This is a genomic window from Pleomorphomonas koreensis DSM 23070, assembly GCF_000425185.1.
GTDB classification, from domain to species: Bacteria; Pseudomonadota; Alphaproteobacteria; order Rhizobiales; family Pleomorphomonadaceae; genus Pleomorphomonas; species Pleomorphomonas koreensis.
This window is the reverse complement of sequence record NZ_AULH01000006.1, coordinates 278,834-334,956: the sequence shown is the minus strand read 5'-3', so window position 1 is coordinate 334,956 and position 56,123 is coordinate 278,834. Positions and strand designations below refer to the sequence as shown.

The following is a 56,123-nucleotide window of genomic DNA, read 5'->3' as shown; positions in this document are numbered from 1 at the left end:
CCGGCGCCTTCAAGGTGGTCGGTGGTCCGCTCGGCCGCGAGGAGTTCGGCTTCATCCTGAAGAAGGGTTCCGACCTCACCGCCGCCGTCAACGCCGCCATCGCCTCCATGAAGGCCGACGGCACCATCGACGCGCTCAACAAGAAGTGGCTCTACGACTACAAGAGCCAGAACTGAGCCGGCCTTGACACCGACCGAAACCCGTCGCCGCGAGCTGCCCTGGTGGCTGTTCGCGGCGATTCTGATGGCGATCGCCTTCGGCCTGGTCATCGGTTCGAGCGAGAGCTACCGCATCATCTTTCGCGCCGTGGCGAGCGGCATCTGGGTGACGGTCTTCGTGACGGTCATCGCCTATGTGCTCGCCTGCCTGATCGGCCTCGGCATCGCCTCGGCCAGCCTGTCGCGGCACCGGGTGCTGCGCGAGGTCGCCACCTTCTACGTCGAGATCGTCCGCGGCGTGCCGGTGCTGGTGCTGCTGTTCTACATGGCCTTCGTCGCCGCGCCGGCTCTGGTGGTGCTGTGGAACGTCGTCACCGCGCCGCTGCAGGCGATCGGCCTCCTCGAGCCGGCCAGCATCCGCGACTTCGACCTCCTGTGGCGGGCGGTGGTGGCGCTGGTCATCTCCTACTCGGCCTTCCTGTCGGAAATCTTCCGCGCCGGCCTGCAATCGGTCGACCGCGGCCAGATCGAGGCGGCCAAGGCGCTCGGCCTCAGCCGCTTCAAGGTGTTCCGCCTGATCATCCTGCCGCAGGCTTTCCGCACCGTGCTGCCGCCGCTCGGCAACGACTTCGTGGCGATGATCAAGGATTCGTCGCTGGTCTCGGTGCTCGGCGTGCAGGACGTGACGCAGCTCGGCAAGGTCTATTCGTCGGGAACCTTCCTGTTCTTCGAGACTTACAACGTCGTGGCTTACGTCTACCTGCTGATGACCGTGTCGCTGTCGCTGGCCGTGCGCGCCCTCGAAAAACGCCTGCAACGGCATCGCGATTTCATCGGCGACCGCCGTTGAGTGGCTGCTGACGCCATCGGGCAGGGCAGGCCCTACTGTCGGCGTGCCAATCGGAGGTGCTCCATGATCCGCGGATATATCGCCTCGACGCTCGACGGCTACATCGCCACGGCCGATCACAGCTTTTCCTTCCTCGATCCCTATCCGGCCGAGGACGCCGGCTACGACGCGTTCTATGCCGAGATCGGCACGCTGGTGATGGGTCGCATCACCTACGAGGTCTGCCGCAAGGCCATGGACCACTGGCCCTATGCCGGCAAGCGCCTGATCGTCGTCGCCTCCCGGCCGATCGCCGGTCTGCCCGCCGATGCCGACACCTGGACGGCTGGCGTCGACGCGCTGATCGACCATCTCCGCACTGACGTCAAGCCTGACGTCTGGATCGTCGGCGGTGGCCGGCTGCAACAGGCGTTCATCGACCGCGACGCCCTCGACCGTCTCGACCAGTTCATCGTGCCGGTGCTGCTCGGCGGCGGCGTCCCGCTCTATCCCGAGGCGAAGGGGCCGAAGACGCTGAAGCTGGCCGAGGTCGGCCGCTTCGGCGAAATCGCCCATCTCCGTCTCGAACGGGCCTGACGCCGCCCCGAAACAAAAACGGCGCCGGTGAGAACCGGCGCCGTCGGCGTTGGGAAAGAGGTTGGCCGCTCAGGCGGCGGCTCTGGCCTTGCCCTGGTTCACCAGCTTGCGCAGCCGTTCGGAAGCGACGTGGCTCATCTCGGCGAGCTTGAACTCGACGCCGAGGCTGTCACCCTGCACCCAGCGCACCACGGCCGGCATGTCGGAGTCCTTCTCGCCGGAGGTGATGCGCAGATCGTCGCCGACGGCAACCGGCGGCAACGAACCGCTGAAGCGGCCGCCGGTCAGCGAGATGTCGACGCAGGTCGCCTTGGCGGTGCCCTTGGCCGAGGTGAGGGTGACGGCATGGCCGCCCGGCACGCGCTGCGCCGACTGGCGGCGATCGAGCGGGCCGCGTCGCAGGCGGATCAGGAAGTCGCGGACGGTGACCGCCAGCCGGTCGCCCTCGGCCGACAGCGCGCCCGAGGTGGAGAACAGGCCCTGCGCCAGCTCCGACGTCTCGCGGGCGATGCCGGTGATGCCGGAGATCCGGTCGGACACCTGCCGCGTCCCTTCCGAGGCGTTGCCGACACCATCGGCGATCTCGGTGGTGGCGGCGATCTGCGCTTCGATGGAGCCGCGCATTTCGGCGGTGATGGCGTCGATCTCGGCGATGGTGCCGCCGATGCCGACGATGCTGCCGACCGCCGCGCGGGTGGCCGCCTGCACCTCGGAAATGTGCCGGGTGATCTCGCCGGTGGCGGCGGCGGTCTGCGAGGCGAGCTGCTTCACCTCCTGCGCCACCACGGCGAAGCCCTTGCCCATCTCGCCGGCGCGGGCCGCCTCGATGGTGGCATTGAGGGCGAGGAGATTGGTCTGGCCGGCCACCTGCTCGATCAGGCCGATGACCGTGCCGATCTTCTCGGCGGCATCCGACAGGCCGGCGACGATGCGCTGCGTTTCCTCGGCGCGCGCCACGGCGTCCTTGGCGATCGACGCTGACCGCTCGATCTCCCGGCCGATATCGCGGGCTGAGCTGGTGAGCAGCGTCGCCGCCTGAGCGACGCGCTGGACGTCGCTGGAGGCCATGCTCGATGTCGAGGCGGCGTCGCTGGCCCGCCGGTCGGTGGAGTTTGCGCCCTCGCCGAGGCGAGTCGCCGCGCCGCCCATGTCATGCGAGGCGTTGACGAGGCTCTGGACGATCGAATTGATGGTGGCGCCGAACTCGTCGGTCGATGCCTCGAAGGCGGCGATGCGATCCTCGATCACGTCGGTGGCTTCGTTGATGGTGGTCGAGGCGCGCAAGAGGGCGCCTTCCATGCCGTCGGGCAGGATGCGCCGGTAGTAGCGGTTGAGGCGCACGGCTTCCATGGAGGCGCTGGCCTCGCGGACGAAGGCGTCGATGTGGTCGGCCATGTCGTTGATGGCCTCGCTGAGTTCGCCGGCCTGGCCCCGCTGATCGAAGACGAGATTGCGGGCCTCGAAATCGCCCCGGCCGAGGGCGCATGCCACCCTGATCGACCGTCCGATGGCCGCGAAGAGGCGCAGGCTCAGCGCCATGGCCACAGCCGCGCCGACGGCGCCGGCGGCGATCAGCGCCAGCGCTACGGTCGGCAGTTCGGCCAGCACCGCGCCGGCCGCGCCGGCGAGCAGCAGCAGGATGACCGCGCCCGGCGCCCACGCCTCAAAGCGAGAAGATGAGTTCGTCATAGCTGGCGGCCTTCGATTTCACGATGTTCATGAGCTGCGTGAAGGAGGCGGCGAGTCCGTCCTTGGCGGTCGCCTGCGAGGTTTCGATCTTCCGCAGATCCCGGTAGAGCGGCTCGATCACCTCGCCGAGGACGCGCCGATCGGCGACGCGCCGGCTGGAATGGTAGCCGACCACCTTGCCATCGTTGTCGAAGGACGGAGTCACGTGGGCGAACACCCAGTAGAAGGCGCCGTTGCGGGACATGTTCTTGACGTAGGCGAAAATCTCGCGCTCCTCGCCGAGCTGGTCCCACAACAGCTTGAAGACGCAGCGCGGCATGTCCGGATGGCGGATGATCGAATGCGGCGCATTCATGAGTTCGGCACGACTGTAGCCGCAAATCCGCGAGAAGATGGAATTGGCGTAGGTGATCCGGCCCTTGAGATCGGTCTTGGAGACGATGATTTCGTTGGGAAGGAAGGTGACTTCCTCGGATGTCGGCTGAACGTGCGGCTTCATGGGCTGACCTCGACGCGTCGGTCTTGGATGACGCAACCATGGCTCGATAATCGTAAAGAAAGGATGATTCGGTTGTCGACATATGCGTGAATACAACTACGTGTATTATACTAAGCAAAAGAACTTATGACAACTTTTCCAACCGAGCCATTGGATTGATTTAGCCCGATAAACCGTCGTCCGGCCGATGCCTCCGATGCAAAGGCCAGCCCCGGTATGGTCAAAAAAAAGGGCGCCGCTCGGGCGCCCCTTCGCTCTCTCCTTGCAGGCGGTAGTCAGCCGATCACCGCCTCGACCTTCACGGCGGCGACGCCCTTGGCCGGCGGCGGCACGAGGTCGCCGTCGATCGCCTTGCCGTCGATGACAAGCGCCACCGTGTTGCCGGCGCCGGCCCGCGTCACCGTGATGTCGTAGGCGACGCCGCGGAACACCCGCCGCGCCGTGAAGCCGGGCCAGCGCTCCGGCACCACCGGCGCGATGCGGAGGCCGGTGTATTCGGGACGGATGCCGAGAATCCACTGGGTGATGGCGTAGTAGTTCCAGGCGGCCGTGCCGGTCAGCCAGGAGTTCTTGGCCTCGCCATGGGTCGGCGCGTCGCGGCCGGCGATCATCTGGGCGTAGACATAGGGCTCAAGGCGATGGACGTCGGAGATCGCCTCGCGCGCCGACGGGCAGATGCGGCTGTAGTAGTCGAAGGCGGCGTCGCCGTTGCCGAGCACCACTTCGCCGATGATCACCCAGGGGTTGTTGTGGCAGAAGATGCCGGCGTTTTCCTTGTAGCCGGGCGGGTAGGTCGAGATCTCGCCGTATTCGATGTAGTAGCGGCTGTAGGCCGGCTGCTGCAGCACGATGCCGTGCGGCGTGGCGAGATGCTTCCGGACCGCGTCGAGCGCCGAGCGCGCCTTGCCGTCGTCGACGCCGATGCCGGCCAGCGCCGCGAAGCCCTGCGACTCGATGTAGATCTTGCCTTCCTCGTTCTCCTTGGAGCCGATCTTGCGGCCGAAGTCGTCGTAGGCGCGCACGAACCACTCGCCGTCCCAGCCGGCGGTACGGACGGTCTCGTCCATCTTCCTGGCGACGTCGGCATAGAAGGCGGCGTCGTCGGCCTTGCCGACCTGAGAGGCCAGCGCCGACAGCTCGCGCGCCGACAGCACCATCAGCGCGCCGATGAACACCGATTCCGCCACCTTGCCGTCCTTGGAGGTGGTGGTCTGGAACGACTGGCCAGGCGTGTCGGAGAAGCAGTTGAGGTTGAGGCAGTCGTTCCAGTCGGCGCGGCCGATCAGCGGCAGGCCATGCGGGCCGAGCCGGTCGAGCGCATACTGGAGCGAGCGGCGCAGATGCTCGTAGAGCGGCGCCTCGCTGCCCGGCTGGTTGTCGAACACCACCGGCTCGTCGAGGATCGAGAAGTCGCCGGTTTCCTTGAGATAGGCGGCAACGCCGATGATCAGCCAGTGCGGATCGTCGTTGAAGTCGCCGCCGATGTCGTTGTTACCCTTCTTGGTCAGCGGCTGGTACTGGTGGTAGGCGCCGCCGCTCGACAGCTGCGTCGCCGCGAGGTCGAGGATGCGTTCCCGCGCCCGCGACGGCACCATGTGCACGAAGCCCAGAAGATCCTGGTTGGAATCGCGGAAGCCGAGGCCGCGGCCGATGCCCGTCTCGAAGGACGAGGCCGAGCGCGACATGTTGAAGGTGGCCATGCACTGGTAGGCGTTCCAGATGTTGACCATGCGGTTGGCGTGCTCGTCGGGCGAGGCCACCTGATAGACGCCGAGCAACTCGTCCCAGTGCTTGCCGAGCGCCGCGAAGGCCGCCTCCACGTTGTCAATGTCGCGATACTTGGCGATGACCGGCTTGACCGTCGCCTTGTTGATGGTCTGCGAACCCGGCGGATCGAACTTCTGCTCGTTGGGGTTCTCGTGATAGCCGAGCACGTAGACGATCTGGCGGCTCTCGCCCGGAGCGAGGGTGAGGCGGACGTGGTGCGAGCCGATCGGCGACCAGCCGTGGGCGATCGAGTTGCGCGACTTGCCGTCCTCGACGGCAACAGGCTTGTTCCAGCCGCGCCAGGGGCCGAGGAAGCTCTCGCGCTGGGTATCGAAGCCGGCGAGCGGCTCCGAGCAGGCGAACCAGGCGAAGTGGTTGCGGCGTTCGCGATACTCGGTCTTGTGGTAGATCACCTCGTCCTCGACCTCGACCTGGCCGGTGGAGAGGTTGCGCTGGTAGTTGGTGGCGTCGTCGTTGGCTTCCCAGAGGCAGAATTCCACCGACGAGAACAGGGAGATGTCGACCGGCGTCAGCCGCTCGTTGGTGATCGTCGTCTGCCAGATCTCCAGCGTCTCGTCGAGCGGCACGAAATAGCGCGTGGCGGCGCGGATGCCGCCGCGCTTGCCGGAGATGACCGAATAGCCCATGCCGTGGCGGCAGCTGTAGTCGTCGAGGTCCGACTGGGTCGGCATCCACGACGGCGACCAGTAGTCGCCACTCTCGTTGTCGCGCACGTAGACGTAGCGGCCGCCGAAATCAGCCGGAACGTTGTTGTAGCGGCCGCGCGTCAGCCGGCGCAGGCGGGCGTCGCGATAGTAGGAATAGCCGCCGCCGGTGGCCGACAGGATGCCGAAATAGCCCTGACAGCCGATGTAGTTGATCCACGGCAGCGGCGTGTCCGGCCGCGTGATCACATACTCGCGGGCCTTGTCGTCGAAATAACCATACTTCATGGCGGCATCCTGTTGGTCGATGCATGGCTCCCGCTGCGGCGGGGAGCGGAATTCCGGGCGAACGCCTGCGGTCCGGCGGATGCGGGCGGCGTTCGGCGACCCTCTTACCACAGTTGTCCTGCCGGCAGAAGCGTAACGTTTCGAATTTGACGGGGCTCCGGGTTTGTCCCTGCCGGGCCGCCGTTGAGTCGCCATGGGAGAGGCCGGTTTCCGGCCGAAGCCGGCGGAAACAGCGCCGCCGCCGGCCGGCCGCGCAGGGCGATTGCCGGCCGGCATGCGGCAACGTTCAGGGAGGCTTTGAACGCCGGTCAGTCGGTGCGTCGCCGCGCCGCGTAGACGCCGAGATGGATCGCCGCGAGGTGGAAATATGGCGTCTTGACGCCAACCCGCGCCGCGCGGGCCAGGAGATCGTCGACGATCTCGTCGTTCTCCACCGGCAGGCCCTTGTCAAGGTCTCGATACATCGAGGCGGTCATCGGCGAGCCCGGCGTGGTGAGCAGCTGCCGCGTCGCTTCGAGATAGCCCGGATCGGGCGCCTTGCCGTGGGCGGTGGCGACGGCGGTCACCTCGGCGATCAGCGCCTCGATGAAGGCGGAGCCGCCCGGCCGTGCGACGATGTCGCCGACGCTGCCGCGCATCAGGCAGGTGGCGGCGCCGAGGCTGGCCAGCAGGATCCACTTCTCCCACAGCTCGCGGCCGATGTCGTCCGACAGGCGGGCATCGAAGCCGGCGCCCTTGAAGAAGGCGTCGATCGCTTCGATGCGCGGGCTGCGGCTGCCGTCGTATTCGCCGTAGATCACATCATGCAACGGCGACATCTGGACGATGCGGCCGTGGTCGTCGAGCTTGGCGTTGATCTTGCAAAAACTGCCGATCACCTTTTCGGCGCCGAAGCGCTCCGACAGCACGTCGAAATGCTTGAGGCCGTTCAGCACTGGCAGGATCAGCGTATCGGGGCCGACGGCTGGCGCAATGTCCTCCATCGCCGCGGCCAGCGAGTAGGCTTTCACGCTCATCAGGATGAGGTCGTAGGTGCCCTTCAGCGCCTCGGCGGTGACGATCTTCGGCTCCAGACGCGTCTCGCCCTTGGGATCGACGATGACGAAACCGTTCCTGGCGATCTCGGCCGCCCGCTTGGGACGGATCAGGAAGGTGACGTCGCGGCCGGCGGCGGCCAGCCGTCCGCCGAAATAGCCGCCGGTGGCACCGGCGCCGACGACGAGAAGTCGCATGGATCATCCTTTCAGTTGTGGTCGTCGCCGGAAGCCGGCGCGGATTTGACGCGACAATAGAGCATTCTCCCCGCCGCCGTCACCGGTTCGGCGCAGCGTCGCGACGAAACGAACAGCAATCGCGCCGCGGCGGCCGTGGCCTGCTATACTCGCCCCGGAAAACGACGGAGGTGTCGATGAAGACCGTTCGCATGCCCGATGGGGAAGACGTGCCGGCCCTCGGCCTCGGCACCTGGATGATGGGCGAGGATCCGCGCCGCCGGGCGCAGGAGATCGCCGCGCTGCGCCGGGGCCTCGACCTCGGCATGACACTGATCGACACCGCCGAGATGTACGGCGAGGGGGCCTCCGAGCGGCTGGTCGGCGAGGCGATCGCCGGCCGGCGCGACGAGGTGTTCCTGGTCTCCAAGGTCTATCCGCACAACGCCTCGCGGAAAGGCGCTGTCGCTGCCTGCGAGCGCTCGCTGACGCGGCTCGATACCGATCGGCTCGACCTCTACCTGTTGCACTGGCGCGGCCAGCATCCGCTGTCCGAAACCGTCGAGGCTTTCGAGGCGCTGAAGGCGGACGGCAAGATCCGCCATTGGGGCGTCTCCAACCTCGACGCCGACGAGATGCGCGAACTGGTCGGCCTGCCGGACGGCGACAAGGTGGCGACCAACCAGGTGCTCTACAATCTCACGCGGCGCGGCATCGAATGGGACCTCCTGCCGTGGATGCAGGGGCGCGGCCTGCCGCTGATGGCCTATTCGCCAGTGGAGCAGTCGCGGCTCCTGGCCGACCGTCGCCTCGCTGGCCTCGCCGCCGATCACGGCGTCAGCGTCGCCCAACTGGCGCTGGCCTTTCTGCTCGACCGCGAGGGCGTCATCGCCATCCCGAAATCGGGCCACGCCGGGCATGTCGAGGAGAACGCCGGAGCGCTCGGCGTGGTGATGACCGGCGAGTTGCGCGCCGCGCTCGACGCGCTGTTCCCGCCGCCACGCCGTGGCGGTCGGCTGGAGATGATCTGACCGGGGCGGCAGGGAATCGGCGATCGGGCTGTTGCGGGCATTCCGTCGATGGCCCATAAATCGGTGCCGAGCCCTCCCGACGAGAAGAGCAGTCCTTGAGCGACCCGCGAAATTCCACGCCGAAGGGCCAGCCGCGCTGGCTCGGTACCGTATCCTCCGGCCGCGTGCCGATCGTGCCGCTGATCGCCGCCGCGCGCTGGCTCCTGGTGCTGGTGGTCGCCGCCGGCATCTATTTCTTCAGCGGCTTCCTGGTGCCGGTGCTCGCCGCGCTGGTGATCGGCTTCGCCACCTGGCCGCTCTACCGCGATCTGGCGGAATTCTGCGACGGCAACACCAAGCTCAGCGCCTCGATCGCCATCCTTCTGATCCTGCTGTTCCTGATCGTGCCGATGCTGATGGCGGCGAGCTTCGCCTTCGAGGAGCTGAAGGGCTGGTTCATCTGGCTGCTGGACGCCAACCGCAGCGGCGTGCCGGTGCCGCCCTGGATCGCCACGCTGCCGATGGCCGGCGAATGGCTGGCCGAACAGTGGGTCCTGCACGTCGGTACGCCGGGTGCCATCGGCGAACTGATCCAGATCGTCTCCGGCGCCAACATCGGCAATATCTACCGGGCGGTGATGACGGCCGGCGGCGAGGCGTTCCAACTGCTGCTGACGCTGCTGTTCATGATGATCGCGCTGTTCTTCGTCTACAAGGACGGCAGGTCCTTCGCCGGCCAGATCGACCTGATCGGCGAACGCATCCTGCCGACCCGCTGGGACCGCATCTCGCGCATCGTGCCGGCCACCATCAGTTCCACCGTCACCGGCATGACGCTGATCGCCATCGGCGAGGGTATCGTGCTTGGCGTTGCCTACTGGATCGCCGGCGTGCCGTCGCCGGCCATCTTCGGCGTGCTGACCGGCGTCATGGCGCTGATTCCCGGCGGCGCGCCGCTCAGCTTCACGCTGATCTCGATCTATCTGGTGGCCAGCGGCCATCCCGTCGAGGGCGCCGCGCTGTTCGCCTGGGGAACGGTGGAGCTGTTCATCGTCGACAAGACGCTGCGCCCGCGCCTGGTCGGCGGACCGATCAAGCTGCCGTTCCTGCCGACCTTCTTCGGCCTGATCGGCGGCGTAAAGACCATGGGTTTCCTCGGCCTGTTCATCGGCCCGGTGCTGATGGCGCTGCTGGTCGCCATCTGGCGCGAATGGCTCAACGAGTTGAGAAGCGAGGAGACAGCGCCGACTGTCGTGCTGCCGGCCGAAAGGTTGCCGGACGCCTGACGCGACCGGTCATAAGCGCCAACGGCAGGATTTCACGGGAAGAATCGTCTGGCTGGGGTGGCAGGATTCGAACCTACGAATGGCGGAATCAAAATCCGCTGCCTTACCACTTGGCGACACCCCATCCGGCGGCCTCGGCCGCAGTCCGCACGATATAGCCGCTACGAGAGGCGACTGCAACAACGCCGGCACGGCCGACGGTGCCGCCGATGCGTCTATGACAGGTCGTTCCACCGGGCGATTTGGGATGCGCGGAGGCCCTGATCCACATGCGTGATTTTGGGGCTTGCGGAGGCGGGGAGGGGACGCTATACACCGCCCCACCGACGGTTACGGAGTGTAGCGCAGCCTGGTAGCGCACCTGCTTCGGGAGCAGGGGGTCGCGTGTTCAAATCACGCCACTCCGACCATTCTTCCCGCAAATTCAACATATTGACGGAAACGACAATACCGCCCGCCGGCGGTTTCCGTGCGTTTTGCCGGTAGCGCGCCCTCGTGCGGGCAGCGACCTTCACTCCGACGTCACGGATGCCTCGGCGTCCGACAGGGCCGAGTAGGCGCGCATGGCCTCGATGCTGCGGCGGGCGAAGCGGTCGAAGTCGGAGGGGTTGTCGTGCTCGGCGATCATCAGTTCGGCGCCGGCGGCCATCGCCGTTCTCCACAGCTTGGGCCAGGGCACCAGGCCGGAGCCGACGTCCGCCCAGCCGTCCTCGTCGGTCCGGCTGCCACGCGGCGCGATATCCTTGACGTGGACCGCGGCGATGCGGCCGGCATAGCCCTCGATCCACGGCTGCGGGTCGAGGCCGGCCAGCGCCACCCAGGCGACGTCGATCTGGAGATGCACCGCCGGATCGGCAACGATGTGCTGGATCGGCAGCGAACCGTCCGGCAGCGGCCGGAACTCGTAGTCGTGATTGTGCCAGGCGAAGCCGAAACCGCGCGACCGCAGCCGGCGGGCGATACCGGCAAGGTGCTCGCCGAAGCGCCGCCAGCCATCGGTGGTGCCGGGCCACGCCTCCTCCGGCGCGCCGGGGCAGACGACAAGGCGCATGCCAAGCGTCTCGGCGATGCGGCAGACGGCATCCGGATCGTCGTTGAGAAGATGGAGCGGGAAATGGCCGCTCAGGGCGGTGAGGCCGCTTGCGTCGAGCGCCTCGCGCAGCGCCGCCGGATCGTCGTAGAGGAGATCCGTCGGCTCGACGTTGGTGTAGCCAAGCGCGGCGAGATGCGGCAGGTGATCCGTCACCGGCGGAAACAGCCGGGCCGAATGCAGCTGGATCGAAAACGGCAGGTCGCGCGCCACATCATCCTCCCCTGGAGCGTCGGATGCCCGGTCAAGTCCGCGCCGCCGCTCCAGCTTTTTGATACCGCATCGGATTTCTCCGAAAAGCGGCAAGCCTTTCGGTCCGATGCTCCGCCGGCGCCGGCCGGCGGTGTCCCCTCGGGCAGCCGGCGTGGAGCCTCCCTCCCAAGCCGGCACCAATTTCCGAAACGTTACCGGAAGCCGGTTCTGCGTGCAATAGCGCAGCCCGCCCCGCACATGCGCCGAAATTCGGGGCGATTGCCGCCTCTCGGCCATCGCTGCCAGCAATCGATTTCATTGATGCTAACGCCGGCCATGCCACCATGGCAATATATTCTTTATAAGGGTCGAAAAAATGGCGGCGCCCTAGGAATCGGCGCGCCGCACGCCCTGCGGCCGGCCGCCGACGAACACCTCGCAGACGTTCCGCTCGTCGCCCATGGTCATCAGGACGAACAACTCTTCCTCAAGATCGCCGTCGACCGCCGCGAGGCGATGGGCCATGGCCGGCCTGGCCGCGCCGTCGAGCACGACGAGATCGGCATGGGCACCCGGATCGATGCGGCCAAGATCCGGCTCGCCGATCGCCTCGGCGTTGCCGCGCGTCATCAGGTGGAAGGCTTCGAGGGCCGACAGCTTCTGCCCTTGGAGCTGCATCACCTTGTAGCCCTCGGCCGCCGTTTCCAGCATCGAATAGCTGGTGCCGCCGCCGACGTCGGTGGCAAGCGCGATGCGGACCGGATGGGCTTCGAGCCCCTTGTAGTCGAACAGGCCGGAGCCGATGAACAGATTGGACGTCGGGCAGAATACGGCGACGGCGCCGCTCTCCGACATCCGCGCCACCTCGCGCGGGCTGAGGTGGATGGCATGGCCCATCAGGCTTTTCGCGCCAATGAGGCCGTAATGGTCGTAGACGTCGAGATAGTCGGCCCGTTCCGGGAAGAGGCGCCGCACCATGGCGATCTCGTCGTGATTCTCCGAAAGATGCGTCTGGACGAGGCAGTCGGGATGGGCGCGGGCGAGGCTGCCGAGCGCTTCCAGCTGCTCCGGCGTCGAGGTGATGGCGAAACGCGGCGTGATCGCCACCCTCTGCCGGCCGCGGCCATGCCAGGCGGCGATCAGCGCCGCCGTGTCGTCGTAAGCGGCCTGCGGACTGTCGAGCACGTCGGGCGGCGCGTTGCGGTCCATCGCCGTCTTGCCGACGATCATCGCCGTGCCCCGCCGCTCGCTCTCGGCGAGAAGCGCCTCGGCCGACGCCTTGTGGACCGAGCCGTAGCAGACCGCCGTGGTGGTGCCGTTGCGCAGCAGTTCGTCGATGAAGAAGCGGGCTTCTGCCGCCGCGAAATCGGCATCGCCGTAGCGCGACTCGGCGGGAAAGGTGTACCTCGTCAGCCATTCGAGCAGTTGCGCGCCATAGGAGGCGATCACCTGCGTCTGGGGAAAGTGGATATGGGTGTCGATGAAGCCCGGCAGGATCAGCTTGCCGGAAAAGTCGTGGAGCGCGACCCCTTCGCCGCCGAGCCGGCCGATCTCCCCGGCCTCCGCCACCATGCTCACCCTGCCGTCGTCGATGACGACGACGCCATCCTCGACATAGCTGTAGGAGGCGGCATCGCCGGCCCCCAGCGGCGGACGCTTGAAGCTCAGCACGCGACCGCGTACGAGGGTGCGGCCGGAAGAAGGTCGATCGGCAGGCGTCAACGGCAACTCCGTCGGGACGGAACGGGTCAGCGGCCATTCCCTTTCCCAGCAAAGGCGAAATGTCCGGTCGAGACAACAGAAAAGTCGCGTCGGGCTATATATTTTTCCTTACCGGCCGCTGCCGGAAACCACGAGTGCATCCATGCTTGACGACATCGAGATCGCCCGCGCCGCCCGCCTCCGGCCGATCGGCGAGGTGGCCGGCCGTCTCGGCATCCCCGAAGACGCGCTGATCGCCTATGGCCGCCACATTGCCAAGATCGAGCACGCTTTCGTGGCGGAGGCGCGCCGGCGGCAGCGCGGCAAGCTGGTGCTGGTCACCGCCATTTCGCCGACGGCGGCCGGCGAGGGCAAGACCACCACCACGGTCGGTCTCGGCGATGCGCTGTCGCGTCTCGGCCGCAAGGCAAGTATCTGCCTGCGCGAGCCGTCGCTCGGGCCATGCTTCGGCATCAAGGGCGGCGCGGCCGGCGGCGGCCACGCCCAGGTGGTGCCGATGGAGGCGATCAACCTTCATTTCACCGGCGATTTCCATGCCATCACCTCGGCGCACAATCTCCTGTCGGCGCTGATCGACAATCACATCTACTGGGGCAACGAGCCGAAACTCGACGGCCGGCGCATGACCTGGCGGCGGGTGCTCGACATGAACGACCGCATGCTGCGCCACCAGGTCAACGGCCTCGGCGGCATCGCCAACGGTTTCGCGCGCGAGGACGGCTTCGACATCACCGTCGCCTCGGAGGTGATGGCGATCTTCTGCCTGGCCACCGATCTCGCCGATCTCGAAGCCCGCCTGAAGCGCATCGTCATTGGCGAACTGGGCAACCGCTCCTATGCGACGGCCGACATGGTGAACGCCGCCGGCGCCATGGCGGTGCTGCTGAAGGACGCCTTGCAGCCCAACCTCGTGCAGACGCTGGAGGGCACGCCGGCCTTCGTGCACGGCGGTCCCTTCGCCAACATCGCCCATGGCTGCAATTCGGTGATCGCCACCGAGACGGCGCTCGGCCTGTCCGACGTCGTGGTCACCGAAGCCGGTTTCGGCGCCGACCTCGGCGCGGAGAAGTTCCTCGACATCAAGTGCCGCAAGGCCGGCCTTCGCCCCGACGCCGTGGTGCTGGTGGCGACGGTGCGGGCGCTGAAGATGCACGGCGGCGTCGCCAAGGAGGATCTCGGCGTCGAGAATATTCCCGCCCTTGAGGCCGGCTTCGTCAACCTCGCCCGGCATCTCGACAATCTCCGGAAGTTCGGCCCGGACGTGGTGGTCGCCATCAACCGCTTCGGCAGCGACACGGCGGCCGAGATCGACCGCCTGCGCGAATTGTGCGCCGGGGTCGGCGCTCCGGCGGCGCTCGCCACCCATTTCTCCGATGGCGGGCGCGGCGCCGAGGAACTGGCGCGGCTGGTGCAGGAGGTGCTCGACGCGCCGCGCCGCCGTCCGTTCGTCTTCCTCTATCCGGACGAGGCGCCGCTGGCCATGAAGATCGAGACGGTGGCCCGCGAGATCTACGGCGCCGCCGGCGTCGAATACGACGGGCGCGCCGCCCGAAAGCTGGTCGAGTACGAGGAGCGCGGCTTCGGCCGCCTGCCTGTCTGCATCGCCAAGACGCAGTCCTCCTTCAGCGCCGATCCGCGGCTCTTGGGCGTGCCGACCGGCCATATCCTGCCGGTGCGCGATGTGCGCCTCGCCGCCGGCGCCGAATTCGTGGTGGTGCTGTCGGGCTCGATCATGACCATGCCAGGCCTGCCGCGCGTGCCGGCGGCCAACCGCATCGGCCTCGACGGAGAAGGGCGCATCGTCGGCCTGAGCTGACGATCCCCGCGCACGCGCTTGTGATGGCGGTTCGGGCGCTTTCCGCTTTTCCACCACGGCCAATGGTCCTATCTCACGGTATAGTTTTGGTGTGTGGAGAGGTCGCGATGTCCTTCGATCCTGGGTCCGGGCCGGCCGCGGCATCGGGCAGGCTCAACTGCTCGGTCGAACTGCAGGACTATCTTGCCGTGGTCCAGCGCGGGCTCAAGGCGATCACCGGCAAGTGGAAGGGCGAGATCATCTGCCTGCTGTCGGAAGGTCCCCGTCGCTTCAACGAGCTGCGGCGCGGCATTCCCGGCATCACCCAGCACATGCTGGCCGCCCAGTTGCGCGATCTGGAGAAGGCCGGGCTGGTCGTCCGTCACGACTACGAGGAGGCGCCGCCGCGCGTCGAATACGAGCTGTCGGATGCCGGCAAGGCGCTCCGCACGGTCGGCGACGCCCTGCACGACTGGGCGAAGACCTACGCGCCCGCCGAGACGGCCCCCAACGCCGAATGAAGAGACCGGCGCCCGGCGCTACATGAAGCGGAAGCGGGCGTGGCGCGGATCGTGGCTCTCGTGGATATAGATGGGGTCGGCGGTGAATTGCAGGCCGAGTTCATTGTCGCGCCGCCACATCACCTCAGCCCGCCGCAGCGATTGCTCGGTCGGGTCGTAGATGAAGAACTCCTGAGGAATCTCGTGGGAATGGTCGCAGCGAACGCGCATGCCGCCAGGGCTGGTGTCCCGCACGACGCAATCGACGATGTAGCGATAGTCGCCATAGACGATCTTCGCCGCCCTGAGCGTTCTCCGCCTGAGTCCGTTTCTCTGCTCAACCGACATCGAACATGATCCCGCCTATCGGGTGAATGTTGACAGTCACAGGTTAAGAATTGCCGAAGCCGCCGCGCCGGCGGTCAGAGCCTGACACGAAACTCGTTGGCATCAGGCAGATAGCGATAGCTTCGAGAACCGGAGCGGAGCGAACGTGCGGTTCGTGAGCACCGGGAGCGCAGAAAGCGAAGCGAGATGCCCGCCTCAACAGAGGTTCCGGGCAGGCTCTCAGGGGATGCGCCTGATGTCGCCGGCAAAGTCGCTGGCCGCCGCCGCGCCGCCCTGAAAGGCATTCTCCACCGCGTTGGCCGACCGCCGCCCGCGCAGCGCGGCGGCGAAGCGGTCGGACCTGTCGCGGGGCACGTAGCCGAGGCGGCGGGCATTGGCATTGTCCCACCAGCGGTCGGCATTGGCCGATACGCCGTAGACGATCTCGAACAGATAGTCGGCCGACAGCGCCATCTCGATGAGCCGGCAGAAGTCCGACGGCGAGATCCAGGTGGAAAGCATCCGCTCGTCGAGCGGTTCAGGCCGGCAGGATCCCATGCGAATCGCCATGGCCCGGATGCCGAACTTGTAGGCGTAGAGCGAGGCGGCGGCTTCCTGAACGGTGCCGATCAGGCCGATCGGGCTGTCCGGCCGCGACGGCGTCAGGTGGTCGAGCGTGGCGCTGCGGCGGTAGAAGCCGACGACGCCGTCGGAGACCAGGACTATCACCCGCCGGGCGCCGGCCAGACGCGCGCCCTCCCAGAGCCCGAAGGCGCCAAGGGCGCTGGCCGCCGGATCGCCGCTACCGCAGCGGGCGAGGTCGAGCTTGGAAACGTCGACGACGATATCGAAGCCGGCCATGGCATCGGACAGAAACTCGGGATGGCCGATGTCGCCGACGACAAGTTCCTCGCCGTCGCGGAGGGGCGACATCGGCTGGCTGTCGAGCGATCGTACACGGGAAAAGCGCCGGTCCAGCGAGCGGCGCAGGAGCTGGCCGAGATACATGTTCCCGCCGACGATCAGGACGGAGCCGAAGTCGATCATGATTCAACCTTGCAAGCGGCCTGTCCTGCCACAAGGAAAACCATCGTCGGTCGAACCGCCGCAGGAAACCTGCCGGATCGGGAAGGAGAGATGGTCCGCCATGGGCATCTCCCAATGAATACTCCCGCGAAACGGTCATTCTAAAGCTGACAATTTTTACATCACGGTTTTTCTGTTTAATTTTACAGTCGAATAAAAGAGACCATTGTGGATGTATTTTAGCGGCAGGGACAGCAGCGACGGCTGATCAGGCGCGGCAGATCGGACGGAATGGCCTGCAAACGGCCGAAACGAAAATGAAAAATAATTAGCCGGACAGCATTACCATCCGGCTGTCGGCACTCCGGTAGCCCAGGACGGAAGAGCGGACACAACCGATCTCCCGTCGCATGGCCTCGTGAAATAAGTATTCTTTGATAGGCGTTCAGCCCGCCCGGAAAGGCTGAAATGCGCTCAGAGTTCGGCACGCCAGGGCGGATTGGCGCCGGCTCGCGAGCAGGTGATGGCGGCGCATTTGGTGCCGAAGGCCAGGGCGGCGGCAAGCTCGTCGCGGCTGATCGCCTCGAGCGCCGGCCGGGCGATCCGGTTCGCCTCCTTCAGCGCCACCAGGAACGACCCCTGGAAGGTGTCGCCGGCGCCGATGGTGTCGACGACCTTGACCGAGGGGGCGGGAACCTCCAGCCGGCCGGCCGTCCGGTGCCAGGCGATCACGCCGTCGCCGCCGCGCGTGACGATGAACAGGGCGGCGCCGCCATCGAGCACGTCCTGCGCCTTGGCGTCGAAGTCGTTGCCGCCGAACAGGAAGTCGAAGTCCATGTCGGACATGCGGACGATGTCGGCGGTGCGGGCGAACTCGGCCATGCGCGCCGTGTAGGCGGCCTTGTTATGGGTCAGCGTCGGCCGGCAGTTGGGATCGAAGGACAGCGTTGTCTTGCCCTTCGCCGCCTTGAACATGGCGAGATATTCCGAGGACACCGGCTCGTTGATCAGCGTGGTGGAGCCGACGTGCAGCGCCTCGATGGCCGGGAAGGGAATGCTGTCCGGCCGGTGGCTCCACAGGCGGGCCGCCGTGGTTTCATCGTAGAAGGCGTAGTGCGGCTCGTTGCCGACGAAGCGGACGAAGGCCAGCGTCGTCTCATCGTCGGAGCGGCGGACGTAGCGCAGCGACACGCCGGAGGCGATCAGGTGATCGGCGATCATCGCCCCGAACATGTCGTTGGAAATGCCGCCGACGAAACCGGTCAGGGCGCCGAGGCGCGACATGGCGACGGCGATGTTGAGGCAGGAGCCGCCGACCGCCGGCACATAGGCGTCCCGGCCGTCCGCCGATTTGACGGGCACGAAATCGATCAGCGCGTCGCCGCAGGCCAGTAACATATGATTCCCCTTGGAGTGCTGTGCTTCTTCGCCCAAGTGCTAGCCAATCGCCGGACCGGCTTCAATCGCTCCGATAGGGCATGGGGAATAATTCTGACTACGTTGACAACCACTCAGCCATAGCGGGACAGGGAAAGGTCGGCCGTTTCGATGTCCGGCTTGCGGCCGGAGACCAGATCGGCCACGAGCCGGCCCGAGCCGCAGGCCATGGTCCAGCCGAGCGTGCCGTGGCCGGTGTTGAGGAACAGGTTGGCATAGCGGGTGGCGCCGATGATCGGCGTGCCGTCCGGCGTCATCGGCCGGAGGCCGGCCCAATAGGCGGCGTTGGCGAGGTCGCCGCCCGGAAACAGGCTGCCGGCGACATATTCCAGCGTGCCGCGCGGCGTCGGCGGCAGATCGCGGCGGTAGCCGCTGATCTCGGCCATGCCGCCGATGCGGATGCGGCTGCCAAGGCGGGTGACCGCCACCTTGTAGGTCTCGTCGAGCACCGTGGACACCGGTGCCCGCGCTTCGTCGACGATGTTGGCGGTGAGCGAATAGCCCTTCACCGGATAGACCGGCAGCCTGAGGCCGATGGCCCGGCCGAGCGTCGACGACCACGAGCCGAGCGCCAGCACGTAGCGGTCGGCGGTGATCGTACCCTCGGAGGTGACGACGCCGCTCACCGCGCCGCCGGCCGTCCCGATGCCGGCGATCGACACGCCGTAGCGGAAGCGGACGCCGAGGCCCTCGGCGATGTCCGCCAGCGCGGTGGTGAACAGATAGCAGTCGCCGGTCTCGTCGAGCGGCAGGCGCAGACCGCCGACGAAGCCGTCGCGGGCGGCGGCGAGCGCCGGCTCGGCGCGGGCGACGCCGTCGCGGTCGAGCACCTCGAAGGGCACGCCGTCGGCCGTGAGCACCTCGGTGTCGCGGCCGGCCTGGTCGAGTTGCTTCTGGCTGCGGAACAGCTGGAGGGTGCCGAGGGAGCGGTGATCGTAGGCGATGCCGGTCTCCTCGCGCAGCGCGATCAGGCAATCGAGCGAGTAGCCGGCGACGCGCAGCATGCGGCCCTTGTTGCGGGCATAGGCCGAGGACGTGCAGTTCATCAGCAGCGAGATCACCCACGGCAGGACGTGCGGGTCGAGCGTCGGCCGCAGGATCAGCGGCGCGTGCCGCATGAACAGCCATTTCAGCGCCTTCAGCGGAATGCCCGGCGCCGCCCAGGGCGTCGAATAGCCGGGCGAGATCTCGCCGGCGTTGGCGAAGCTGGTCTCGAGCGCCGGACCCGGCTGGCGATCGTAGACGGTGACCTCATGGCCGGCCCTGGCGAGATAGTAGGCGGTGGTGATGCCGATGACGCCGGCACCGAGAACGGCAACTTTCATGCGAGAACCCCTGTTGCAGGACGCACGGACTCGAAGTCTAGGAAGCCGGATCGGCCGGGTCCATCCTCAAAAGGCCGCGGCCGGTGGCCGGCAGGGTTGCTCGGAGAAGGGGGACTACCGTACGGCGTCGGCGGCCATCGCTTCAATCGGCGGGATGGCTGTGCTATCGAAGGGCATGACTCGCATTCGTGTTCTCCTGCGCCTGTCCGGCGTTCTGACGGCCGCCGCTCTCGCCGGCTGCTCCCTTCTCGGCTCCGACTCGGACTTCACGCCGCCGCCGTCGCGCGCCGCCACCTTCCGCATCACCGCCGCCGGCGTGCCGGGCCTGCCGCCGGGCACCGCCTTCTCCAAGAAGGCGATCGAGGCGCTGGAGCCCGGTTACGTCGTGTCGTCGGTGACCATGGCCACCGAGCAGAGCGAGAGCGTCGCCGCGCTGGCGCTGTTCCGGGATGGCTTGCAGGTGCTGCAGGTGCTGCCCGGTCAAGGCGGCAGGATCGGCCCCATCCACGGCGTTTCCGAAAGCCTCGTCGGTCCCAACGGCGAGCGCATCGGCATGACCTTCCGCGAGGCGCGCATGAACCGTGCCGACTGCCGCGAAGGGCAGGGCAACTGGCTGGCCATGCCGATCTGCACGGCGCGCGGCGCACCCAACGTCACCTTCGTCTTCGCCATTCCCGGCTACATCTCGGCCGGCGGCCTGCCCGACGACGCGACGCTGTCCGGCGCTACGCTCCAGCGCATCATCTGGGTGCCGCCGGTGGGGTGAGGACGGACCGGCGCGTTCTTCGCCCGTTCTGCAATGGCAGCGATATCAATCTAAAGATCCTCGTCGCTTTGAGCCAGACGGGGTGACGCTCCTATATACGATTTGCGGCCAAGGATTGCTGAATATCTGCATTGCAACGTCAGGATTCTATGGCATTCTGGATTTGTAGTAATGAGTATCAATTCAGAAGTGCTGTGGGGGGAGGCTATGAAATTTGCAAAGAGCATGCTATTTGCGCTTGGGCTTCCAGCTCTTGTGATCGGTTGCTCGCCGAGTGTTACGGTGGACACTCGTTTTTCAACCACTGCGGCAGGTTTAGTCAATTCTGGCTTCAATCAGATCGGAAGCCTATATTACGTCGATTTTGAACTTGGGCAGATCCAGAAAGTTGAAGAAATTAACGCGGCTGGTTTTCCTATGGCCGGATCTCCCAAAGCGTCTACTGTTACCTATGGCAATCTCAAATCGTTCGGTTTGGAAGCAAACTCCAAGAAGCTGGACATCGCCAAGCTGAGCGGACAGATTTCCAGGGAAATGTCCGTCAGACTCGAGGACTTTACCAAGCTGTCCGTCACTCGGCCGGGCGATGCCATCCAAATGGCCTTTCAGAACGCCGCCCGTGAAGAGCATGATCCCTGGCGGTTGACTGAAGCGAGCGCCAATACGCGCGGCTACCACATGTTTGTGCAGGGTGAGGTTCGCGCCCAGAAGGCCGATATTTACTTCGGCGAGGAAAAAGGAAGCAAAGACGGGCTTTCTCTTGAGATTGCCGGGGTTGGTAGTATCGATCTGAAATACAGCAAATCATCGAATACGAGCTGGGTGGGAACTGGAACGCCGGTCCTGATCGAAGTCTATTGGTTCAAGGTTTACAAGGATGCGGCAGGCAATATGAAATATAGAACAGCCTTGCCGAATCCGGGCGATCTATCGCGTGTCTCCGACATTCTCCGAAAGGCGGGATGAGCGGCCGCGTCAACGCACCGATTGGCGAGAAACGGAAGAGGCCGGGAAATCCCGGCCTCTCGTTGTTTCAGGGGGCGTTCGCCGATCAGCAGAACTGGTTGACGATGGCTTCGAGCTGCTCCTGCTTGCCGCTCTTCGGCTCCGGATTGACGTTGTTCTTGGCAACGTAGTCCGCGAGATCTTCGAGCGTCCGCTCGCCGGCCAGGATGGCCTTGCCCTCGGCGCCCTTCCAGCCGGCGTAGCGCGCCTCGAGGTTCTTGGCGAGACGGCCGTCCTTGATGATGGCTTCGGCGTTGAGCAGCGCCTTGGCGGCGGCGTCCATCGACGCGGCGTGGGCGATGACCAGATCCTCCGGGTCGAGGGACTGGCGGCGGACCTTGGCGTCGAAGTTGAGGCCGCCGGTGGTGAAGCCGCCCGCCTTGATGATCTCCAGCATGGCCAGCGTCAGCTCGGGCACGTTCATGCCGAACTGGTCGGTGTCCCAGCCGAGGCGGTCGTCGCCGCGGTTGAGGTCGACCGAGCCGAAGATGCCGAGCGCGTTGGCGAGCGCCAGCTCGTGCTCGAAGGTATGGCCGGCCAGGATGGCGTGGTTCTGCTCGATGTTGACTTTCACTTCCTTTTCGAGGCCGTAGGCCTTGAGGAAGGAGAACACCGTGGCGACGTCGTAGTCGTACTGGTGCTTGGTCGGCTCCTTCGGCTTAGGCTCGATCAGGATGGCGCCCTTGAAGCCGGTCTTGTGCTTGTAGTCGACGACCATGGTCAGGAAGCGGCCGAGCTGGTCCTGTTCCTGCTTCAGGTCGGTGTTGAGCAGCGTCTCATAGCCCTCGCGGCCGCCCCACAGCACGTAGTTCTGGCCACCCAGTTCCTTGGTGATGTCGAAGACGTTCTTCACCTGGGCCGCCGAGTAGGCGAACACGTCCGGATCGGGGTTCGACGCGGCGCCGGCCATGAAGCGGCGGTTGGAGAACAGGTTGGCCGTGCCCCACAACAGCTTGACGCCGGTCTCTTCCTGCTTCCTGGCGAAGATCTCGGCGATGGCGCGGACGTTCTTGTTGGACTCGGCGAGCGTCTTGCCTTCCGGCGCGATGTCGCGGTCATGGAAGCAATAGAAGGGCACGTCCAGCAGCTGGAACAGGTCGAAGGCGACGTCGGCCTTCACCTTGGCCAGCTCCAGCTCGTCCGAGCCGGTGAACCACGGCCGCAGGAAGGTGCCATTGCCGAACGGGTCGCCGCCGCCCCAGGCGAACGAGTGCCAATAGGCGACGGCGAAGCGCAGGTGATCCTCCATGCGCTTGCCAAGCACAACCTGGTCCTTGTTGTAATAACGGAAGGCCAGCAGGTTGCGGCTTTCCGGGCCTTCGTATTTGACGGGCTTGAGATTGCCCCAGAACGGATGGGTCATGGTCTTTCCTCTCTTTGTTTTACTCAGGTGTCAGGCAAGCGCGTCCCGGACGGCCGGGTAGAGCGCGCGATACTTGGCGTAGCGGTCGGCATAGGCGGCAACGAGCGCCTTGTGCGGCTCGACGGTGCGGGCGACCGGCGGCGGCGTCAGCGTCTCGAACGGATCGTCGCCGGTGGCGGCGATGCGGCCCATGCGGGCAGCGCCGAAGCCGCCGCCGTAGTCGCCCTCGGCGGTGATGTCGAGCGGCCGGTCGAGCACGGCCGCCATGATCTGCAACCAGGCTTCCGACCGCGAGCCGCCGCCGACCGCGAAGGCGCGGTCGATGTCGGTGCCGGCGTCGTTCAGCACGCGCAGGCAGTCGCGGAAGGCGAAGGCGACGCCTTCGAGCACGGCCTGCGTCAGCTCGGCGCGGCCGGTGGTGTGGCTGAGGCCGACGAACACGCCGCGCGCGGCGGCGTCGTTGTGCGGCGTGCGCTCGCCGGAGAGATAGGGCAGGAAGGTGACCGGCGACGGTTTGGCCGGCTTCGGGTCGAGGCCGCGGGTCAGCTCGGGCGCCGGCGTCTCCAGGAGGTGCGACAGCCATTGCAGGCTGTCGGTGGCCGACAGGATGACGCCCATCTGGTGCCAGGTGTTGGGCACCGCATGGCAGAAGGCGTGCACCGCGCCCTCGGTGTTGGGCGAGAACGAGGCGTTGGAGACGAACAGCACGCCCGAGGTGCCGAGCGAGGCGAAAGCGGCGCCGGGCTTGACGGCGCCCATGCCGACAGCGCTCGCCGCGTTGTCGCCGCCGCCGCCGGCCACCACCGGCGCCTTGGCGATGCCCCAGCGGGCGGTCAGCTCGGCGCGCAGATTGCCGGAGGATTCGGTGCCTTCGACGAGGCGCGGCATGTGGTCGAGCGAAAGATCGGTGGCGGCCAGCAGTTCCGGCGACCAGGCGCGTTTGCCGACGTCGAGCCAGAGGGTGCCGGCGGCGTCCGACATGTCGGAAACGTAGTCGCCGGTCAGCCACAGCCGGACATAGTCCTTCGGCAGCAGCACCTTGGCGGTCTTGGCGAAAATCTCCGGCTCGTGCTTCTTCACCCAGGCGAGCTTGGGCGCGGTGAAGCCGGGCATGGCGATGTTGCCGGCGATGGCGCGGAGATCAGGGCAGCGGGCTTCCAGCTCGGCGCATTCGGCGGCCGAGCGGACGTCGTTCCAGAGGATGGCCGGCCGGAGCGGCTTGTCGGACTTGTCGAGCAGCGTCGCGCCGTGCATCTGGCCGGAAAGGCCGATGCCGGCCACGGCCGAAAGTTCCTTCGGATGGCTGGCCTTGAGCTGGTCGATGGCGCTCTCGGTCGCGGTGATCCAGCTGTCGCCGTCCTGCTCGGACCAGCCGGCATGCGGCCGCGACACCTCAAGCGACGCCGAGGCGGTGGCGATGATCTTCTCGCCGTCGCCGACGAGAACGGCCTTCACCGACGACGTGCCGATGTCGAGGCCGAGATAGGTGGTCATGGTCTCCTCCCAGTGTTGTTTGGTATCCGGTGCTACAGGAGATTGTCGCGCAGGAAGATGTCGATGCGAATGCGCTCCTGCTCGTCGATGATCTGCCAGTCGGAGGTCAGCGACAGCAGCACGCGGGCCGCCGAGCGCACCTCGTGGCCGGGGTCCTGGTTGATCACCGCATCGATGGTGCCGCGCACCAGCGCCTCGCGGTTCTCCTCGATCAGTTCGTGGGCGATGTAGACGATGTCGCGCGCCCGGCCGCTGGCCTCCAGCGCCGAAATGACGCCGGCGTTGCCGGCGCCGGCGTTGTAGATGCCGCCGAGGTCCGGATGCTGGCGGAGCAGATCCTCGACCAGCTTGTGAACACGGGCCGGATCGTCGCGGCCCTCGCGCAGCGCGATGACGTGGACATCGGGGAAGTCCTGGGCGATCACCTGCTCGAAGCCGAAGCGGCGCTCGGCATGGTCGCGCAGCGCCAGCGAGCCGGCCAGCAGCGCTACCTTGCCGGCCTGGTTGGGCAGGAAGCGGCCGATGAGCGAGCCGGCGGTGCGGCCGGCGGCGGTGTTGTCGATGCCGACGAAGCGGTCGCGGCGCGAACTCGGCACGTCCGACACCAGCGTCACCACGGCGACGCCATCGGCCTTCAATGCGTTGATCGCCTCGCGCACGGCGGGATGGTCGAGGGCGGCGACGGCGACGCCGGCATAGCTATCCTGCCGAATTTCCCTCAACGCCTCGGCAAGCATCTCGCCGTCGAACACGTCGACATGGCGGATGTCGAAGCCGGCGCCCTTGTAGGGCAGCCAGTCACCGAGCCGCTGGATGCTGGATTCCAGCGCCTCGAAGAACGGATTGTGGCCGCGCGGCAGCACGAAGGCGAAGCGGCTGGTGCCGGGCTGCACCCGGCCGGCCAGGCTGGACGGCGCATATCCGAGCTGGCGGATGGCGCTTTCCACCTTGTCGATGGTCACCGAACGCACGCCGTCGCGCCGGTTCAGCACACGGTCGACCGTCGCCACGCTGACGCCTGCTGCCTCAGCCACCGTCCGCAAGGTGATCTTCATTGAGGGATACAGCCTTCAAATGATTTTTTTCAATCAATAAGGCTATGCAATTCCCTCGTCAATGCGCAATAGACCGATACAACAACTCATCAGACGAAAACGGCGGCCGGGACGCCCCGCTGGGACGGCCCGGCCGCCGGATTGGCCGCAATGCTGGCGATCGCCTCAGGAGGCGAGCGCGTCGAGGATGCGCACCCAGGAGCGGATGCCGCCGTGGTAGCTCGACACCTCGTATTTCTCGTTGGGCGAATGGATGCGGTCGTCATCGAGGCCGAAGCCGATCATCAGGCTGTCCATGCCGAGGATCGACTTGAAGTGACCGACCACCGGAATGGAACCGCCCGAGCCGATCAGTGCCGGCGCCTTGCCCCATTCGGCTTCGAGCGCCGCCCGCGCCTTGGCCACCGCCGGGCCGTCGATGGCGATATGGACGGCCGGGCTGCCGCCGTGCCCGTTGAACTCGACCTTGGCGTCGGGCGGCAGGCGGTCGGTGACATACGTCCGGAAGGCAGCGCGGATCTTGTCGGGGTCTTGCCCGGCGACCAGGCGGAACGACACCTTGGCCTCGGCGGCGGCCGGCAGTACCGTCTTGAAGCCGGGGCCGGCATAGCCGCCGGCCAGGCCGTTGATCTCGGCGGTCGGCCGCGACCATATCTTCTCAAGCACCGTGCGATCGGTCTCGCCGGCCGGCGTGGTCAGTCCGGCGCCGCCAAGGAAGGCGGCGGCGTCGAAGCCGAGACCCTCCCAGTTGGCACGCAGTTCGGGGGTCAAGTCGGCGACGCCGTCGTAGAAGCCGGGGAGGGTGACGCGGCCGTCATCGTCGTGCAGGCCGCCGAGAATCCTGGTCAGCACGTGCAGCGGATTGAGCGCCGCGCCGCCGAAGGAGCCGGAATGCAGATCGTGGCTGGCGCAGCGGACGGAGATCTCCTCGCCGACCAGACCGCGCAGCATGGTGGTGATGGCCGGCGTCTTGCGGTCCCACATCTCGGTATCGCAGACCAGCGCCACGTCGACGGACAGCTCCTCCTTGTTGGCCTCCAGGAACGGGATCATCGACGGCGAGCCCGATTCCTCCTCGCCCTCCGAGAAGAAGGTGACATTGACCGGCAGCGTACCGGTTTCGGCGATCAGCGCCCGGCAGGCTTCCAGGAAGGTCATCAACTGGCCCTTGTCGTCCTCGGCGCCGCGGGCAAGGATGCGCTTGCTGCCGTCCGGCATCGTCTTCACCACCGGCTCGAAGGGCGGCGAGTCCCACAGCTCCAGCGGATCGACCGGCTGCACGTCGTAATGGGCGTAGAACAGCACGTGCGGCTTGCCGGGGCCGGCCTTGTCGTAGTGGCCGACCACCATCGGATGCTTGGGCGTCGGGCGCACCGAGGCCGCAAAGCCGAGCGCGGTCAGCTCGGCCACCAGCCAGTCGGCGGCGCGGGCGCAATCGCCGGCATAGGCCGGATCGGCCGAGATCGAGGGGATGCGCAGGAAGTCGAACAGGCGGTCGAGGCTTTTCGGGAAGTCGGCGTCGACGCGGGAAAGAACGGCGGTAACGGACATCGGTGTCTCCAGGTGAGATGGATCACCTTATAGTCCATCTTCGGCCGACGCGACGAGGGCAAAGGCGCGCGGCGCGCCGGCATTGCATCTAAGTAAAATCCACAATAAAATGTTGCTGGCTAACCGGCCGGGAAATCGGGAGGTCCCGCTGGAGCCGACTTCCGACCCCATCGGCAGGCATCGCCGGATTGGAAATTCATAAACTACAGCTTGTTGAAGCGTTTTTATGTAACCATGGATGGTGGACACAGGTAACGGTGTGACTTGAGGTTTTAAATCGTTCAATCGAATGCAGGCTGCATGCAAGGCCGATGTACTCGTTTCTGGATAAGTACACAGCGGTTCTCATTGGTCTCATTATTTTCTATAAATAAATTTCAATCCAAAAGTCGATACTAAACTTCCTGCGTGATAAACCTGTCATGCGGGCGTCGTTCCGCATGAAACATGAAAGTTTTTGAATGAAATAATTAAGAAAGAGAACCGTGAATAAGCCCTTTTTGAAAATGAGAAGCGTAATAATTGGTGTAATATTGTACATTTTCAGCATGAAAGGCTTTATTTGACGAAAAATGTGCTCTACAAGGAAACTGTTCGTTCAATCGTGCGTTTTTATGCGGAAAGCAGTCGAAGCATGCGGGCACTTGAAACGAACTGCCGCCTTCCTGGCGGCCGGAGGGTTGGGTCGAAATCATGAATACGCCAGACGACATCCTGGCTGACGCAGTCGGCCTCCGCACCTGTTCCAGCGCGAACAAGATCTTCGAGGTGATCGAGCGTCGCCTATTGGGCCATGGCGCCAGCCATGTGCTGATTTCGGGCCTCCCGATGCCGGGCCGTCCGGTGGAGCCGCTGGTGCTGCATATTCGCTGGCCGGACATTCGTTCCGAACGCGGCCAGCTCATCACCATCAACAAGGGCGATCCGGTGCTGGAGCGCTGTCGCGTTGCCCATCGGCCGTGCCTGATCGACGGCGTCAGCATCTCGGGCCATTCCGACCTGGTGGCCGCCGCCGGTCCCGAGGCGTCGGCGCGCATCGTCGCGGTGCCGATCACCTCCATCCCGCCCTATCAGGCGGCCGTCATCGGCCTCGGCGAGGCGCTATCGCTGACCGAACTCGACCTCGTTGCCTTCGACTTCCTGTGCAACCAGGCCTTCCGGCGGCTCCGGGCGCTCGGCTACCTCATCGACTCCCGCCCCGGTGACCTGTCGGCGCGCGAGCGGCGCGTCCTGGAGCTGACGGCGCTCGGCATGACGGCGCAGGAGATCGCCGAGACGCTCAACATTTCCCAGCGGACGGTGCACGCCCATCTTCAGAATGCCGGCGAGAAGCTTGACGCCACCAACAAGACGCAGGCGGTGGTCGAGGCGTTGCGCTACGGCCAGATCACGCTGGCCGACTGACGGCGCTCGACACGGCCACGACGTGGAAACCCGCTGGTTCCGCCGGCGGGTTTTTTGTCGATCGGCGACATGTCAGGCTCCTTCCTTCCATCGGCGGCATTGAGGCCGACCTGTGCCTCGGGTTAGAACGCTTTGAAAGTTGGTCGAGAACGTCGGGAAGGATGCGGGCATGTTGGAACAGGACAAGGTCTACGTCGGGTCTGGCACCAAGCCGCAATATCTGACGCTGAAGCTCGCCAACCGGCACGGGCTCGTCACCGGCGCCACCGGCACCGGCAAGACCGTGACGTTGCAGGTGCTGGCCGAAGGACTGTCGGACGCCGGCGTGCCGGTGTTCTGCGCCGACGTGAAGGGCGATCTTTCCGGCATCGGCGCCCCCGGCGAGGCCAAGGACTTCCTCGAGGAGCGGGCGCGCGCCATCGGCTTTTCCGAGGAGTACCAGCTCAAGGCGGCGCCGGCCGTGTTCTGGGACCTGTTCGGCGTCAAGGGCCACCCCATCCGCACGACGATTTCGGAGATGGGGCCGCTCCTGCTGTCGCGCCTTCTCGAACTCAACGACACCCAGGAAGGCGTGCTGAACATCGTCTTCAAGGTGGCCGACGACGAGGGCCTGCTGCTCCTCGACCTCAAGGATCTGCGCTCGCTGCTCGCCTATGTCGGCGAGAACGCCGACGCGGTGACCGCCAACTACGGCAACGTCGCCAAGGCGACGGTCGGCGCCATCCAGCGGCAGCTCCTGGTGCTGGAGCAACAGGGCGGCGACCGCTTCTTCGGCGAGCCCGGCCTGCAGATTTCCGACCTGATGAAGATGACCGGCGACGGCCGCGGCGCCGTCAACGTGCTGGCCGCCGACAAGCTGATGCAGACGCCGCGCCTCTACGCCACCTTCCTTCTCTGGCTGCTGTCGGAGCTGTTCGAGCAACTGCCTGAGGTCGGCGACCTCGACAAGCCGAAGCTGGTGTTCTTCTTCGACGAGGCGCACCTTCTGTTCGACGAGGCGCCGAAGGTGCTGGTCGACAAGGTGGAGCAGGTGGTGAAGCTGATCCGCTCCAAGGGCGTCGGCATCTATTTCGTGACGCAGAATCCGCTCGACATCCCCGAAAGCGTGCTCGCCCAGCTCGGCAATCGCGTCCAGCACGCGTTGCGCGCCTATACGCCGCGCGAGCAGAAGGCGGTAAAGGTGGCGGCCGACACCTTCCGTCCCAACCCCGCCTTCGACACCTTCACGGCGATCACCGAACTGGGGCAGGGCGAGGCGCTGGTCTCCATGCTGGAGGGCAAGGCGGTGCCGTCGATGGTCGAGCGGACGTTGATCCGGCCGCCGTCGTCTCGTCTCGGGCCGCTGAAGGATGAGGAGCGGGCGGCGCTGATCGCCGCCAGTCCGCTGGCCGGCGTCTACGACGAGACCGTCGATCGCGAGTCGGCCTTCGAGGTGCTGAGGGCGCGGGCGAGCGGCGTGCGGGAGACGCGGCAGCCGGCCGGGCCGACGCCGAAACGGCAGAGCCCCGGCTTCAGCGTGCCCGACTTCGGCTGGGGTCGCAGCCGGGACAGCGCGCCAGCGCCACAGCCCGAGAGCCGTTACGACGAGCCGGCCCGCCGGCCGCGCCTCGACGAATACGAAAGCGCCGCCGATCGCCGCCGTCGCGAGGCGAGCGAGGAGCGGGCGGCCAAGCGCGACACCTACGGCTACGGCGGCCGCCAGACGGTGACTGAGGCGGCCATCAAGTCGGTGGTGCGGTCGGTGTCGAGCCAGGTCGGCTCGCAACTCGGCCGGGCGCTGGTGCGCGGCGTGCTGGGCAGCCTGCTGAAGTAGAAGCGGCGACCTTGGCGGGTCCAATCAGTACCGGTGCCGGGAAATCCGGCGCCGGTTCATGGAAAGAGCGTGTAGACCTTGGAAATCATGCCCGGCTGCCGGCGATAGGTCCGGAAGCCCATGGCCTCGTAATAGGCGAGCCCGAGGTCGTTGTGCTCGCCGATCGTCGCGTCGATGCTCGGCAACCCCGCCTTCCGGGCGGCGTCTCTCGTCGCCGCGAACAGGGCCGTTCCGATGCCCCGGCGCCCCGAGTCGAGCTTCACATAGGTGCCGATGAAGCCCCAGCCCGGAGTGACGCCCCAGGGGTTGCCATCGGTGGCGCGTTGCAGCGACTGGAAGCCGAGAATGTCGCCTTGCTGGGACACGGCGACCAAGCATTCGATCCGGTTGGGGTGCTCGACGTAATATGTCCGGACATGCTCGGCTGAACTGGGGCGGTCGCTCTTCCAGGCGGCGATAATGTCCCGAAGGACGATGCTCATACCCTCGGAATCCGCCGGCAGGGCAGGTCTGACCTTCAAGGCGGGGCTCCTTTTCACCCTCACCACCCGGCTGGCGGCTCCTTGCGGGCTTTCGCCAGCGTGTCGATGCGCTCGGCGGTGGCGGGATCGGCGATGAGGTCTTCGAGCGGCGCGTCCATGCGGCGGCGCCAGTTGGGATGCTCGTCGATGGTGCCGGGCAGGTTGGGCTGTTCTTCCAGCGCAAACAGGTCTTCGAGCGGCGCCAGCGCCAGCTGCGAGCGTGCCCGGCCGATGTGGCGCAGCGCCGCCTCGACCACCGGCGCCGGATCGTCGGGCGCTGGCCGCGGCTCCTCGCCGCCGAAGGTGGCCCAGAGCAGGCCGCGATCCCAGGCGCGCCGCTCCTCCTCCCGCTGCCGGTTGGAATCGGCCGGCAGGCGGCCAAGCTCCTCGGCCCAGTCGAGGTCGTGCCCGGTCCACCAGCCGGCGACGGTGGCGGTGTCGTGGGTGCCGGTCATGGCGACGCTCTCCGGCGGATAGTCCTGCGGGCCGATGAAGCCGTGGTCGAGCGCCCGCTCGAACCACAGGACGCGCATGCCGAACATGCCGGTGTCGTCGATCGCCTCGGCAAAGCCGCCGGGCTTGGTGCCGAGATCCTCGGCGATGATCAGCGCCTGCGCCCGGTGCGACTCCAGGGCGGCGAGGCGGATGAGGTCGCGGAAGGGGTAGGTGAGATAGGCGCCGTCGCTCGACGCGCGGCCGTCCGGCATCACCCAGAGGCGCGACAGGCCGAAGGCATGATCGATGCGCAGGCCGCCGGCCCGGCTCAGCGCCGCCCGCAAGGTGGCGATCCACGGCGCGTAACCGCTCTCGGCAAGGCCGCGCGGCGAGAAGCCGGTCAGCATCCAGTTCTGGCCGAGCGGCCCGAGCGGATCGGGCGGCGCGCCGATGGTCAGGCCGTCGAGCAAGTGGTTGCGCATGTTCCAGCTGTCGCTGCCGCCGATATCGACGCCGACCGCCAGATCGGCGAGGAGCCCGATGGCCATGCCCGCCGCCTTGGAGCGGCTCTGCACGGCGACGAGGCTCTCGTGGGCCAGCCACTGGACGAACAGGTGGAAGGCGATCTCATCCGGATGCTCGGCGGCGAACTGGCGCACCGCCGGCCCGTCGGGATCGTGGAAGACAGCCGGCCATGCCTGCCAGCCGCCGAGGCCGCGCGAGCGGAAGCGGACGTCGAGCGCGTCGAACACCGCGTGGCGGCGCAGGACATCGCCGCCGGCCAGGCTGTCGGTGATGACACGCGACCGCATGTCCGGGGAAAGGCCGTTGAACACCGCCCTGAGCTGGGCAAGGCGGCGGGGCAGGGCGCCTTCCCAGTCGATGAAGGCGCCACCTTCCTCGTCGGCCGGCAGCGGCGGCAGGCCGACCAGCGCCGGATCGCCCATGGCGCCGTTGAGGAACAGCCGGCTCGACGGCGAATAGGGGCTGAAGCCGATGCCGTGGCCGGGGAACAGCGCGTGGACGGGATTGATCATCGCCACGTCGGCGCCGAGGCTGGCGAAACGCTGCATGGCGTCGTCGAGATGGCCGAAATGGCCGAATGGCTGCGGCACCCGGCCGCGCAGCGACGGGATCTGGATCGACGGCCCCCAGAAACGGCGGTCGCTGCCGAACGCGTCGAGCCCGTGGCAGCGGCGCGGCGCCACGGCCAGCGTCAGCTCGTGCGGCCCGATGGCCATACGATAGTAGCCGGGCTCGTCGATGGCCGGCAGGTGGCTGCCCTCGATGGAAAGGGCCAGGCTGCGGCCGTCCTCGGCGACAAGCTCGGCGCGGCCGAGGCTGGCGGGCAGCGGCGTCGGCTGGCCGGCGTCGGTGACGATCAGCGCCGGCGGCCGTCGCCGTTCGTCGGCGATTCGGGCGAGGCTGTCGGCGATGGCCGCTTCGCTGTCGGCCGGATAGCCGAGGGCGGTGGCAATGGCAGCTAGCGCCTCGTCGGTCACCTCCTGCTGCCGGGCGACGACATCCCACCAGACCCGGACGAGGCCGATCGCCTCGGCGAGCGCGTGAAGCTCAGTCATGTTGCACTCTGCTCCGGCTGGGGAGGAAAGGTTGCGTCGGGGCGCGGCCGCCCGTCACAGCCGCGTCAGACCGGTGAGGTCGGGCAGCTCGGCGGCCGGCCGCATGTCGGGATATTCGTCGAGCGCGCCGGTACGGTTGATCCACACCGCCCGGAAGCCGAACTTCGAGCCGCCGGCCACGTCCCAGCGGTTGGACGACTGGAAGGAGATGGCGCTCGGGAAGACGCGGAAATGCGTCGTCGCCATCTCGTAGACGCGCGGGTCGGGCTTGTAGCAGCCGATCGTGTCGACCGACAGCACGTCGTCGATGATGTCGCCGAGACCGGCGGCGCGGATCGCCCGGTTGAGCATCAGCGGGCTGCCGTTGGACAGGATGGCGACGCGGGTGCCGGCGATCTTGAGATCGCGCAGCACGGCCGGCACCTCGGGGAAGCAGTCGCAGCGGCGATAGGCTTCGAGCAGCTTCTCGCGAAGATCGGGATCGACCTGCGGATAGGCGGCAAAGGCGGCGTCGAGCGCGTCCTTGGTCAGCGCCCAGAAATCCTTGTAAGCGCCGGTGGCCGAGCGGATCCAGGAATATTCCAGCTGCTTGGCGCGCCAGAGTTCGGACAGGCGCTGCGCGTCCGGCCCGAGTTCGGCGGCGTGGCGGCGGACGGCCGAATGGACGTCGAACAGCGTGCCGTAGGCATCGAACAGGAAGATCGGATGGTACATGCCGCTGTCTCCGCATCGAACCGCCGATTCGTGAATCGGACGGCTTTCGCAACCTGGGTATCGGATATATTCGGGTATCTTGAAACCGGCAAAACGGACATGCGGAAAAGCCTGCAACCGGTGTAATTTCCGGCTGCCGGCAACAAAAAACAACATGGAAGGACGTTTATCGTGGCTTGGTCCCGGACCTGGACGTGGTTGGACGGAAAATGGCACGAGGGCAACGTGCAGATCATGGGCGTCAGGACGCATTCGTCCTGGCTCGGCTCGTCGGTGTTCGACGGCGCCCGCTATTTCGAGGGCGTGGCGCCCGACCTCGACTTGCATTGCCGGCGCGTCAACCGCAGCGCCGCCAAAATGGGCCTTGAAGCGCTGCACCCGGCCGAGGAGATCGAGGCGCTGGCGCGCGAGGGCTTCGCCCGCTTCCCGGCCGACGCCGCGCTCTACATCCGGCCGATGTACTGGGCGGAAGACGGCGGCTTCATGGGCGTGCCGCCGGAAGCCGCGACCACCCGCTTCTGCCTCAGCCTCTACGAGGCGCCCATCCCGTCGATCGACGAGGGCTACGCGGTGACCACCACGCGCTACCGCCGGCCGCTGCCCGAGACGGCGCTGGTCGATGCCAAGGCCGGCTGCCTCTATCCCAACAACGGCCGCGCCATGCTGGAGGCCAAGGCCAAGGGCTTCGACAACGCGGTGCTGCTCGATGTGCTCGGCAACGTCTGCGAGCTGGGCACGGCCAACCTGTTCATCGCCAGGGACGGCGTGGTGATGACGCCGGCGGCCACCGGCGTGTTCCTGGCCGGCATCACCCGCTCGCGGCTGATCCAGCTGCTGCGCGACGACGGCTTCGACGTGCGCGAATGCGTGCTGAAGATCGACGATCTCGCCAATGCCGACGAGATCTTCGCCGCCGGCAATTACGGCAAGGTGACGCCGATCCTCCGTTTCGAGACGCGCGAGTTCCCGGTCGGTCCGGTGACCAAACGCGCCCGCGCGCTCTACTGGGCCTATGCCCACGCCTGAGTGTCGGTTTCTGCCGGTCCATCCTCTTGAAAATGCCACCCCGGCTGCGGATTTCAGGAGGATGCGCCCCGGCATTGCCCGCCGGGCAACCCGCGAGGAGGCCGACATGCGGATGACAATGGCTCTGGTTTCGACGATGGCGATCCTGCTCGGTGCCGCCGTTCCGGCGGCGGCGGCCTCCTTCATCCCCCGGCAGACCGAGCCGATCGCCTGCCCGGCCGGGCCGGCCGGCGGGCTTTGGCAAGGCTTTTTCCATGGCCGCAAGGAGGTGGACAGCGGCTGGATGAGATACGAAGACACCGCCGAGCGCTACTGCTTCCGGACGGAGAAGCTCTGCCGCAACTGGCTCTACAACATGCAGAGCGAGTACCAGTACATGGTGTGGTCGGCGGACTGCAGGCGGTTCGGCGGCTGAAGCTCAGCGGTTGCCGGTCGGCTCCTGCGAGGGCGCGCGCGACCGCCGCGAGCGCTTGACCACCACCGGAACGGCCGGCACGGCGCGCGTGGCCGCGAGATCGCCGTAGACGGCTTCTTGCGGCTTCCTGCGGAATCCGATGTGGGTGATGGTGAAGCCGGGATCGTCGGGCAGCGTCGGGGCGGCCGGCGGCGGCGCCCGCAACAGGCCGCGACTGCGCAGCGAAGCGGCCTCGCGCAACGCCAGGAGCCGTTCCTCGGAGACGATCTCGGCCGGCTGGCCGGAGCGCCGTTCCGGTCCGCGATAGGTGGGATCGTTGCGGCGGCGGCGGTCGGGGCCAAAGTAGCCCGAGCCGGTCTTGACGTAGACGCGCGGCCGGCCGAACACCGTCAGCAACCGCTCGGCGAGATAGCCCGACGACATCGGCTTGACGGCGATCTCGTCGATGCCGGCCATCACCGCCTTCTGCACATTCTGCCGGCTGGCGTGGCCGGTCATCAGGAGGATCGGCACCATGCGGTTGACGACGGCGCCGCCGTGGCGGATGCGGTCGGCGAAGGCGAAACCGTCCTGTGGCTCCATGCCGAGATCCGACATGACGAGATCGACGTGACGGCCGGTCAGGAAGCCGAAGGCCTCCTCGCTGTCCGCAAACTCGTGAATGTCGCGAAAGCCGAACTCGTTCAGCATGCCGACGACGAACCGGCGAAAGCGCGGGCTGTCGTCGACGACGATGATCGTCCGCTGCGTGAAATCCGTCAGCCTATGCATGGCGCCCCGTCAACCGCTGCACAACATCAATCAACCAATCGGACCGAAAACGGGTCCGTTCGCCCCTCTGAACAGTGATAGAGGCTGGCGCCGCGTCGAACAACCGCGCCGGCCAAAAAAAGCGAGGCTCCGGACGTGCCGGAGCCTCGACGAAATCAGACCAGTCCGGATGACCGGACTCAGGCGGCCTTGGCGTAAAGCTCGGCCACGAAGTCCCAGTTGACCAGATTGTCGAAGAAGGCTTCGAGATACTTCTGACGCAAGTTGCGGTAGTCGATGTAGTAGGAGTGCTCCCAGACATCGACGCCGAGCAGCGGCGTGCCGCCCGATACCAGCGGGTTTTCGCCGTTGGGCGTCTTGGAGATGGCAAGCTTGCCGTCCTTCAGCGCCAGCCAGGCCCAGCCCGAGCCGAACTGCGTCATGCCGGCCTGGATGAAGTCGGCGCGGAACTTATCGAGGCCGCCGAGGTCCTCGTTGATCTTCTTGAGCAGTTCGCCCGGAACGGCGCCGCCGCCGTTCGGCTTCATCCACTGCCAGAAATAGAAGTGGTTGTAGTGCTGGGCGACATTGTTGAAGAGGGCGGGATTCTTGCCGAACGAACCCTTCACCACCTCTTCGATGCTCTTGCCTTCCCACTCGGTGCCCTTAATGAGATTGTTGCCGTTGTTCACGTAGGCAAGGTGATGCTTGTCGTGGTGATACTCGAGCGTCTCGCGCGACATGTAGGGGCCAAGCGCGTCATAGGCATAGGGAAGGTCGTTCAGCTCGAAGGCCATGGTCGTCTCCTCTCGGGAAAAAAGCGCGTTCTGAAACGGAGCATCGCCGCTCCGGCGGTGGTGCCTGCCAGATACTTAGTTACTTTTCCCGATGGCGGCAATGCGCCACCTGTCGATTCATGGCTCCCATGCGCCTTCCGGTTGGCAAAACCGATCAGTTCGCCCGATCCATCACCTTGAGCGCGAAGGCATATTCCATCGCCGTTTCCTTCAGCTCGTCGAAACGGCCGGAAGCACCGCCATGGCCGGCGTCCATGTTGACGTGCATCACCTGCGGATTGTCGTCGGTCTTCAGCGCCCTGAGGCGGGCCAGCCATTTTGCCGGCTCCCAGTAGGTGACGCGCGGATCGGCGAGGCCGGCCAGCACGAACATCGGCGGATAGTCCTGCGTCGTCAGGTTGTCGTAGGGGCTGTAGGAGCGGATGCGCTCGAAGTCCTCGACGCTGTCGATCGGGTTGCCCCACTCCGGCCACTCGGGCGGTGTCAGTGGCAGCGAGGCGTCGAGCATGGTGTTGAGCACGTCGACGAAGGGCACGGCGGCGATTACCGCGCCCCAGATGTCGGGCGCCATGTTGGCGACGGCGCCCATCAGCATGCCGCCGGCCGAGCCGCCATGGGCGACGATCCGCCCCTCGGAGGTGAAGCGGTTGTCGACGAGATAGCGCGCCGCGTCGATGAAGTCGCTGAAGGTGTTGATCTTGTTCTCGCGCTTGCCGGCAAGATACCAGCGGTGGCCCTTGTCGTTGCCGCCGCGCACGTGGGCGATGGCGTAGACGAAGCCGCGGTTGACCAGCGACAGGATGCGGGTCGAAAACGAGGCGGGAATGGCGATGCCATAGGCGCCATAGCCGTAGAGCAGGCAGGGGGCGCTGCCGTCGAGCGGCGTGTCGGCACGGTAGAGCAGGGTGACGGGAACCGTCTCGCCGTCCGGCGTCGGCGCCTGGATGCGGCGCGTCACGTAGTCGGACGGCTCGTGGCCGGACGGCACCTCCTGCGTCTTCCTCAGGAAGCGCTCGCCGGTCTCCATGTCGTAGTCGTAGACCTGCGCCGGCGTGGTCGGCGAGGAATAGGTGAAGCGGACGATATTGGTGTCGAACTCGTAGGAGCCGGAGAGGCCGAGCGAATAGGCCTCCTCCGGAAAGGCGATGGCGTGCTCGTGACCGCTCGCCAGCTCGCGGATGACGATGCGCGGCAGGCCGCCCACCCGTTCGAGCCGCACCATGCGCCCCTGGAAGATCGACATCGACAGGATCAGCCGGCCCGGCTCGTGGGCGACCACGTCGATCCAGTTGTCGCGACCGGGGTTCTTGAGCGGCGCGTTGACGATCTTGAAGTCCTCGGCGCCGTCGGCGTTGGTCAGGATGTAGACGCGGTCGCCGCCGTCGTCCTCGATGGAATACTCGACCTCGGTGTCGCGCGCCGTGACGAGGCGCGGCGGGCTGTCCGGCGCGGCGGCGTCGATCAGCCGCACCTCGGACGTCTCGTGGTCGTGGGAGTCAATGATAATGAAGCGGTTCGACTGCGTCTTGTCGACGCCGCAGAAGAAGCCGGAATCCTCCTCGACATAGACGACGACGTCCTCGGAGGCCGGCGTGCCGATCACATGCCGGAGCACCTTCTCGGTGCGGTGGTTGTCGTTGATGAAGGTGTAGAAGAGGGACCTGGAATCGGCAGCCCAGGCGACGCCGCCCGCCGTGCTGGGGATCTCGTCGGGGAGATCGGCGTCGGCATCGAGGTCGCGGATGCGGATGGTGTGGTATTCCGAGCCGGTGTCGTCGATGCTGTAGGCGAGCAGCTTGTGGTCGGGGCTGTGGCTGGCGCCACCCAGGCTGAAATAGGGCTTGCCCTGGGCGAGCGCGTCGGCGTCGAGCAGCAGTTCCTCTGGGCCGCCGTCGCGCAATGTGCGGACGAGACGGGGATGCTGGGCGCCGACAAGATAGCGGCTGGCATAGGCATAGGGCCCGTCGGGCAGCGGCACCGAGGAATCGTCCTCAAGGATGCGGCCGCGCATCTCGGCCACCAGCTTGGCCTGCAGTTCGACGGTGTCGGCCATCCAGGCGTCGCAGAAGGCGTTCTCGGCATCGAGATGGGCGCGGATGGCCGGATCGAGCACGTCGGGATCGCGCAGCACGTCCTGCCAGTTGTCGGCGCGAAGCCAGGCGTAGTCGTCGATGAGTTCGACGCCATGGATATGCGTCGCAACGGGCCGCTTCTCGGCACGGGGGGCCTTCAACTCGGTCATGAGCGCTCCGGAGAATGCAAAACGGCTGGAGGGATACCCCCAAAGCCGGTGACGGGGCAACAGACAAACGCGCCAGTGGCGGTGAAGGTCCGTCAGCTCTCGACGATGTCGAGGTCCGCCGATCCCTCTCGGTCCTCGGTCTCGACGATCCAGCAGTCCTCATCGAAACGCCGCTCGGAACGGAGGCGGGCGTCGATGTCCGGCTCCGGCGCGGCGTCGAGCAGCCGCTCGAAGACGCGGCCGCCGGCGATCGCCGGCGCGAGGTCGTCGAGATAGACCTGCGGCGCCGGGCCATAGAGATCGGCGCTGCCGTCGAGGCGGGCCACCTTGACGAAAATGGCGCCGGCCTCCGCCGCGCCGCGTTTGACGACGGCGGTGAACAGCCCGGCGTCGTTGCGGCGACGGACATAGGCGGAAACGAAGAAATCGGAGGTGATGCGGGCCATGGCCGGACTCGGAGAAACGCTGCGCCGTTCAAAGCATGGCGGCGGCCGGAGGGCAAGGCCGGAAGGCTAGAGGCCGCCGACCTTGACGAGCTGGTTCAGGAAGGCCTCGTTGATGGCGCCGGTCTGCGGCAGATTGTAATAGGCCTGGAATTGCCGGATGGCGTCGCGCGTTTCGGCCGACATCACGCCGTCGGCGGCCACCGGGCCGAAACCCTGCTGCGACAGCGAACGCTGGATGCGGGCGAGATTGGCATCGGCCGCCACGCTGGCGGCCTTGGGCGCCGCCGGTTGGTTGACCGGGGCGGCGGCGGTTGCCTGGGCAGGGGGCGCCGCCGTGGCGATCAGGTCGCCGATGCCGTCGATCGGGGCGGCGGGCATCTGCGGCGCGGTCGTCTCGGCCACCGCCGCGCCGGGCTTCGGCCAGGGCATCGGCACCGCCGTTGCCGCCGGTACGGCGGGCGTGGACGGCAGCGATGCGACGGTGAGCGGATCAGCGGCGGCCGGCGCCTCGCCGTTGAGGCTGGTCTTTGGCCGTACCGAGCGGATGGCCAGCAGCACGTTGTTCGACGGCTCGCCGGTCGGCGTCAGCCGGAAGGCGCGCTCGAAGGCGAGGATGGCCTGCGAGGTCTGCGGCCCATCGAGGCCGTCGATCTCGCCGCGATAGTAGCCGAAGTCCTTGAGGCCCTGCTGGATATCGGCAACGAGACTGTGATCGGTGGCGCCGACGGCGGAGCCGTCGGAGGAGCGCAGCGCCGGCGGCGTCGCCGGCCGGTCGGCCGGGGCAAGCGGCCGGATGCCGACGAACAGCGGCGCCGGATGGGCGCGCGGCTGCAGCATCAGCGCGTTGGCCATGATGGCGACGGCGGTCGCCGTCATGACGAGGCCGCCGGCGGTGGCCATCGGATTGCCGACAGCCCCCCTCAGGAGGAGGGCGGCAAGTCCCGGCTTCTGTTGGGTCTTGCGTCCTGCCATGCGTCAGGCCCTCCGTGCCACGCGCTGGATCTGCTCGACATCCAGGACGCGGGAGATCGGTTCGGCGGCGTCGCGCGACGGCTGCAGCGGCAGCAAGACGGTGACGGTGGTGCCCTTGCCGAGATCGGAGTCGATCATCACCTGGCCGCCGTGCAGCGCCACCAGACCCTTCACCACCGACAGGCCGAGGCCGGTGCCGGCCTGCTTGCGGTCATAGCCGGTCTCGGCCTGGAAGAACGGGTTGCCGACCCGGGCGAGATCCTTCTCGGCGATGCCGATGCCGTTGTCGCGCACGGCGATGGCCATGCGGCGGCCCTGCCGGCGCACCGAGCAGACCACCTGGCCGCCGCGATTGGAGAACTTCACGGCGTTGGACAGCAGGTTCAAGACAATCTGGCGGCAGGCGCGCGCATCGGCGACCAGCTCCGGCAGGTTGGGCTCGACGTCGGAGAAGAGGGCGATGCCGGCCTTCTCGGCCTGCGGCGCCATCATCTGACGGCAGCGATCGACCAGCGGACCGACGCGGAAGGCTTCCGGATTGACGTCGAAGGAGCCGCACTCGATCTTCGAGAGGTCGAGGATGTCGTTGACCACCTGCAACAGATGCTCGCCCGACTCCTTGATCAGACCGGAATATTCCCGCTGACGGTCGAACTCGAAGCGGCCGAACAGCTCCTGGTTCAGGATGTCGGAGAAGCCGATGATGGCGTTGAGCGGCGTCCTGAGTTCATGGCTCATATTGGCCAGGAAGCGCGTCTTGGCGAGGTTGGCCGCCTCGGATTCGGCCCGCAGGTGCTCGAGTTCGGCCTCGTGCTGCTTGCGCTCCGAAATGTCGCGCGTGACGGTGACAACCGCGTCGGTGCCGGTCTCGTCGGCAAGGCAGCGCATGTGCGATTCCACCCAGATCCAGCCGTCGGTGTCCTGGTCGTCGCCGCAGCGCAGGCGATATTCGACGCGCGACCCGCCCTCGTGCAGGGCCGCGGAGATGGCCGAGAGATAGGCCGGCCGATCGCCGATGTGGACGCGGCGGAACAGGCCGTCGGCGGCAAGGTCGGCAGGTCGCACCGAGAGCAGGCGCAGGGCGGCGGGCGAGGCGAAGGTGACGTCGCCGGACGGATCGTGGCAGGTGACGAGGTCGCTCATCGCCTCGGCGAGCAGGCGATAGCGCTGCTCCTGACGGGCGAGAGTGAGCGAGGTGGCGCGCTCGCGCCGCTCGATGCCGATCGCCACGGCGGAGGCGTAGCCGAGGGCGACGACGCAGGCGAGGAAGCTCATGGTCGTGCTGTCGCCGGGAAAGGCGAGGGTGTGGCCGGCGGTGCCGGTGGCAGTGAGGATGGCGGTCGCCGCGAAGCCGCCGCCGCTGATCGCCGCCGCGCCGGCGATGGTGGCCCGGCGGCCGGAAAGCGCCGCCTCGATGGGCGCGATGGCGAACCACACCACGGCGAACGAGCCGAGGCCGCCGGTGTAGAGTGCCACCCAGACGGCGAGGCCGGTCAGGATCGCCGACGACAGGAGATAGCCCCGCGCCAGCCGGCCGGTGCGGGAGACGAACAGCGCCACCAGGATCTCGAGGCCGAGGATGGAAAGGGCGGTGGCGGTGAAGCCGGCCGACGAGGCGTCGACGGCCAGCGCCAGCGGAATGAGGCCGAAGGCCGCAAAGCCGGCCACGAGATGGGAGCCGATGAATCCCCTGTGCCGGTCGATCTCGACTGGATCGTCGATCACCGAGCTATGCACAAGGTGATCGAACGAGCGCTCCAGCGCGGCTCTGATCTCACGGTTACGCAACACGCATCCCCATCGCAGGCTGGCCGCCGATTGGCGCGCGGCTTCCCGCGCGATGTCGACGCCGACATGCCGGCCCTGAGTTTCGGAAGTCTTCCCCGGATGTTGCCGGCCAAGGCTTCGAACACGAGCCATTTGTCTTTTCTGCCATCACGGTGCCACGCGCCCCTTTATGGAATCTTGATGGGATCGGCGCTCGTGGAACGGAGAAGGCCGCAAAGCCGGGTTTGGCCGAAAAGATCGAATTCACGGTTAAGCGCCGGTGAACACTGGAACACCCCCGCCGGAAGCCCGCGATAAACCTCGGAAATTCGTGCCGTCTGGTCGCAAGACAGGCCGATCGATAAAATTGGACTCAAATTTTCGTCGAATTTCCCTGCGATTTGAACGGTCGGCCTAATTCGATCCTAAAACGTCCCTGCTAGACCGGGATCATCGAACGGACGGCGATGGCTTCGGCCCTCGCCAAAGATCCGGACGCCCGACACGGGCGATGAACAACAGGGAATTGTCACATGATGTTCCTCCTAAGGACGGCTTTCTGGCTGTCCGTCGCCATCTTCCTCATTCCGGTCGATCACTCGGCCGAACAGCAGGCGGAAGCCGCGAGGGTGCAGCCGATCGGCGCGCTGGAAGCGGCGAGCGCCGCCCAGGCGACGATCTCCGACATGAGCGGCTTCTGCGGCCGCAATCCGACCGCCTGCGACATCGGCGGCCGCGTCGCCACCACCTTCATGCTGAAGGCCCAGACCGGCGCCCGCCTGGTCTACGACTTCATCGACCGCTCGCTCGCCGACAAGGCCGGTGTCGCCGTCGATCACGGCACGCTGACCGCCGCCGACCTCGCTCCCGCCTGGCGCGGCCCCGGCAAAGCGCCGCAGGGCATCTGACCACCACATGATCCGGCCGGACCGGCCCAAGCCGGCGGCCCCGCTTTCCCTGACCGGTGGTTTGAATCCGCCGGGAACTCTGACCGCCGCGCCCTTTCGGGTCGGCGGTCTCTTTCTTTGCGGCCGGCGGGAGACTATATCGGGTCCGGCTCGAAGGACAGGAGATGGAAGGTGGCGGCGACGCTCGACGAAATCAGGGAGAACTTCTCGCTTCTCGATGATTGGGAAGACCGCTACCGTTATGTGATCGAACTGGGCAAGGAGCTGGAGCCGCTCGCCGACGAGGACCACGGCGACGATACCAAGGTGCGCGGCTGCGTCAGCCAGGTCTGGCTGAAACCGGCTCTTTCCGGCGACCCGGCCGACCCGGTGCTGACCTTCCGCGGCGATTCCGACGCCCTGATCGTCCGGGGGCTGGTCGCCATCCTCCACGCCACCTATTCCGGCAAGCGCGTGTCCGAGGTGCTGGCGATCGACCCAGAGGCGATCTTCAACGAGCTGAACCTCCGTGAGCACCTGACGCCGCAGCGCTCCAATGGCCTGAGGTCGATGGTCGAGCGGCTGCGCCGGATCGCCGAGGAGGCGCGGGCCTGAGCCGGCGGCCGGCTCAGGGAGCGGGCCGGCAACGATTCAGGACTTGGGCCGGAAGTCGGATGTGCCCCAGTGACGCGTCGCCGTTCGCTCACCACCCGTCGCCTCCGCATCGATGCCGTAGTAACGGGCCAGCGCGGCCAGCGCCAGACGCAGCACCACCTTGCCGGAGCGCTGTGGCCAGCCGTGCAGCCGCTCGATGTCGGCGAGCCCGGCGAAATGACAGCAGACGTCGATGGCCACCGAAGCGAGATCGGGGCCCAGTCCCCGGATGACGGCATTGACCCGCGCCCGCGCGTCGAGCGAGGCGGCGTTGAGGTCGCGGCCGCCGCCGGCCGACCGGCGCTCGGCGCGGCCACCCAGGCCGTCCCAGTTCATGGTGGTGCGGGCGATCAGCCCGGCCAGCGTATAATCGCGGCGCAGCCGTTCCCCGGCCTCGAACTCGTCGGCCGAGATCAGCGGCTCGCCCGCCTTGTCCTTGCGGCTGCGCAGCCAGCCAAGCGGGCTTTCGGCCGCGTCGAAGTCGACTTCGCGCAGGATGCCGTCCGGATCGACCAGCGTCTTCGTCTGCCGCGATACCAACCGGTCGCTCATTGCAGTCGCTCCGGGCGCGTGGCCTCGTGGAGCCGGGCAGACAGACGAGGGAAAGCCCAGTTCTGAATCGAGTGCTCGATTGCCTCCAGCTTCAGGTCGATCAGCCGGTCGTCCCGCCGGTCCTCGACGGTGCGGCAGGCATGGGCGGCGGTGGTCCGGTCGCGTCCGAACATGCGGGCGGCCTCGGTCAGGGTCAGGCCGAGCTGGACGTGCGCCACGTAGATGGCGACCTGGCGGGCGAAGGCGATTTCGGCGCGGCCCCGGTTGTGGGACCGGAGCGAGGAAATCTTCAGGCTGAAGGCACGCAGCACGGCTTGTTCGATGATGTCCGCCTCGCCGGGGAAGTCCGCTTCCAAGACGGCGGCGGGGGATGCTTGAGAACTCAAGCGGGAGGCTGAACCATGCACGAGAGTGTACTCCGAAAGTTGGTGAGGGGACCTGCAATCCGCGATCAAGGAAAGCATGGGTTTCCCCGGACGGGGATAACTTTCGGTTGCTTTTGTTCTCATATGGTTGATTTGATTCAAATAGCAACCAATACGTGCTCAAGTGTTGACTTATGCCCGCTCTCCGATCCGGTCATACAATGTCCAGCTTTGAAAGGCTGTCCAAGAGAGCGCTGAAATCATGAGAGAATCCGTGTCTATCCCTCCGGTTGCGTCCCTCGTTGCCGACTCGATCGACGCGGGTGTGCTCCGGTATCGACGCCAGGAGATGCTGCCGCGGCTGTTGCCAGTCGACCCGGCGGACATCGCCGACGACAGCGAGGAATGCACTAGAAAGTTGTGTCTGCGTTTGTTGTCCGCTTTACGGCGCGAACGCGGTCGCGGCCGCGCTGGCCATTGGAGCTACGACCTCAATCGGCATATCGGGCTGCTGCAAGCCTATCGCGCCGAGCGGCGGACGCTGAGGCGGAGGGCGGGCACATCCGGGGATGATCAAGGTGCATCCTGAGCCACAGGGGCAGGCCGGAAAAGAAAAAGCCCGACCGCGAGGCCGGGCTCCTGAAAGCTCTGTGGGCAGGGCCGATCAGCGGCTGCGACGGCGCTGCTGGCCGAGGCCCATCTTCTTGGCGAGATCCGAACGAGCGGCCGCGTAGTTGGGGGCGACCATCGGGTAGTCGGCCGGCAGGCCCCACTTCTCGCGATACTCTTCCGGCGACATGTTGTAGTGGGTGCGAAGGTGCCGCTTCAGCGACTTGAACTTCTTCCCGTCCTCAAGGCAGATGATGTAGTCGTTGGTCACCGACTTCTTGACGGGAACGGCCGGACGCACCGGCTCGGCCTCGACTTCCTGAGGAGCACCGCCCTGCACGCGGTTGAGAGCGCCAACCACATCGTAGATCAGGTTGGGCAGTTCCGCGGTCGGAACGGAATTGTTGCCGACATAAGCGGCGACGATATGCGCGGCAAGGTCGATTATCGTCAGGTCTTCTTCCATCTCGCTCATCTTGGTTCCTGTCCTGCTTGAATCCGGATATTCTCTTGCGTTTCGTTAACTGTTTCGCCTGGGGAGGAATTTGGGAGAATTCTACATGCGAAACCGCAAAAAACCGATGATCTGCTGTCAGCCACCTCAATACAGCGCTTCAAAATCGAAAACAAGTGGAACTTGAGAAAGAGCGACGCCAATACGATGAAAGCCGCACGCTTTCCCAGCGAATGCTAGGAAAAATGTCGGCAAGACACTTCGAGCACACAGACGTTGCCTATGGCGGAGGCGACAGCCGGAAGGTGGGGAAGGGCATTGTCGGACTGCGGAATCGACCGTTCCGCCCCGCCGAATCGACGGTTCGTCCATTCCACAGGACTAATGACGAAGATGGATATCCGATATCGCGCGCAGGAGCGCTTTCGGATCGGCCGGATGAACAATGGCGGCAGGCCGGCAGTCGCGCGGCCGGCCGTCGTTCAGGCGCGATCGCGCTTGAGGTCCGGCATCCGCACCGGCTTGTCGCCGCGATTCGCCGTGGCCGCGCGGACGGGCGTGCCGGCCTGGGTCTGCGGCACGTAGCCCGCCGGCTTCTCCACAGGTCGGCCGGTGCCGCGCCAGCGGTCGGCAAGCAGCAGGGACGAGCGCAGAGAGACCATCTCGTAAAGGTCGACCAGGCGCTTGACGTCGAAATAGCTGCGCGTGTCGTCGACGCCGGAGAACAGGATGACGCGGGTGGCGATGCCGGTGTCGATGCCGGCCGCCTTCAGGCAGATCGACAGCGGTTCGCCGCCCTGATCGGCGAGCAACCGGACGACAAAGGGTGCATCCAGATCGGTGAGTTCGGCGAGAATGCCGGCCATGGCCTCGGTATTGCGCTGCAGGCAGGCGCGAGCCAGCGTCGCCACCTTGTCCGGATCGGGCATCGGCACGCGCGGCAGCGGCCGGCGAGCGGCGAACTCCCGGAGCGCGGCGATCTCCAGCGCCTGGATGACGCGGCGGCGGCCGCGGGCGTCGAGATCGAGGAACAGGTCAATCAGGTCGGTGTCCTGCACGTCGTTGATGCGGGCGGCGAGCTGACGGGCGAGCCTGGGATTGCCGCGGGCGCTGTCGACCAGATGACGGAGGGCGCTCGGCGAGAAGGCGATCGTGGTGTTGGCGGCCAGCGCCGTGAGGCCGTCGGAGCGCAGGCGGCCGAGCAGGGCCTCGACAACGGTCGGCTGGAGGTTGCGGCGGGCGGCGATCAGCTCGAGATGGCTCGGCGAGGCGGTGGCGATCAGCGCCAGCAACTGGCCTTCGGAAATGCTTTTCGCCCGCTCCAGCATGACCGACGAGACGGGAAAGATGTCGTGCAGCAGCGCCCGCATGACCGAGGCGGGAACCTCGTCGTAATCGGCGAGCAGCGTGGCGATGCGGATGCGGTCCTGCAACGCCGTCACCTTCAGGAGCTGACCGGCCAGCTCCTCGTACATGGCGACCTCGGCACGCGTATGCGTGGGCTCCGACACGTAGAGTTCGGTCGCATCCTTGAGAAGGGCACGGGATCTCAGGCCGCCAGTATCCTTGACGAGGCCGAGAATGCCGCTTGAGAAGGGGGGCGACGCCATTTCACAGCCATCCCGAAAACGAGTGTATCGCCCCCGATTCCGGCAAAAACGAGCGACGGGCGAACAGGCCGAGAATGCGGTCGAAATCGTAAACCATTTGTTAACTCTGAAGACGGAATGATGGATTTACGGGGCGAAAGCGCGCGAATGCGACAATCGTCGATGTATCTTGGTCGCCCCGAACCGGTTCGGCCCAGGAGGGCGCCGTGGGTGAGGTGATTGCGTTCGGTCTGCCATTGCTGCGCGTGCGCAGGAAATCGACAGGCGAGTTCTGCGAAGTGACCATACTACCCGGCCGTGGTGTCGAAGGCCGGGAAGCAAGCATCCCGCCCCGGCCGCCGAAGCGGCTGGCGAGGAAGCCCGGCATGACGCCGCGTCCGACCGGCGCCGGCGTGAAGTAGACCGCCGGAGCGGCCAGCGGCGGGCTTGCGCCGGGCGTGCGAATCCGGAAGACTCCGGAGAAACCGACCGGAGACGCAGCGTGGCCGCGCGCAGCAAGCAACAGCCGAACAAGCCGAAGCGGGCCGCTGCTCCGGATTCCCCCTTTTCCGCCTCTATTCCCGGGAGACCGGCGCGCGCCTTGACGGCCGGCGGCGTGCTGGCGGTTGTCCTGGTGGCCGTTGCCGCCTGCGGACGCCCGACCGGCGATTTCGGGCGGGCCGCACCCTCCTATCTGCACGACACGCTGCTGCCGGTGGCCGGCGACCTCATCGCCTCCCAGGCACGGAAGGAGCCGGTATCGGCCTTCCCGCTGACCGACGATGAGATCGAGTTGCGCAACCGCGCCTGGGCCTTCGTGCGCGCCCCGCATGCCCGCGACTGGTGGCTCGACACGCTGGTGGAAGGCGAGCGGACGCGAATCCTGCCGATTCTGAAGGGCGACGGCGCCATGTCGCCGGAGACGGCGGCGATGTTCCCGGAGATCGCCCTGCCGCTGATCGCGCCGGCCTACGATCGCAGCCGCTATCATCGCTACCTGCTCTCCGACGGCCGCCGCTCGACGGAAACGCTGTGGACCCGCGTCACCGACGACGCCCGCGCCGATACGGCGCTGGTGCCGCCGTTCTGCGCAGTGGCTGCGCGGGTGCGGCGGGCCGACGTCGAGCGCCTGGGCGCGCTGAGGCGGCAGGGCCTCGTCGAGGCCAGCCTGCATCAAGGCGCCGAGGCGCGGGTATGGGAGAACGAGGAGACCATCTCCTGGGTGTGGCAGGCGCTCGGCTACCGGGGCGCTTCCTATCGCTACGCCATCGACCATCTGGAGGTAGAGGCGCCGTCCGGCCAGCTTGTCGCCGCCGAGCGGGCGCTTGCCGGCCTTCTCGGGGTACGGTGCTTCGGGGCACCGGCCATGCGCACGGCAATGCCGAGCGGTCCGGCGCGACACTCGAGGCTGATGAACCCGCCCGATCCCTTCGACGAGCCGGTGCCGCAGAAATAAGGTCGATAGTCAGTCGTCGCTCGCCGGCCGGCAGTCGAGCCCCTCGAAAGACTCCTCGGCGCGGCCGCGATCATCGAGATCGCCGGCAAACAGCCGCACCAGCAGGAAGCCGCTGTCGACCGGCAGCGCCATGGTCTCGATGTCTCCGATTCCGGCCGACTGGCGGGCGGCGTCGAGGGCGGCCGTCCGGCCGACGAGCAGGTCGATGTCGGTGCCGCGCAGATCCTCGCGCGACAGAGTCGAGAGAATCCGGCCGTCCTCGGACAAGGCGGCGATCGACCAGTAGGTGGCCGGCATGGCGCCGCTGAGCCGCATCGGCCCGGTGTCGCCGTCGAAACGGCAGACGGCGTTGAGGAAGGCCGGATCGAGATCGGCGACGGTGTTGCGGCCGTCGACGCGCACCAGCCGGGTGGCCGCCTCGGCCAGATCGATGCCGGTAAAAGCCTGGTCGCGGGAGTGGCCCGGAACCAGCAGCACCGTGGCGATGTGGGTGAGCCCGGCGATGAAGAGGACGGCCACAAACCAGCGAAGGCCGGTGTCGATCATCATCCTGCCTCCTCCTCGCAGCCGAGCGGCGTCACCGACGGCAACTGCTCGCGGCCCGGCGCGCGCGTCGCGACGGTGGGCGAATAGAGGCGCAGCGTCAGGCGGAGGCTGGCAAGACCTGTGGTCGCCACGAAGTCGCCGGGCCGGACGTCGCGGCCAAGCGAGATGCGCACTTCCCGCGCCGGGCCGAATGTCATGGCGTCGAGCGAAGTGAAGCCGAAGCGGCCCGCCGGATTGACGGGAAGGCGGCCGTCGCGGTCGGAAACGGTGAGCGTCCACAGAACGCCTTGCGGCATCGGCCCGGCGATCGTGTAGGCGCAATCGGCCCGGAGCGGCCGGTTGCCGGCATCGACCTCGGTGACCAGCTCGATGCCTTCGCTCGGGCCGAGCCCGCCGCCGCCGCGCCGGGCGGCGCGCGCCGCCTCATAGGGGTTGCCCTTGGAACGGTCGTCGACCATCGACCATTGGCCGATGCCGCGGGCGCTCTCGAAGCGGAGATTGCCGATCGCCCACCAGGCCGAAACGAGGCCGAGGAGGACGCCGGCGACGACCACCACGATCAGGCGAAGGGAGGCGAGCACGGGCGGCAACCGGTTCAACGGACGGCCCCCGCCTCGGCATTCCCGAGCAATGACAGGCCGTTGAGAAGGACGCTCGACTGGCCGGCGGCCGGCGGCGTGGCGAGGGCGAGCGGCGGCTCGACGTTCGGCGCCGGCAGCAGGGCGGCTTCCCCTGGCTTGGCTTCCGGCGCGCGGGCCCGCATGGTGGCGCCGACCTCGCGGATCACCGAAACCGCGGCCGGCGTCAGCGATTGCTGCGGGACGGCATCGTCGTACGGCGCGGCGGCGACCGCCGCCGGCTTGGCCACCGAGGCGACGAGATCGGCCGGCACCGGCACGCCCGGAATCGGCTTGAAGCCGAGGCCGGCGTGGATCGGCTCCATGATGGCGTGCCAGGCGATGGCCGGCAGACTGCCGCCGGTCATGTTGGCGGTGGAGGTGTAGTCGTCGTTGCCGAACCAGACGGAGGCGGCGTACCAGCCGGTGAAGCCGACGAACCAGGCGTCGCGATAGGCCTGGGTGGTGCCGGTCTTGCCGGCCTGCATCTGGCCGGGGAACTTGGCCTTGCCGCCGGTGCCGGCGTTCACCACCGTCGACAGCACGCTGTTCATCTCGTAGGCGATCTCCTCCGGCAGCACCTGTTCGGGCGGCGGCTCGTCGCGCGCCCGGTCGTAGGTGACGACGCCGGCACGGGTCTTGGTCCATTCGACGGCATAGGGCGTCGCCTTGACGCCGCCGGTGGCAAAGGCCGAATAGGCTCCAGCCATGTCGAGAGGAGTGACCTCGGCGACGCCGAGCGGCAGGGCGCGGGTGATCTTCAGTTCGGTGCGGATGCCGAGCTTGTGCGCCGTCTCGACGATCTTGCCGCGGCCGAAGCTCTCGGCGAGCCGCACCGGCACGGTGTTGATCGACTTGGCGATGGCGGTGCGGAGCGAGATGCGGCCGGCATAGGAACGGCCGTAGTTGCGCGGACTCCAGTTGCCGATGGTGATGGGCGCGTCGGAGATCATGTCGTCGGGCGCGTAGCCGTTCATGAAGGCGGTGGCGTAGACGAAGGGCTTGAAGGACGAGCCGGGCTGGCGCAGCGCGTAGACGGCGCGGTTGAACAGGCTCTCCCCGTAATCGCTGCCGCCGACCATGGCGCGGACGGCGCCGTCGAGGCTCTGCACGACCGTCGCCGCCTGCTTCACCCTGTATTGCTGGCCATACTGCCGCAGGCTGTCGGCGATGGCGTCGTCGGCCGTCTTCTGGATCATCGGATCGAGCGTGGTGCGTACGGTGATGGTGCGGTCGCCGGGCGGGGCGATGCGCTTCACCTCCTCGAAGGCCCAGTCGAGGAACCAGTCGGGCGCGTTGCCGGTCGCCGACGGCACCGGCGTCGCCGGATTGCGGCGGGCGGAGGCCACCTGCGCCTCGGTCATGAAGCCGGCCTCGACCAGGTTGGACAGCACCTGGTTGGCGCGGGCGCGGGCGGCGGCGATGTTGTTGTTGGGCGAATATTTGGTCGGCGCCTTGTAGAGGCCGGACAGCATAGCCGCCTCGGCCAAGGTCAGGCTCTTGACCGACTTGCCGAAATAGAATTCCGAAGCCGCTGCCACGCCGTGCGTGCCGCCGCCCATGTAGGCGCGGTCGAGATAGAGCTTCAGGATCTCGTCCTTGGAGAGCTGCGCCTCCAGCCAGAGGGCGAGATAGGCCTCGTTGATCTTGCGCTGGATGGTGCGCTCGTTGCTGAGGAACAGGTTCTTGGCCAGCTGCTGGGTGATGGTGGAGCCGCCCTGCACGACGCCGCCGGCCTTGGCGTTCGACAGGATGGCGCGGACGGTGCCGAGCGGGTCGATGCCGAAATGGTCGTAGAAGCGCCGGTCCTCGGTGGCCAGCGTCGCCTCGATGAGATAGGGCGGCATGGCGGAAATCGGCACGCTGTCGTCGAGAAACATGCCGCGCCGGCCGATCACCGCGCCGGTCTTGTCCTCGAAGGTGACGGCATAGTCGCCGCGCGCCCGCCAGTCGCCCTCCGTCGCCTTGAAGGCCGGAATGGCGAACAGCAGCAGCACGATGGAGCCGGCAGCGCCGAGCGTCGCGCCCTCGGAGGCCAGCTCGAACAACGCCCGCTTCCAGCCGCGCATGCGGATGAGGCTTGAATGGTCGACCAGGCTGCCCCAGAAGCGCGAAAAGCCCTGCGATGCGTTCCAGGCGGCCGAATCGACGAAGGCGTCGATTCTGAGCAGCCAGAGGCGCCAGCGCGGATTGCCCTTGAATTCCGGCACGGTACAGCCCAAGCCTTAAAGGATGTTCGGAAGCCGAAAACTAACCTTTTCCGGTCCCGGTTACCAGATCGCAGAGAATAAACATGGCGGATGACAGCGGCAAAGACCACGAACTGCCTTTCTGGCGCGTGAAGACCCTCGAGGAAATGACCGACGCGGAATGGGAGAGCCTCTGCGACGGCTGTGCCCGCTGCTGCCTCAACAAGCTCGAGGACGAGGACACCGGCCGCGTCGTCTACACCGACATCGGCTGCTCGCTGCTCGACGGCGATAGCTGCCGCTGCCGCGACTATCCCAACCGCTCGACGATCGTGCCCGAATGCGTGCGCCTGACGCCGCGCGAGGTGCGCACGCTCTCCTGGCTGCCGAACACCTGCGCCTATCGCCTCGTCGCCGAGGGGCGCGACCTCTACGACTGGCATCCGCTGGTCTCCGGCGATCCGGACAGTGTCCACAGCGCCGGCGTGTCGGTGCGCGGCAAGACGGTGCGCGAGCAGGATTGGCCGGTGGAGGACTGGCCGGACCGCATCGTCAGCTGGCCGAACCGCCTGCCGGGCCTGATGGGCCGCAGGCGGCGCAAGCGTGCCTGACGGCCGTTTGCCGGCGATTCATGAGGAGTCATGCCGGGCCGGGACGAGTCAGGGGAGTCCATGCGGGTTCAGGCGGAGTCATGACGAATCATGGGCCGCCGTGACAGAGAACGTCCGATAGCCGCAGCACGAGGGGACTGCCGATGATCGAGAGCGAAGCGCCGGAAGCCGACGGCAGCAAGCACGGCGCCTGGGACGACGCGCAGGCCATCGCCATGGGTACCTTCTTCGCGGCGGTCGGCATCGAGTTCTTCCGCGACGCCCATCTCGGCACCGGCGGCACCGCCGGCATCGCCTTCCTGATCCACTACGCGACGGACTTCGGCATCGGCCCGGTGATCTTCGTGCTGAACCTGCCGTTCTACGCCTTCGGCTGGGTGACGCTCGGCGCCGAGTTCACGCTGAAGACCTTCGCGGCGGTGGCGCTGCTCGCCATCGAGAGCTATTTCATGCACGACGCCTTCGCCATCGGCTACAGCGCGCCATGGTTCTCGGCGATCACCGGCGGTGCGCTGACCGGCGTCGGCATGCTGATGCTGTTCCGCCACAAATCCAGCCTCGGCGGCATCGGCATCCTCGCGGCCTTCGTTCAGGAGAAGCTGGGCTGGCGAGCCGGCAAGTTCCAGCTCGCCACCGACCTGATGATCCTCGCGACCTCCTTCCTTGTGCTCGACTGGCGACACGTGGCGCTGTCGGTGCTCGGTGCCGTGGTGCTCAACATGGTGCTGGCCGTCAACCACAAGCCCGGCCGCTACACCGGTTATTGACGCCAGAAAAGACGATGGCAATCGCAATCGGGGATAAGTGATGATGAGAAACACACTTGACAGCGTGACGCTGGTTCGCTAGTGTTTTGGCATGATCCGAAACGTGTGGGCGGCGGGCCGAAGGGCGCGCCGCTTTTTGTTTGGGCGGCATCCTTGATGTCGCCGAGGGAGGCGTCATGGCTAGGGCAATCAAGGGAAAGCCGGCGGCGAGAGGCGTCGCCGGACAGGCGCGGTCGCTGATCCGCACGGCCGGCATCATGACGCGCCAGCTTGAGGCGAGGGTAAAGGCAGACGGGTACGAAACCGACGAACGCGACATCAAACAGCTGACGGCATTGGCAACCGCCTGCGCCAGGCTGTCCGAACTCGAAGAGAGCCCGCGTGAACGCACCAGACCCGACGCCGCCGCCCGCTCTGGATCCGTTCCTCAGCAAATTCTCGACGCTCTGGAAGCGCTTGTCGAAGGACGAGCGGCGGGGGTTGCTCGCGAGGCTGGGTGACGAGGCCAGGGTCTGGCTCGCCACCTGCTGGCCGCTTTTCGCCCGCGCTGACCAGTTACCGCCCGACGGCGACTGGACGGTGTGGCTGGTGATGGGCGGGCGCGGCGCCGGCAAGACGCGCACTGGCGCCGAATGGGTGCGGGCGGTGGTACGCGGCGAGCCGCACGCCGGCGGACCTCGCGCCGGCCGCATCGCCCTGGTCGGCGAGACGCTTCAGGACGTGCGCGACGTGATGATCGAGGGCGTCTCCGGCCTGATGGCCGTTCATCCGCCCGGCGAGCAGCCGACATGGTCGCCGTCGCTGCGTCGCCTCGTCTGGCCGAACGGTGCCGTGGCGCAGGCCTTCTCCTCGGAAGACCCCGAGGCGCTGCGTGGGCCGCAGTTCGACGCCGCCTGGGCCGACGAGGTGGGCAAGTGGCGCCACGCCGACGCCACCTTCGACATGCTGCAATTCGGGTTGCGGCTCGGTGCCCGGCCGCGCCAGGTGGTGACGACGACGCCGCGCGCCGTGCCGCTGATGCGGCGACTGTTGAAGGCGCCCGGCACGAAGGTGACGCACGCCCGCACCGCCGACAATGCTGGATTTCTCGCCGAGGGCTTCCTGACGTCGGTGGTCGGTCGCTACGAAGGAACGGCGCTCGGCCGGCAGGAACTCGACGGCGAGATGGTCGAGGACCGCGCCGACGCCCTGTGGTCGCGCGCCGAGATCGAGGCGATCCGCATCACTGGCCGGCCGACCATGAGCCGTATCGTCGTGGCGGTCGATCCGCCGGCGACGTCGAACCGGACCTCGGACGCCTGCGGCATTGTCGCCGCCGGCCTCGACGGCGAGGGCAGGGCGATCGTGCTGGCCGACGCCAGTCTGGGCGGCGCCCGGCCCGAGATCTGGGCCAGCCGGGCGGTGGCACTCTATCACGCCGAGCAGGCCGACCGGCTGGTAGCCGAAGTCAACCAGGGCGGCGACATGGTCGCCTCGGTGATCGCTCAGGTCGATCCGGCGATCCCGGTGCAGATGGTGCGGGCAACGCGCGGCAAATGGGTACGAGCCGAGCCGGTGGCAGCGCTCTATGCGCGCGGCCGGGTGCGGCACGCCGGCTTCTTTCGCGAACTGGAGGACGAGATGTGCGACTTCGGCCTCGATGGCCTCTCCGGCGGTCGCTCGCCCGACCGGCTCGACGCGCTGGTCTGGGCGGTGACGGCGCTGCTGCTCGGCCTCAGCGAGCCGCGCGTGCGAGGATTCTAGAATAGCGGACCGGAAAGCGGATGCGCGAGCGGTTGACCGGAGCAGCGGCCCGGACACGTCCAGACGTCCATAGCTCCGGCATGATACTGCCAGAAAACGGCGGCAGTCCGGCCGGCGTCAGCCCGCCTTGCGGCGCGGCACCGGCACGGGATCGGCGGCGTCGGCCACCTCTCTCCAGGCCGGCTGCGCGCCCTCGACCTCCCGCCACTCCTTGAGGAGCACGCGGCGGCGGCGCGGATAGCGGACGCCGAGATCGATGGCGTCGGCCATGCGGTCGACGCGGAAATGACGGAAGTCGGCGCGCAGCTCGCACCAGGCGGTCAACACGCGCACCCGCTCGAAGAAGGCGACGGCGATCGGCCAGACGACGCGGCGCGAGGCGGCGCCCTTCTCGTTGACATAGGAGAATTCGAGCCGCGTCTCGTTGCGGATGGTGGCGCGCACCAGCGCGAGGTCGACGCCGTCGCGATTGGCGTTCCAGGCTGGCGCGACAATCAGGCCGGTGGCGTCCATGCGGTCGGCGAGGTCGGGCGGCAGCACGGCGGCGATCTTGGCGAGCGCGTTCTCGGCCGATGAGGCGAGCCGTTCGTCGGCGCGCGTCGCCGCGAGACGGGCGCCGAACACCAGCGCCTCGATCTCGTCCTCGGTGAACATCAGCGGCGGCAGCATGAAGCCGGGCCTCAGCACATAGCCGACGCCGGCCTCGCCGTCGATCGGCGCGCCCTGGCCGATCAGCGCCTGGATGTCGCGATAGAGCGTCCTGAGCGACACGCCGAGTTCGGCCGCCAGCTCCGCCCCGGCAACGGGACGGCGGCGGCGGCGCAGGGCCTGGACCAAGGTGAGTAGGCGCTCGGCGCGGGACATCGGATGACCCCGGATTTCGGCAATGGATTCGAACGGTAAAGGCAGGCCGATCATGCCAGTCCGCACGGTCGGCGTCCAGCCCAATGATCTTGTTTTGTTCTGAAAAGGAAGGCAGGCGCATCGATGAGTGGCCGCTGGTCTGACATCTTCCGGCAGCGGCGGGCGCCGCCCGCCGAAACCAAGGCGAACCGGCCGGGCGCGTTCGTCGCCCTGTCCTCGGCCGGACGGCCGGTGTGGTCGAGCACCGACTATGCCGCGCTCGCCCGCATGGGCTACATGCGCAATCCCTTCGTCCACCGGGCGGTACGCATGCTGGCCGAGGGCGTCGGACAGGTGCCTTGGTTCCTGAAGGATGGCGTTCGGGATATCGAACATCATCCCTTCCTCGAGCTGATGCGCCGGCCCGACGGGCACGGCGGCGCGGCCGCCTTCGTCGAGCAGGTGGCCGGCCATCTTCTGGTGGCCGGCAATGCCTATGTCGAGGCGAGCCTGATCGATGGCCGGCCGGTGGCGCTGCATGTGCTGCGGCCCGACCGGATGCGCGTCGTCTCCGGCGCCGACGGCTGGCCGGCCGCCTACGACTATACGGTGGACGGCCGCGTCACCCGTATCCCGGCGGCGGCCGGGATCGGGCCGGCGCCGGTGCTGCACATCCGCACCTTCCACCCGCTCGACGACCACTATGGTCTCG

Annotated in this window: 54 protein-coding genes and 2 tRNA genes (2 of these 56 running past the window's edge); 24 read left to right on the top strand and 32 right to left on the bottom strand. The window is 67.0% G+C overall.

The genetic code is table 11. The annotated features are described in order from the left end of the window. The 3 genes from H512_RS0105095 to H512_RS22565 all read left to right on the top strand — a co-directional run. A protein-coding gene (locus tag H512_RS0105095; protein ID WP_026782555.1) for a transporter substrate-binding domain-containing protein crosses the window boundary here: on the top strand, positions 1-176 show its end. Its footprint begins 625 nt before the window's first position; 176 of the gene's 801 nt are visible here — the last part of the coding sequence; the start codon falls outside the window, past its left edge; the stop codon is at positions 174-176. A gap of 7 nt (positions 177-183) precedes the next feature. Further along, positions 184-1,008 carry an amino acid ABC transporter permease gene (locus tag H512_RS0105090; protein ID WP_026782554.1) on the top strand — a complete coding sequence of 275 codons (825 nt, stop codon included), beginning with the start codon at positions 184-186 and terminating at the stop codon, positions 1,006-1,008. Between the two features lie 63 nt (positions 1,009-1,071). Beyond that, positions 1,072-1,584, top strand: a complete 513-nt coding sequence (locus H512_RS22565; RefSeq protein WP_053239564.1) for a dihydrofolate reductase family protein — start codon at positions 1,072-1,074, stop codon at positions 1,582-1,584. 69 nt (positions 1,585-1,653) lie between these two features. Here H512_RS22565 and H512_RS22560 read toward each other — a convergent pair whose 3' ends face one another. The 4 genes from H512_RS22560 to panE all read right to left on the bottom strand — a co-directional run bounded on the left by H512_RS22560 (position 1,654) and on the right by panE (position 7,724). Then, positions 1,654-3,273 carry a methyl-accepting chemotaxis protein gene (locus tag H512_RS22560; protein ID WP_053239563.1) on the bottom strand — a complete coding sequence of 540 codons (1,620 nt, stop codon included), beginning with the start codon at positions 3,271-3,273 and terminating at the stop codon, positions 1,654-1,656. Further along, on the bottom strand, positions 3,248-3,772 hold the full coding sequence (locus H512_RS0105075; RefSeq protein WP_026782553.1) for a PAS domain-containing protein: 525 nt from the start codon (positions 3,770-3,772) through the stop codon (positions 3,248-3,250). The genes H512_RS22560 and H512_RS0105075 overlap by 26 nt, the downstream gene beginning before the upstream one ends. A gap of 275 nt (positions 3,773-4,047) precedes the next feature. Then, positions 4,048-6,492 carry a glycoside hydrolase family 94 protein gene (locus tag H512_RS0105070; protein WP_026782552.1) on the bottom strand — a complete coding sequence of 815 codons (2,445 nt, stop codon included), beginning with the start codon at positions 6,490-6,492 and terminating at the stop codon, positions 4,048-4,050. 308 nt (positions 6,493-6,800) lie between these two features. Next, positions 6,801-7,724 carry a 2-dehydropantoate 2-reductase gene (gene panE, locus H512_RS0105065; RefSeq protein ID WP_026782551.1) on the bottom strand — a complete coding sequence of 308 codons (924 nt, stop codon included), beginning with the start codon at positions 7,722-7,724 and terminating at the stop codon, positions 6,801-6,803. Positions 7,725-7,900: 176 nt separating this feature from the next. On the opposite strand from panE, the gene H512_RS0105060 reads away from it, so the two are divergent. Together H512_RS0105060 and H512_RS0105055 are read left to right on the top strand one after the other, a co-directional pair. Then, positions 7,901-8,734: an aldo/keto reductase gene (locus H512_RS0105060; protein ID WP_026782550.1), complete on the top strand. Its 834-nt coding sequence runs from the start codon at positions 7,901-7,903 to the stop codon at positions 8,732-8,734. A gap of 95 nt (positions 8,735-8,829) precedes the next feature. Next, positions 8,830-9,999, top strand: coding sequence for an AI-2E family transporter (locus H512_RS0105055; protein ID WP_026782549.1), 1,170 nt, complete (start codon positions 8,830-8,832; stop codon positions 9,997-9,999). Between the two features lie 49 nt (positions 10,000-10,048). Here the strand turns inward: H512_RS0105055 and H512_RS0105050 are convergent. After that, a tRNA-Gln gene (locus H512_RS0105050) sits at positions 10,049-10,123 on the bottom strand. 209 nt (positions 10,124-10,332) lie between these two features. Between H512_RS0105050 and H512_RS0105045 the strand changes: the two genes are divergently transcribed. Continuing rightward, positions 10,333-10,409 (top strand) — tRNA-Pro (locus H512_RS0105045). Between the two features lie 101 nt (positions 10,410-10,510). On the opposite strand, the gene H512_RS22555 is transcribed toward H512_RS0105045, so the two are convergent. Both H512_RS22555 and guaD read right to left on the bottom strand, forming a co-directional pair. Further along, entirely contained in the window at positions 10,511-11,302 is a 792-nt protein-coding gene (locus tag H512_RS22555; RefSeq protein ID WP_245585346.1) for a sugar phosphate isomerase/epimerase family protein, read from the bottom strand. A gap of 366 nt (positions 11,303-11,668) precedes the next feature. After that, positions 11,669-13,003 (bottom strand): guanine deaminase, encoded by a 1,335-nt coding sequence (gene guaD, locus H512_RS0105035; RefSeq protein ID WP_026782548.1) that lies wholly within the window; start codon positions 13,001-13,003, stop codon positions 11,669-11,671. Between the two features lie 142 nt (positions 13,004-13,145). Between guaD and H512_RS0105030 the strand changes: the two genes are divergently transcribed. Further along, positions 13,146-14,819 (top strand): formate--tetrahydrofolate ligase, encoded by a 1,674-nt coding sequence (locus H512_RS0105030; protein WP_026782547.1) that lies wholly within the window; start codon positions 13,146-13,148, stop codon positions 14,817-14,819. A 107-nt stretch (positions 14,820-14,926) separates the two neighbouring features. Next, on the top strand, positions 14,927-15,319 hold the full coding sequence (locus tag H512_RS0105025) for a winged helix-turn-helix transcriptional regulator (protein WP_084798308.1): 393 nt from the start codon (positions 14,927-14,929) through the stop codon (positions 15,317-15,319). A gap of 18 nt (positions 15,320-15,337) precedes the next feature. On the opposite strand, the gene H512_RS22550 is transcribed toward H512_RS0105025, so the two are convergent. The 4 genes from H512_RS22550 to H512_RS0105005 form a co-directional block, all read right to left on the bottom strand. Beyond that, positions 15,338-15,646 (bottom strand): PilZ domain-containing protein, encoded by a 309-nt coding sequence (locus H512_RS22550; RefSeq protein ID WP_053239562.1) that lies wholly within the window; start codon positions 15,644-15,646, stop codon positions 15,338-15,340. A gap of 219 nt (positions 15,647-15,865) precedes the next feature. After that, a complete protein-coding gene (locus H512_RS0105015) occupies positions 15,866-16,672 on the bottom strand; it encodes an NAD-dependent epimerase/dehydratase family protein (protein WP_053239561.1) in 807 nt (268 codons plus the stop codon). A 453-nt stretch (positions 16,673-17,125) separates the two neighbouring features. After that, complete coding sequence (locus H512_RS0105010; RefSeq protein ID WP_026782544.1) at positions 17,126-18,049, bottom strand: carbohydrate kinase family protein; 924 nt, start codon at positions 18,047-18,049, stop codon at positions 17,126-17,128. 113 nt (positions 18,050-18,162) lie between these two features. After that, positions 18,163-19,413: a D-amino acid dehydrogenase gene (locus H512_RS0105005; RefSeq protein ID WP_026782543.1), complete on the bottom strand. Its 1,251-nt coding sequence runs from the start codon at positions 19,411-19,413 to the stop codon at positions 18,163-18,165. A gap of 175 nt (positions 19,414-19,588) precedes the next feature. Between H512_RS0105005 and H512_RS0105000 the strand changes: the two genes are divergently transcribed. Together H512_RS0105000 and H512_RS0104995 are read left to right on the top strand one after the other, a co-directional pair. Then, positions 19,589-20,179: a DUF1131 family protein gene (locus tag H512_RS0105000; RefSeq protein WP_053239560.1), complete on the top strand. Its 591-nt coding sequence runs from the start codon at positions 19,589-19,591 to the stop codon at positions 20,177-20,179. A 171-nt stretch (positions 20,180-20,350) separates the two neighbouring features. Beyond that, a complete protein-coding gene (locus H512_RS0104995) occupies positions 20,351-21,145 on the top strand; it encodes a hypothetical protein (RefSeq protein WP_156899357.1) in 795 nt (264 codons plus the stop codon). Between the two features lie 85 nt (positions 21,146-21,230). Here the strand turns inward: H512_RS0104995 and xylA are convergent, their stop codons facing one another. From xylA to H512_RS0104975, 4 genes are all read right to left on the bottom strand, one after another. Beyond that, a complete protein-coding gene (gene xylA, locus H512_RS0104990) occupies positions 21,231-22,547 on the bottom strand; it encodes a xylose isomerase (protein WP_026782540.1) in 1,317 nt (438 codons plus the stop codon). A 30-nt stretch (positions 22,548-22,577) separates the two neighbouring features. Next, positions 22,578-24,041 carry a xylulokinase gene (gene xylB, locus H512_RS0104985; protein ID WP_026782539.1) on the bottom strand — a complete coding sequence of 488 codons (1,464 nt, stop codon included), beginning with the start codon at positions 24,039-24,041 and terminating at the stop codon, positions 22,578-22,580. A gap of 32 nt (positions 24,042-24,073) precedes the next feature. After that, a complete protein-coding gene (locus tag H512_RS0104980; protein WP_036789991.1) occupies positions 24,074-25,096 on the bottom strand; it encodes a LacI family DNA-binding transcriptional regulator in 1,023 nt (340 codons plus the stop codon). 165 nt (positions 25,097-25,261) lie between these two features. Further along, entirely contained in the window at positions 25,262-26,647 is a 1,386-nt protein-coding gene (locus tag H512_RS0104975) for a M20/M25/M40 family metallo-hydrolase (protein WP_026782537.1), read from the bottom strand. Positions 26,648-27,340: 693 nt separating this feature from the next. Between H512_RS0104975 and H512_RS0104970 the strand changes: the two genes are divergently transcribed. Next, on the top strand, positions 27,341-28,051 hold the full coding sequence (locus tag H512_RS0104970; protein ID WP_036789988.1) for a helix-turn-helix transcriptional regulator: 711 nt from the start codon (positions 27,341-27,343) through the stop codon (positions 28,049-28,051). A gap of 169 nt (positions 28,052-28,220) precedes the next feature. Next, a complete protein-coding gene (locus tag H512_RS0104965; protein WP_026782535.1) occupies positions 28,221-29,864 on the top strand; it encodes a helicase HerA-like domain-containing protein in 1,644 nt (547 codons plus the stop codon). Between the two features lie 56 nt (positions 29,865-29,920). Here the strand turns inward: H512_RS0104965 and H512_RS0104960 are convergent, their stop codons facing one another. Genes H512_RS0104960 through H512_RS0104950 form a run of 3 tightly spaced genes read right to left on the bottom strand, consistent with a single transcriptional unit; the run spans position 29,921 to position 33,114 of the window. Continuing rightward, complete coding sequence (locus tag H512_RS0104960; protein WP_210162659.1) at positions 29,921-30,346, bottom strand: GNAT family N-acetyltransferase; 426 nt, start codon at positions 30,344-30,346, stop codon at positions 29,921-29,923. Between the two features lie 59 nt (positions 30,347-30,405). Next, complete coding sequence (gene malQ, locus H512_RS22545; RefSeq protein ID WP_036789984.1) at positions 30,406-32,400, bottom strand: 4-alpha-glucanotransferase; 1,995 nt, start codon at positions 32,398-32,400, stop codon at positions 30,406-30,408. A gap of 54 nt (positions 32,401-32,454) precedes the next feature. Beyond that, the gene (locus H512_RS0104950; RefSeq protein ID WP_026782533.1) at positions 32,455-33,114 is read right to left on the bottom strand and encodes a haloacid dehalogenase type II; all 660 of its coding nucleotides are present in this window, start codon (positions 33,112-33,114) and stop codon (positions 32,455-32,457) included. A 171-nt stretch (positions 33,115-33,285) separates the two neighbouring features. On the opposite strand from H512_RS0104950, the gene H512_RS0104945 reads away from it, so the two are divergent. Together H512_RS0104945 and H512_RS0104940 are read left to right on the top strand one after the other, a co-directional pair. Beyond that, entirely contained in the window at positions 33,286-34,140 is an 855-nt protein-coding gene (locus H512_RS0104945; protein ID WP_425414159.1) for a branched-chain amino acid aminotransferase, read from the top strand. Between the two features lie 106 nt (positions 34,141-34,246). Beyond that, positions 34,247-34,555, top strand: a complete 309-nt coding sequence (locus H512_RS0104940; protein ID WP_156899355.1) for a hypothetical protein — start codon at positions 34,247-34,249, stop codon at positions 34,553-34,555. Positions 34,556-34,558: 3 nt separating this feature from the next. On the opposite strand, the gene H512_RS0104935 is transcribed toward H512_RS0104940, so the two are convergent. From H512_RS0104935 to H512_RS0104910, 6 genes are all read right to left on the bottom strand, one after another. Next, positions 34,559-35,326, bottom strand: a complete 768-nt coding sequence (locus tag H512_RS0104935; protein WP_026782530.1) for a response regulator — start codon at positions 35,324-35,326, stop codon at positions 34,559-34,561. Between the two features lie 179 nt (positions 35,327-35,505). Continuing rightward, complete coding sequence (locus tag H512_RS0104930; RefSeq protein WP_026782529.1) at positions 35,506-36,102, bottom strand: superoxide dismutase; 597 nt, start codon at positions 36,100-36,102, stop codon at positions 35,506-35,508. Positions 36,103-36,256: 154 nt separating this feature from the next. Continuing rightward, positions 36,257-38,344: a S9 family peptidase gene (locus H512_RS0104925; protein WP_026782528.1), complete on the bottom strand. Its 2,088-nt coding sequence runs from the start codon at positions 38,342-38,344 to the stop codon at positions 36,257-36,259. A gap of 92 nt (positions 38,345-38,436) precedes the next feature. Further along, positions 38,437-38,790 (bottom strand): DUF1491 family protein, encoded by a 354-nt coding sequence (locus tag H512_RS0104920; protein ID WP_026782527.1) that lies wholly within the window; start codon positions 38,788-38,790, stop codon positions 38,437-38,439. A gap of 66 nt (positions 38,791-38,856) precedes the next feature. Then, on the bottom strand, positions 38,857-39,762 hold the full coding sequence (locus tag H512_RS0104915; RefSeq protein ID WP_084798306.1) for a peptidoglycan-binding domain-containing protein: 906 nt from the start codon (positions 39,760-39,762) through the stop codon (positions 38,857-38,859). A 3-nt stretch (positions 39,763-39,765) separates the two neighbouring features. Continuing rightward, complete coding sequence (locus tag H512_RS0104910; protein WP_053239559.1) at positions 39,766-41,550, bottom strand: sensor histidine kinase; 1,785 nt, start codon at positions 41,548-41,550, stop codon at positions 39,766-39,768. 512 nt (positions 41,551-42,062) lie between these two features. Between H512_RS0104910 and H512_RS22540 the strand changes: the two genes are divergently transcribed. Next, positions 42,063-42,437, top strand: a complete 375-nt coding sequence (locus H512_RS22540) for a DUF5330 domain-containing protein (RefSeq protein WP_053239558.1) — start codon at positions 42,063-42,065, stop codon at positions 42,435-42,437. A gap of 171 nt (positions 42,438-42,608) precedes the next feature. After that, the gene (locus H512_RS0104900) at positions 42,609-43,031 is read left to right on the top strand and encodes a SufE family protein (protein ID WP_026782524.1); all 423 of its coding nucleotides are present in this window, start codon (positions 42,609-42,611) and stop codon (positions 43,029-43,031) included. Positions 43,032-43,067: 36 nt separating this feature from the next. Here H512_RS0104900 and H512_RS0104895 read toward each other — a convergent pair whose 3' ends face one another. Further along, positions 43,068-43,622: a DUF6456 domain-containing protein gene (locus H512_RS0104895; protein ID WP_026782523.1), complete on the bottom strand. Its 555-nt coding sequence runs from the start codon at positions 43,620-43,622 to the stop codon at positions 43,068-43,070. Further along, the gene (locus H512_RS0104890) at positions 43,619-44,086 is read right to left on the bottom strand and encodes a helix-turn-helix domain-containing protein (protein WP_156899353.1); all 468 of its coding nucleotides are present in this window, start codon (positions 44,084-44,086) and stop codon (positions 43,619-43,621) included. Before H512_RS0104890 ends, H512_RS0104895 begins: the two co-directional genes overlap by 4 nt. A 163-nt stretch (positions 44,087-44,249) precedes the next feature. Here H512_RS0104890 and H512_RS27580 point away from each other — a divergent pair, with 163 nt between their 5' ends. Beyond that, the gene (locus H512_RS27580) at positions 44,250-44,576 is read left to right on the top strand and encodes a DUF6477 family protein (RefSeq protein WP_281170317.1); all 327 of its coding nucleotides are present in this window, start codon (positions 44,250-44,252) and stop codon (positions 44,574-44,576) included. A gap of 75 nt (positions 44,577-44,651) precedes the next feature. Here H512_RS27580 and H512_RS0104885 read toward each other — a convergent pair whose 3' ends face one another. Together H512_RS0104885 and H512_RS0104880 are read right to left on the bottom strand one after the other, a co-directional pair. Continuing rightward, positions 44,652-45,071: a Ros/MucR family transcriptional regulator gene (locus H512_RS0104885; protein WP_026782521.1), complete on the bottom strand. Its 420-nt coding sequence runs from the start codon at positions 45,069-45,071 to the stop codon at positions 44,652-44,654. 461 nt (positions 45,072-45,532) lie between these two features. Then, positions 45,533-46,660, bottom strand: coding sequence for a DUF2336 domain-containing protein (locus H512_RS0104880; protein WP_026782520.1), 1,128 nt, complete (start codon positions 46,658-46,660; stop codon positions 45,533-45,535). A gap of 206 nt (positions 46,661-46,866) precedes the next feature. Here H512_RS0104880 and H512_RS26850 point away from each other — a divergent pair, with 206 nt between their 5' ends. Both H512_RS26850 and H512_RS22530 read left to right on the top strand, forming a co-directional pair. Next, positions 46,867-47,061: a hypothetical protein gene (locus H512_RS26850; RefSeq protein WP_156899351.1), complete on the top strand. Its 195-nt coding sequence runs from the start codon at positions 46,867-46,869 to the stop codon at positions 47,059-47,061. Between the two features lie 179 nt (positions 47,062-47,240). Further along, a complete protein-coding gene (locus H512_RS22530; RefSeq protein ID WP_053239557.1) occupies positions 47,241-48,095 on the top strand; it encodes a hypothetical protein in 855 nt (284 codons plus the stop codon). A gap of 9 nt (positions 48,096-48,104) precedes the next feature. On the opposite strand, the gene H512_RS0104870 is transcribed toward H512_RS22530, so the two are convergent. From H512_RS0104870 to H512_RS22520, 3 genes are read right to left on the bottom strand one after another with little or no spacing between them, the layout of a single operon-like run. After that, a complete protein-coding gene (locus H512_RS0104870; RefSeq protein WP_026782519.1) occupies positions 48,105-48,644 on the bottom strand; it encodes a hypothetical protein in 540 nt (179 codons plus the stop codon). Then, complete coding sequence (locus H512_RS25600; RefSeq protein WP_156899349.1) at positions 48,641-49,222, bottom strand: DUF1214 domain-containing protein; 582 nt, start codon at positions 49,220-49,222, stop codon at positions 48,641-48,643. The genes H512_RS0104870 and H512_RS25600 overlap by 4 nt, the downstream gene beginning before the upstream one ends. 14 nt (positions 49,223-49,236) lie before the next feature. Then, the gene (locus tag H512_RS22520) at positions 49,237-51,468 is read right to left on the bottom strand and encodes a transglycosylase domain-containing protein (RefSeq protein WP_169507126.1); all 2,232 of its coding nucleotides are present in this window, start codon (positions 51,466-51,468) and stop codon (positions 49,237-49,239) included. Positions 51,469-51,551: 83 nt separating this feature from the next. Here H512_RS22520 and H512_RS0104855 point away from each other — a divergent pair, with 83 nt between their 5' ends. From H512_RS0104855 to H512_RS0104840, 4 genes are all read left to right on the top strand, one after another. Continuing rightward, entirely contained in the window at positions 51,552-52,058 is a 507-nt protein-coding gene (locus H512_RS0104855; protein ID WP_026782518.1) for a YcgN family cysteine cluster protein, read from the top strand. Positions 52,059-52,201: 143 nt separating this feature from the next. Continuing rightward, positions 52,202-52,825, top strand: a complete 624-nt coding sequence (locus tag H512_RS0104850) for a YitT family protein (RefSeq protein WP_053239555.1) — start codon at positions 52,202-52,204, stop codon at positions 52,823-52,825. Positions 52,826-53,001: 176 nt separating this feature from the next. Then, positions 53,002-53,325, top strand: a complete 324-nt coding sequence (locus tag H512_RS0104845; RefSeq protein ID WP_036789980.1) for a hypothetical protein — start codon at positions 53,002-53,004, stop codon at positions 53,323-53,325. After that, a complete protein-coding gene (locus H512_RS0104840) occupies positions 53,306-54,568 on the top strand; it encodes a DNA-packaging protein (RefSeq protein WP_036789977.1) in 1,263 nt (420 codons plus the stop codon). The genes H512_RS0104845 and H512_RS0104840 overlap by 20 nt, the downstream gene beginning before the upstream one ends. Positions 54,569-54,685: 117 nt before the next feature. On the opposite strand, the gene H512_RS22515 is transcribed toward H512_RS0104840, so the two are convergent. Then, positions 54,686-55,432: a helix-turn-helix transcriptional regulator gene (locus tag H512_RS22515; RefSeq protein ID WP_053239576.1), complete on the bottom strand. Its 747-nt coding sequence runs from the start codon at positions 55,430-55,432 to the stop codon at positions 54,686-54,688. A gap of 123 nt (positions 55,433-55,555) precedes the next feature. Here H512_RS22515 and H512_RS22510 point away from each other — a divergent pair, with 123 nt between their 5' ends. Further along, positions 55,556-56,123: the 5' end (the start) of a phage portal protein gene (locus tag H512_RS22510; RefSeq protein ID WP_053239554.1), read on the top strand. 659 nt of this gene lie beyond the right edge of the window; the window shows 568 of its 1,227 coding nt (coding positions 1-568); it begins with the start codon at positions 55,556-55,558; its stop codon lies off the right edge, out of view.

Excerpts from the sequence above, each read along its gene's own strand:
- H512_RS0104975 (WP_026782537.1), bottom strand. The coding sequence starts at position 26,647 with ATGTCCGTTACCGCCGTTCTTTCCCGCGTCGACGCCGACTTCCCGAAA.
- H512_RS0104855 (WP_026782518.1), top strand. The coding sequence starts at position 51,552 with ATGGCGGATGACAGCGGCAAAGACCACGAACTGCCTTTCTGGCGCGTG.
- H512_RS22560 (WP_053239563.1), bottom strand. The coding sequence starts at position 3,273 with ATGACGAACTCATCTTCTCGCTTTGAGGCGTGGGCGCCGGGCGCGGTC.
- H512_RS0104935 (WP_026782530.1), bottom strand. The coding sequence starts at position 35,326 with ATGCATAGGCTGACGGATTTCACGCAGCGGACGATCATCGTCGTCGAC.
- H512_RS0105070 (WP_026782552.1), bottom strand. The coding sequence starts at position 6,492 with ATGAAGTATGGTTATTTCGACGACAAGGCCCGCGAGTATGTGATCACG.
- malQ (WP_036789984.1), bottom strand. The coding sequence starts at position 32,400 with ATGACTGAGCTTCACGCGCTCGCCGAGGCGATCGGCCTCGTCCGGGTC.
- H512_RS0104920 (WP_026782527.1), bottom strand. The coding sequence starts at position 38,790 with ATGGCCCGCATCACCTCCGATTTCTTCGTTTCCGCCTATGTCCGTCGC.
- H512_RS27580 (WP_281170317.1), top strand. The coding sequence starts at position 44,250 with ATGAGAGAATCCGTGTCTATCCCTCCGGTTGCGTCCCTCGTTGCCGAC.
- H512_RS22540 (WP_053239558.1), top strand. The coding sequence starts at position 42,063 with ATGATGTTCCTCCTAAGGACGGCTTTCTGGCTGTCCGTCGCCATCTTC.
- H512_RS0104880 (WP_026782520.1), bottom strand. The coding sequence starts at position 46,660 with ATGGCGTCGCCCCCCTTCTCAAGCGGCATTCTCGGCCTCGTCAAGGAT.
- xylB (WP_026782539.1), bottom strand. The coding sequence starts at position 24,041 with ATGACCACCTATCTCGGCCTCGACATCGGCACGTCGTCGGTGAAGGCC.
- H512_RS0104925 (WP_026782528.1), bottom strand. The coding sequence starts at position 38,344 with ATGACCGAGTTGAAGGCCCCCCGTGCCGAGAAGCGGCCCGTTGCGACG.
- H512_RS0104885 (WP_026782521.1), bottom strand. The coding sequence starts at position 45,071 with ATGAGCGAGATGGAAGAAGACCTGACGATAATCGACCTTGCCGCGCAT.
- H512_RS0104950 (WP_026782533.1), bottom strand. The coding sequence starts at position 33,114 with ATGTACCATCCGATCTTCCTGTTCGATGCCTACGGCACGCTGTTCGAC.
- H512_RS0104890 (WP_156899353.1), bottom strand. The coding sequence starts at position 44,086 with ATGCTTTCCTTGATCGCGGATTGCAGGTCCCCTCACCAACTTTCGGAG.
- H512_RS0104930 (WP_026782529.1), bottom strand. The coding sequence starts at position 36,102 with ATGGCCTTCGAGCTGAACGACCTTCCCTATGCCTATGACGCGCTTGGC.
- H512_RS0105030 (WP_026782547.1), top strand. The coding sequence starts at position 13,146 with ATGCTTGACGACATCGAGATCGCCCGCGCCGCCCGCCTCCGGCCGATC.
- H512_RS0104850 (WP_053239555.1), top strand. The coding sequence starts at position 52,202 with ATGATCGAGAGCGAAGCGCCGGAAGCCGACGGCAGCAAGCACGGCGCC.
- H512_RS0105075 (WP_026782553.1), bottom strand. The coding sequence starts at position 3,772 with ATGAAGCCGCACGTTCAGCCGACATCCGAGGAAGTCACCTTCCTTCCC.
- H512_RS22565 (WP_053239564.1), top strand. The coding sequence starts at position 1,072 with ATGATCCGCGGATATATCGCCTCGACGCTCGACGGCTACATCGCCACG.
- H512_RS0104915 (WP_084798306.1), bottom strand. The coding sequence starts at position 39,762 with ATGGCAGGACGCAAGACCCAACAGAAGCCGGGACTTGCCGCCCTCCTC.
- H512_RS0104895 (WP_026782523.1), bottom strand. The coding sequence starts at position 43,622 with ATGAGCGACCGGTTGGTATCGCGGCAGACGAAGACGCTGGTCGATCCG.
- H512_RS0105000 (WP_053239560.1), top strand. The coding sequence starts at position 19,589 with ATGACTCGCATTCGTGTTCTCCTGCGCCTGTCCGGCGTTCTGACGGCC.
- H512_RS0104960 (WP_210162659.1), bottom strand. The coding sequence starts at position 30,346 with ATGAGCATCGTCCTTCGGGACATTATCGCCGCCTGGAAGAGCGACCGC.
- H512_RS22550 (WP_053239562.1), bottom strand. The coding sequence starts at position 15,646 with ATGTCGGTTGAGCAGAGAAACGGACTCAGGCGGAGAACGCTCAGGGCG.
- H512_RS22515 (WP_053239576.1), bottom strand. The coding sequence starts at position 55,432 with ATGTCCCGCGCCGAGCGCCTACTCACCTTGGTCCAGGCCCTGCGCCGC.
- H512_RS0105005 (WP_026782543.1), bottom strand. The coding sequence starts at position 19,413 with ATGAAAGTTGCCGTTCTCGGTGCCGGCGTCATCGGCATCACCACCGCC.
- H512_RS0104870 (WP_026782519.1), bottom strand. The coding sequence starts at position 48,644 with ATGATGATCGACACCGGCCTTCGCTGGTTTGTGGCCGTCCTCTTCATC.
- xylA (WP_026782540.1), bottom strand. The coding sequence starts at position 22,547 with ATGACCCATCCGTTCTGGGGCAATCTCAAGCCCGTCAAATACGAAGGC.
- H512_RS0105060 (WP_026782550.1), top strand. The coding sequence starts at position 7,901 with ATGAAGACCGTTCGCATGCCCGATGGGGAAGACGTGCCGGCCCTCGGC.
- H512_RS0105025 (WP_084798308.1), top strand. The coding sequence starts at position 14,927 with ATGTCCTTCGATCCTGGGTCCGGGCCGGCCGCGGCATCGGGCAGGCTC.
- H512_RS0105015 (WP_053239561.1), bottom strand. The coding sequence starts at position 16,672 with ATGATCGACTTCGGCTCCGTCCTGATCGTCGGCGGGAACATGTATCTC.
- panE (WP_026782551.1), bottom strand. The coding sequence starts at position 7,724 with ATGCGACTTCTCGTCGTCGGCGCCGGTGCCACCGGCGGCTATTTCGGC.
- H512_RS0104995 (WP_156899357.1), top strand. The coding sequence starts at position 20,351 with ATGAGTATCAATTCAGAAGTGCTGTGGGGGGAGGCTATGAAATTTGCA.
- H512_RS0104845 (WP_036789980.1), top strand. The coding sequence starts at position 53,002 with ATGGCTAGGGCAATCAAGGGAAAGCCGGCGGCGAGAGGCGTCGCCGGA.
- H512_RS0104980 (WP_036789991.1), bottom strand. The coding sequence starts at position 25,096 with ATGAAGATCACCTTGCGGACGGTGGCTGAGGCAGCAGGCGTCAGCGTG.
- H512_RS0104940 (WP_156899355.1), top strand. The coding sequence starts at position 34,247 with ATGCGGATGACAATGGCTCTGGTTTCGACGATGGCGATCCTGCTCGGT.
- H512_RS0104965 (WP_026782535.1), top strand. The coding sequence starts at position 28,221 with ATGTTGGAACAGGACAAGGTCTACGTCGGGTCTGGCACCAAGCCGCAA.
- H512_RS0105010 (WP_026782544.1), bottom strand. The coding sequence starts at position 18,049 with ATGTTACTGGCCTGCGGCGACGCGCTGATCGATTTCGTGCCCGTCAAA.
- H512_RS0104970 (WP_036789988.1), top strand. The coding sequence starts at position 27,341 with ATGAATACGCCAGACGACATCCTGGCTGACGCAGTCGGCCTCCGCACC.